The following is a 51,819-nucleotide window of genomic DNA, read 5'->3' on the forward strand; positions in this document are numbered from 1 at the left end:
CCCCACCCTAACCCTCCCCTTCATAAGGGGAGGGAACTCTCAGACTTCCCGTTCCAAGGTATCATTTCATTTTCTCCCCCTTCTCAAAGGGAAGGTCAGGTGGGGGTGTTCAAAGAACCTGTACCTCACCTCTCTCCAAATATCACCACTAGAAAAAGCAAAAACATTCATTCCTCCCCTTTTTAAGGGGGAGGTCAGGTGGGGGTGTTCAAAGGGCCGGATCTCATTTCACTTCAAATAACACAACTGGATATTCCTTAGTCTGACTAGCTTGTGATAGGCTTTATTCACTTTCTTTTCAATGATGAACCGGAATATCAAACCTATGGAGATCACTCTGCGACCGGCACTCGAATCTGATATTGAATTTCTGATGGATCTGCGCCGAACTACATTACACCGTTATATCGACGAGATCGGCATGCCGAACTCCCAGGAAGCGTATCGAGAACGGGTTTTATATAAATTCGACTGCGCTCAGATCGTCGAAGTGAACGGTTCACCGGCCGGTTTATTTAAGGTGGAATATCATGCGGATCAACATCAGTGGTACGTCATTCAGATCCAAATTGCAGCCGATTACCAAAACCTGAAAATCGGCAGCCAGCTTATCCACTCTCTACAGGAAAAAGCGCGTCTTGACGGCGCAAGTGTCGGGCTGGGGGTCATCAAAACCAATCCTGCACAGCGTCTGTATGCCCGGCTTGGATTCAAACAGGTGGGAGAAAGTAAATTTGAGTATGAATTAGAGTTTCACCCTGAATCATAACATCGATGGTCCTTTTACTCCCCAAACACAAAGAACTCAGGCATGATACACAGCTAATTTAAAGATGAGGAACCAACCATTGATCACCTGTTATGTTCGTTATGTCATCGATCCTAAAAAACTCGATGTTTTTGAAACCTATGCCAATATGTGGATCCCTCTAGTTCAGAAATTCGGTGGCCAGCATCATGGCTATTTTTTACCAGCCGAAGGGGCGAATAATATTGCGTTGGCCCTATTTTCATTCGAAAGCTTATCTGCCTATGACAACTACCGCACCTTATCACTGCATGATGAAGAGTGCCTTAAAGCATTTGAGTTTGCTGAACAAGCCGACTGTATTATCAGTTATGAACGCAGCTTCTTCAGACCGCTGTTAGGGCCTGAAGCTCACTAATCCAGCGACAACTGGCATTAAATTTCGGTAAGCTGGTGGATCATCGCGGGCATCTGCTGGCGCATTTCATCAACGAATAACCGTAATTTGGCCGGATAAAAACGCGCATAAGGATACAAAATATACACTGGCAGCGGTTTGAGCTGCCATTCGTGACAAACCTGCTGCAAAAGTCCGGCATGAATATCTGGCTTCAACAGCCACTGAGATCCCACGCAAAAGCCAATGCCTTCAATCGCGGCACTGCGCAGCGCATACAAGCTGTCGGTATAAAAACGTGGGGTCAGATCCAGCGTAAATTCGGCCTGACTCCGGCAATGTTTTAGTTGGAGTTGTCGCCGGTAAAAAGTTTGCAACGCCAGCCATGGCTGATTTTCCAGTTGCCGCGGATGATTTAACGGACCTGCCGCCGCGACCACCGACGGAGCAGCCGCAAGCAAGCGTGGCACTTCGGCTATTTTGATGGCTACCATATTGGCATCCGTCACCTCCCCGACCTGGATCGCACAATCAATATTTTCAGCGATAAAATCATGGATCGAGCGATCATCATGCAACAGCCACTCCACACTCAACCGCGGATACCGCCGCATAAAATCAGCCAATGGCCCTACCAACGCCTCTTGTCCAAATGCATGCGGCGCAATCACCCGTAAAGTGCCCTCCGGATCCCGCAGGGTACCGGTCAACTCACTGTCAAAACGATCCCAGTGTTCCAACAGCTCCCGAGCACCTTGATAATATCGCTCGCCGACTTCGGTCAGCCGAAATTGATGCGTTGAACGGTTTATCAATCGGATCCCTAATTGCTGTTCCAATGTTTTTAACCGTCGGCTCACAGTCGGTTGCGTGGTATTAAGCTGCCGAGCAGCAGCCGATAGCGACCCGGCTTCGACGATACGTACAAAGGTTCGCATCAGCTCAACCCGGTCCGGAACAGTCGTCAATACCATCACATCCCCTCATTATGTGTAAAATATCCAATCCATATAATGCCATATATACGCCTTATGTATATCTGTAGTTCAAATCAGCCATCTATACCGATGGTTATGCATAATGGACAATAGAGACATCGAATACAGAGGACAACCCCATGAAACAAACTCATAACAACGCATCCCCGACGAGTCTGTCGATGCCACTCATTTTAACGTTGGCCATAGCCTGTGGCTTATCCGTCGCGTCACTTTATTATAGCCATCCATTGCTCCCATTATTGGCCGCTTCATTTTCAGTCGACGACAGCCAGATTGGTGCCCTGCCGACACTGACTCAGGCCGGATATGCACTGGGGCTGTTATTGCTGGTGCCACTGGGAGATAAATTTGAACGACGCAAAGTCATTCTGATCAAAGGTATCGCGCTGGCGCTGGCGCTGGCATTAACGGCCAGCTGCCACGGTCTGCCGCTCCTTCTCGGCTCCAGCCTCGTAGTCGGCATCACCGCGTCAATGGCTCAAGATATTATTCCTGCGGCCGCACTGCTGGCTGATCCCAAAGCGCGAGGACGCGTCATTGGGTTGGTGATGACCGGGCTGCTCACCGGGATCCTGCTTTCACGAGTCTTTAGTGGTCTGCTCGGCGATCTGCTCGGCTGGCGCAGCGTGTACTGGATTGCCGCCGCAGCAATGTTATTACTGAGCCTGCTCCTGTGGTTTGCGTTACCATCCATTGCGCCACAGAGCCAACTGTCGGCCAAAGAAGTTTATCGCTCTATGTGGCAATTGCTAAAAAGTCAGCCTCAGATCCAAAAAGCCGCATTGGCACAAGGACTGTTAAATGCTGCATTTAGTGCTTTCTGGACCACGTTGGCGCTGATGCTCAGCCAACAATTCCAACTAGGGAGTAGTGTGGCCGGTCTATTTGGTCTAGCCGGTGCCGCCGGAGCCTTAGCCGCACCAATGGTTGGAAAACTGGCCGATAAATACGGCCCACAAAGATTAGCTCGAATAGGTGCCTTACTCGTCAGCCTCAGCTTTTTAGGCATGATGATCCCGGCTTCATTGCTCTCAGTCTCACTGTATCTGACCCTGCTGGCGATTTTAACTGTAGGCTTTGATTTAGGAGTACAAATGGCGATGGTATCTCATCAAACCATCATCTATAACACGGCTCCTCAAGCGATGGCTCGTGGTAATGCGCTGCTGTTAGTCGGTGTATTTATCGGTATGACACTGGGCAGTTACGCCGCCAGCTTGTTATTTGCTAGCCATGGTTGGCAAGGTGTGATGGGATTTGCACTAATCGTTTCCGCTATCGCCTTGCTCCTGCGGCTATTACCTAGCAAAACCCCCGTGATGGTGCAGGAACCTTAATCTCATCCCTTGTTCCCAGAGATAACAACCGGGCTACGACTCTACTTCCAAGCAGGAAAACGAATGTAGCCCGATTGTCCCGCAGCCCATAATCAGGCATCCCTCTACGAATAACGAAGCGTGAGTCCAACCCCAACCTCCCGCACATCAACATACTCAGAAAGTGCAAACCGAGATTTCAGATCAGTACAATGACAAGGATGAATGCAGGGCACATGCAGCTGTTCAAAATAACTCAACGTCTGCTGTAATTGGCCCGGCTCAGGATCCAACAGATGAAAGCCACCGATCACATCCACGATCCGCGTATCCTCACAGACCTGCTTCGCATACTCAATGATGTTACAGATCCCGGCATGTGAACAGCCAGTAATCACAACCAGCCCCTGAGCTGATTTATAAGCCAGCGCTGAATCATCTCGGACAAAATCCGCCACCATTTCACCGGTTTCTGCGTGCCCGCACATGCCAACCGGAACTTGATTTTCAAACGTATTAAGCTTGGGAATTTCGCCTAAGAAGACCAGTCGCTCGGTAAGCCATTGCGGTTCCCGGCTCAACGCCAGTTTAAAATGTCGACTCAGCCGAGCAGCGCTCAGCACCGAGCCAATTTCATCTTCCGCATCCGCTTTATAAGCAAAAGCTTCCGGATGAGCCATCAGGGTAGGTCTGGTCAACGATCTCCCTTCTGCAGCAGCTTCGGAATAAAACCGAAGCAACGGGATCAAGCCACCGGTATGATCATTATGTCCGTGCGATAACACAACGTGATCAATATCTATGAGCGGTTCACCCATTTTGTGGGCATTTTGCATAAACACATCAGAATACCCAACATCAAATAAAATATGCCGCTCACCGTCATGGATCAGGTAACAAACCCCTGGCTCGCCGACATAATAACGATCGATGATGGTGTTGTTATCCACCAATACTTTTAGTTCCATCTTTACTCTACTGTCATTCTTTTATCCGTTTCATGAATCCATACTATACAGGTATCTGACCCAGTACGATGGCTCCAAAGCGATGGAAAGATAAACAGCCATTGACTAAACACAAAGACACCTGAAATAACCCTTTTTATTTCTCTTTAAAAAAAATATAGATAAAACAAATTATTAGCAACGCAATCAAAAAAAAAGGGTAACAAGGTTGATTGCCATTAACCCATTGTCATCCCATCCATTTGTGCTATTTTTATCTAGTTCACTGCCGCATAGGCAGCTTAGAAAACTGGCATTGCCATTCAATACCATGAAAGCTAGTTCACTGCCGCATAGGCAGCTTAGGTGACGAAAGTTCGAAACACAGTTTCGCAACTTGAGGAAGTGAGGTCATGGATGACCGATGTGAGCCGCTCCAAGGATGGATTTTTGCAACCTTCTTCAGCAAGGCACCGTCGTTTATGGCGGTACCGTTTTATACAGCGATTGGGGGTGAAAAATTCAATGCGATCTGTTTCGGAGTGTTCATCCGCGATAGGTTACGGTTTTCCCAGCCGGAAGAGCAACACCTTGCCCATTGTGATTCACCCAAACCGTACGCGGTGAGTGATTGGTAAAAACGTGTCCATCATGGCTAACTTCAACAGATTCAAGCGCCTTCAGATAGAGCGCAATATCCCCCATGCTGGCATACCAAACATCGGGATGACCGGAAAGTTGCTGACAAATGCGCTCCATGAAGGCCCAATTATATTCTGAATTGGGATCGTCAAATTCCCAACTGTGCCCCCAAATGAGAAACAAAGATAGTTTGGCCCCCTCTTCAGCTAAGAACCGCTGAGTGATCGCATATGATTGATTATGGTGCTCACTTGGACGCCAGCGCAATAGATCACCGGGAAGTCTGAAATCATGAGTTTCAGGGACAACGCGGCCATACATAAGCCCCCACTCTTCCATCCGTTTCAGCATCGGGATGTTGTAGCTGCCAAACGGATAGGACATTCCAAGCATCGGATGATGAAGCAATTTTTCTAATCGTTGCTGCTCATCGTATATTTCTGAACGAATATGGGCTTCAGTCGCGTGATACAAAAATGGATGCGTTGATGAATGCATCGAGATTTCATGCCCTTGGTACACCGGCTCGAGCAAATCCTCCGGAACTTTGCTGGGATCACCGGTCAACCCAGAATTAATGTGAAAGGTCCCTTTGATCCCATATTTAGTGAACAAACGGGTGAGCCGGATATCCTGAATCACACCGTCGTCATAACTCATTACCAGCGCTTTTTTCAGTCCGTTTGGGAAAGTAAAAAAATCATAATGATCTGGTTTTATCGTCCAGAGATCGCCATCCACATACCAAGCTTGTGGTTTATCCAGATAATAATCTTCTGTTTGAGCACCCTGCCCATCGGTCAAAACAAAGCAGACATGGTTGCGGCCTTTCATCGCGTGCGTATACCAACCATCTTTTCCTGGTTTCAGTCTGACACCGGGCCATTGAGTCTGAAATTTTTCAGGATTTTGTTCATCCCATAAATGAATATAAACAGTTTGCCAGCTTTCCGGTTTCTTCAGATGAATTAGCATAGGAAAATACCATCGCTCTATTTAGGAATAGAACCACTCCATCAAGACAAAGAGCGGTTACTCTCCATGAAATATTAAAAATATAGATGACCCCATCCAAACTTTCCATGCCGTTATTGCTTCACAATATTAAATTCCGGAGCATCCTGATCCACAATCCAGCCATGGGATCCAGAGTGACCATGACTGCAAATGCGATCATAAGTGCCCACATCCTGAGTAAAAAGCAGCATTGCCGGAGGACGGTGTGTGTATTTTAAAATGGCATACAAACCGCGTTCCTCACGAGGAACCGGCTCCGTAATCGTATGTGACGGAATCGTATAGTTGAAAGGGTTATTATAATCGGTCCCAATACTCGCCATATGGCGCGTAAAATCATTGACAAACGTCGCACAATCACAGTGATCTTGGTTGCAAGTTCTAAAGCGATGATTCATCCAGCGCCGATGTAATTCTTCCCCGCCTTGCTGGCAATAATCATAATTCAAAACCCAAAAAGCATATAACGTCGGTTTTCGGGAAATATGGTCCAGCCGGTTATAATCTGATGCCTGCCCGCCTTTCAACGCTAATCCGGGCGTCGCATGATAGATATAGGTATGACACTCTTCTGAATCAAATTTAGGAAAACGATGCACCCCAATGTGCGAATGCCCCATTCCATATCCGTAGGAAATCTGAGTCAAAACTAATAGTGGTAAATCTCGACCCACTGCATATAAGGAATCCCGCAGCGAACACCAATCCTGCCGGGCAACACATATATCAGGCATACGTTGGTTCCAGTTTATAAAACAACGAGCCAAACGTTGTTTCGTATTCAGATTTAATCTGGGGAAAAGTTGTGGCGGGAAATAGCCTTTAAGTAACTGTTGTGAGATCTGGACATCCGGTATCCGAGACCAATCAACCATATCTTTCGATATGACTGTCATTTGATTCACTGTTAAATGATCCATCGAGCTTAAATGCAATGATATATAATATTAAACCTTAGGATTTCAATTGATTATTTTCAAGCTGCGCTATAAATAATTTTAATTATAACCTATTTTAAATAAATTTAGGTTTGTCACTAATACTAAATAACTATATTTACCCTCATTATTTAATCCATCATTCTTTATTTTTATAACACGATTGAAGCCACATTAGATGGATTATAAATAAAATGATTCATGGCTAAAAATAAAAGATTTGGACACTATAAAGCGAACAGCGGTCCACCGCCGATCTCGCTTTTGATCAAGAAAGAGAAATTACGCTAATGCTAATGTCGGCCCAAGTAAACTCTCAGCAGTCATTCCCCGCCCGACCCAAAGTGCGTTAGGGGCGTTCCCAATGACCAGACTCATCTTGGGCCAGCAACGCATCAGCAATGGGGCATCAATCTGAAGCCTTGCCTATCTTCCCCAAATGCGTATTGCTAAAACCGCTTCCATACTTGAGACCATAGCCTAATGCCCGATCAAAACCGATATGCGCCATCCATATGAGTCCGGCCATCAAACATACTTTGGAGTTAAATAGTTCCCCCAGCCCCAAACCACATAAAGCGCCAATCAGCGAGTGCGCACCGTTATACAACACAGCGCCTATTTTGGGCCCAGCCAGATACCCCAAAAAAGATAAATCAGGGGCCAGAAAAAAGAGTGTAAACACACTCCAGCTATATCCCCCGGTATGATAGAAATATAAAGCCAGTAACACGATCAACAGGCTTTCAACCCGCAACGTCCATTTCACATGACCCACCACATATCCCATATAGAATCTCCATATTCCTTACAGCAATGGTTCATCGGCTAAAAAGGCTGCTGTTTTATTCAGATTACCGGCTTTTCAAAGAGAATACGAATCAAGATGAATGATTGCTGTTTTGCAGGTTTGCAACCATTTCCCGGTAGGATTTGTTTTCAAGGTGCGAAGCATCCAGCCCAAAGCGAGCCGACAGAGCCTCCAATTCTTGCCGATAAACGGGCAGTTTGGCTTCATCATCAGTCATAATGGCAAACTCGGCAAAAAAACCAATCCCTTGCAGATGATCCAGCGTGATATGGTAATCATCCATAAAGTAAATACTGCGCGTTTTATCGATCCGCAACACCGGCTGATATCCCATAGTCACGAGCATACTCCGGGCTGATTCGGCATTGGTAATTCGGGTCGCTTCACAGCGATCGGGTTCTGGGCCTTTCACAATCCATAATTTAATGCCGGACGGTTCCATCTCCCGGATACACACACTTTTGTGCTGGCGCTGTAGCCGCCGTTCAGATGTATCAAAATAGCAGTCAAACTCAGTATTATTTTCCAACATGACCTGATGAGGAAGTTGGCGCAGCTGTGCTAAAAACGCAGCTTCAGATGGCAATCGATACTTGAGCTCTACTTCATATTTACCTTTAAAATGTTCAATACTCATGACAACTCTAACTTTTCAATAAAACGTGGGATCCGGATGACTCATCCCCATACTTTATTTGCTTTTCTGAGGCAATAGACAAGCTATGTTTGCACTTTATCTGGAAGGCCATGTCGGTTAGTTTGAGCACCGCTGCGGCTTGTGGTTGTGTCTGTTGCAGTCGATAGACATAGTACTCTTTTGCTTTATCTTGATTGATTTGTTGTTTTGTCTGCGCGATAACGGACTCACACAGACAAGGCACAGACTATAAATGAATACACGACTTAATTTCATTTTTTCACAATGAACCATGGGGTCAATAAAAGGATAGGTTCCCTATTTCAAGTGGGTTGATCGACTTTTAAATCAACTGGTTATTCACTCATATCGATACTACCATCCCAAGGAACGCCGAACTTGCCGTTAGGGGGTGTTGTAAACCCTCCATAAAGAGCCCGATCCATCGCTTCTTGATGGTCTTCAGCCTGTTTTTGTATTGAATAAGGGTCTTGCGTTTTAAGTCCTCTAAACAAGTCCACTTCTGAGGCAGGGGTATCCATATCAGCTTTCCATTTTTGGAACAATTTTTTAAACATATTATTTCCCTTTTATGATTCATTTTTCGGCATATCAGATTTTGTGCTACTGCCTTCCGGACTCATGGGCATAGTTTAATGAATATTTGTACTCCCTTTCAGTCTACTCCCATTTTGGGTATCATCAACAATCGGCGTTATCTTCGCTAACTGATGTTTAACATCTCGATGGATCATGGAGTGAACATCCGCATTTGATTAAGCAGCCTACTTAAACCAACCAGACCGATAAAAATGAGTCTCGCAGCCAACGATAAGAGAACTTGCCCCTTAACATCGCGCAGCCCTCAATCGCACAGCGTTAAATCGAAGCTCAGCTTGTGAAGTTAACGCTGTGATTTTGAGGCCGATGGACCTTTAAGGGTATTGATGAGAAAGCGTTCAACCATAGCACTCGAGCATGGCGCATCAAAACCCAAGGCCATACTCAGCGTTGATATCTAGTGACTTCGTTAGTGTGTATCTCGACCTTGCAATTCACTAAAATCAGTCATCACCCATTTTTGATAACCGGGGCGCTGCTGTAATTGGACATACCAATTAGCCACGTTCAATGGAAGCTCAATCGTTAATCCCTGAGAAATCAGGCGATAAATAATAATCCCGCAACACAGATCGGCTAATGTGATCACGGAACCGGCGATATAATCGGAGTCTGTCAGCGCTTCTTCCAAAGCATTTAAACAGTGGCGACATTGGTCGAGTTCCCGCTGGACTCGTGTTACCTCTCGTTGGGACGGTGGAACCCGATAATAATTCTGAAAAATCCCGATAAAAGCTGACTGAAACTCCAAATGTGCCCAATCCATCCACCGTTCATAAATCGACCGCTCATACGCATCTTGCGAGTACCAATGACTCTTCGCCGCATAGGTTGCCGCTAAATAGCGCAAAATAGTGTGTGATTCCCAAACGGCATGCCCGGCATCCACTAAAACCGGTACTTTTCCCATCGGATTTAACTGATGAAACTCTGCCGTATCCAGCCCCTTAAACTTACCCCCTAACTCAATATGCTCATAATCCAAACCCAGCTCTTCGATAAACCATAAAATTTTCTGCACGTTAAGTGATGTTGCTCGGCCGTATAACTTCATAACGCCTCTCCAATCCAATGCCTTTTAAGATCCCTGTATCTTATATGATTTACCTTCATATCAGCAGTAGAGAGCCTAAAAAAACACCAGTTCTTCCGATATCCGGCGATATGTGCAGCCGACCTCACACCCAGAAGCATTCTGAAAATCCAATCGATAGCTGAAAGTGGCCAAATAAAGCAGCCTCTGGGCTGCTATAGGCTAAAAGAAGGGAAATAACTCACAAAAATTGATTAATGCACAAACACCCAACCTTCATCGCGTTTGGCAAACACCGATGTAGTCGTTTCAGTTTTCGTTTGGGTTTTCTGTTGCAGCAGTTCACTCGTGATCGTACTGGTCACATCATAAGTACACTTATAATTATCCCCAGATTTATCACAATCCACATGATCAACCGAATCGATCTTCACAGATAATCCCATCATCCCCACGAGACTCGAGGATGTTTGTTGATTAATCACCCGGTTCAGCGCAGCTTCAATATCATCACCCGAAGGGCCTCCGCCACATGCTGACAATGTTAATGTCAGAGCCATCACAGATGATAATGCGATGATTTTTTTCATTTTAAAGTTCCTTACATCCTTGGGTAAACGATCCTATACGGCTATATACTCCCCCCGGTGCTGAGGGTATCCTCGATCATTGAGGTTAACGCCAAAAACATGAATCCGAGCAGGCCCCATCATAGCCTTTCACCTGCCATGATAGACTAGCTTACAACATCGCTGTTCTATAATGTACACAATCCATTCTCGATATCCTAAATCATACGATCATTAAAAATAAATGTTGATTCGATAACTCATTGAAAATATGAGCTATATAACATCTTCCTACTATTTTAACACCACATTGTCTCACCATCGGCTACACGACATGTTTATATTTTCTGCATTCAAAAAATGCATCTAGCCATTGGCGACAAAGCTCTTTTATGCGTCTCTGCTCCAGCAATTCACTGAATATTCATTACCGACCGACACTGCGAACCTAAAAAAACCAAATGGAGAGCACTGGCAATCTCGCGTTGCATCCTTGCCAGCCCCCCAAATTATCATCTCGTTCCAGTTTCTCATTCAGTTCGATATTGCCACATCTACCATCGCCATCATCGGCCTTAAATCCTCGCACGGGTTCACTAAATACACCGATTAGTTCCGCCACGGTACCGGGTTTTTCCCCCATTTCGGCGTTAGGCTACATCCTCTGTTTTCTCTACACATAGCGAATGAAGGCCATGATGAATTACACACAAAATACCCATCCTGAAACATCCACCATTAAAGAGAATGAATGGGCGCTGTCCAACCGTTTGAATTTTTCTCCTTTTACTTCATGTATCGGGCTGGTGGGATACGATAAAAATCGCAATGGCGGGCTTTGGGGGATCCATTTGGTACAGGCTGTTGATGATTTTTTCAATGATGAAGATGCCAAAAAAGTAAGCCAGCTGGCAGTTGCCCACTGCGAAAAAAAACAACTCAAACTGTTCGGCTGCGCCAGCAGCTGGGAATTAAACACAGCCTACAGTGAACTGAAACGATTATTAGCTAATCAGGGATTTCGGGTTGATGTAATCACCCAACCTAAAGATGATGGCTCCTACACCACCACTTACAATACGGTGACTGGCAGTATTGATATCGTCAAAAGCTAAGCTACGTACTCAGACAAAACTCAGACAGCCGTCGTCCGGTGGCTGTCCGAGTTTTCAGCTACTGATACAGATGTCGGTATTGCGGCATATAGTCCAAATTTTCCCGAATCGTTTCGTCTAAAGCACTCTTTAGTATGCTGCCGGTATTGACAATCGGATTGAGGATCAAGGCCCGATGTGCCAGCTCTTTATTGCCGGTTACAGCCGCTTCAACCGTGAGAGATTCAAACTGTTTCATCAGCTGGATCAACCGCAGTGTATCTTCTTCAAACGGCTCCACATTCAACGGTAATGGTCCGGATTTAGTTATCACACAACTAACCTCAACCGTGCAATGATCTGGTAGCCCGCTGATGGTGCCGTTATTACGGGTATTCACATGCATGATGGTGCGTTTGTCATTATAAATGGAGGTCATCAGTTCGCAGGCAGCTTCCGAGTAATACTGCCCGCCTCGTTGTTCCAGCTCTTTGGGTTTTTCATGTTGCTGCGGCCGCCGATAGATATCAAACAGCCGTTTTTCAATGGCTTTCACCACTTCACCCCGGGTCCCTTCACGATTAGCTTCTGCGACTTCCTGATCCATCATATCCTGCGAAATATAATAGTAGCGAAGGTATGGACACGGGATCATGCCAAGGCTGCGGATCAAATCAGCTGGCCAGCGAAACGGGGGAATATTCGATGGCACCAGCGGATCATTTCCCGCCACCACCTGCTCTAGAACTTCCGGCAATTTATCGACGCCGCCATCTAAAATTTTCCGAACCCAAATCAAATGGTTTAACCCGGCAACCTGCACGATCAACTTCGTTTCATCGGCATTCAGCAATTTAGCAATCCCTTTTTGTAAAATCACCGGCACGTTACACAGCCCAATGGCTTTCACATGGGAGTAACGCAAAATGGCTTCCGTAACCATCCCGGACGGATTGGTAAAGTTCAGCAACCAGGCATCTGGACAGTAACGCTCAATCTCTTTACAAATTTCTAATGCGATCGGAATCGTTCGATTGGCATTGGCAAAGCCGCCGAGCCCGTTGGTTTCCTGACCGATCATGCCGTATTTTAGCGAGATCCGCTCATCGCGAATTCGCCCTTCTAAACATCCGGCCCGGAACTGGGAACAAATAAAATCAGCCCCAGTTAAAGCTTCCATCCGATTTAAAGTGACATGGACCTGAATATGACTCAATTGATTGTTTTCCAGCATCCGTCGGGTCAATCCAGCAATAATGGTGACTTTTTCCCAACCTTCTTCGATATCCACCAACCATAGTTCCCGGATCGGCAGTTCATCTTTGCGTTTAATCAGCCCCTCAATCAGTTCCGGCGTATAGCTGGACCCGGCGCCAATAATCGCTATTTTCAGACCTTGTTTCATACGTTTTCCTTGTTATGGATAATCTCATCTGATTAAATAACAGCGAGTAACGCTCGACAAACCAAATATTTCCGCCTATGAATTAGATGAACTAATGTATGGATCCGACTCTTCACCATCAACAGTTATTGGCTAACATGCATACTTTTTGCTTGGCCGCGAATAGTTTGAGTTTTACCAAGGCGGCCGAAGCGCTGTGTATTACCCAAGGCGCAGTCAGTCAGCGCATTAAATGCTTAGAGGAGCAACTGGGATTTTCGTTGTTTGTGCGCATGACTCGAAAACTAGCGCTCACCGTGGAAGGACAGCGATTACTGGATGTATTAACGCCTTCATTTAATCGTATTTTTTCTGAGATCGACGATATCAAATTCAATGAGTTAAGCGGCGAATTATATATTGGCGTGGCGCCGACCTTCGCCAAGATCTGGTTGCTCCCCAAACTGACGGATTTCCATGAACAATATCCGAATCTGAATATGAAAATTCGTATGAAAGGCAGCCCACTAAACTTCCAGCAAGAACCGGTTGATATTGCCATTTATTACAGTGATGGTCGCCATCCCAATTTTGTGCATCAGCGATTATTTGATGAAGCACTCACGCCGGTATGCAGCCCAGATTATTTCCGAAAGCTGTTTGGCAGCGACACCTTGCCCAAGCACTGGGAATCACAATTTCGTGAGGCTACATTTATCCATAACACCGAATCATTAGAATTTATCCGTCCGGATGAAGAGTGGAATGAATGGCTCGATCGCCAAAGTAATCCAGCCCTTAAATCTGTGGATGTGTTAGCCAAGCACTACATTATTAATCACTGTGATATGACGATTGATGCCGCCGAAGCAGGAATGGGCATGAGCATGGCCCGCACGTTATTGGTGAGAGATCGACTGCGTCAGGGGGCTTTAGTAGCCCCATTTGAGCGAGTTAAAGCCAAATTGGGATACGATCTGATTTTTCCGATGAGTTATGCCAGTCGGCCTAAGATTCAGGCATTTATCCAATGGCTGAATACACAGATTACACTGGAATCTGTGTCACAGGATAAGACTCAACCCCCGACTTAAAGCTCAAAACAGGCGCTCAAACGCCTGTTTCAGAGCGGATGGCTCATACACCTTCTTCTTCCCCAATCGGTTCATTGCTAGTAGATAACCCGCCCCATAAATTCGTATCATTAAATCCAATATACAGCGGCTTTTCCTGCCGAAGCGTGTCTAAGATGGATCCCAACTGACTGCCGCTAAAACGAAGATACAAATATCCGGCACTGGTTTTTGAGCTAGCAGGGATCGAGGCGCCTTCCTGATAAAAATAGAGACTCCCCTTAAATGCATTATCATAGTAGCAATTAATAACCGCTGTTTGTTGATAACCATTGTCTTGGTTGTAATGATAAACACGATAATTATCTATTTCATAACTGGTAATCGCCATTAATTTATTCCTTCTATCCACTGAATGTCTCAGGCCTCATCATGTGGCCCACGGTTCTCGATCAACAACAATCTCAATAGGTCTTTATCCATCACTTCTCGCGCCCCACCTTCGAAGCATTACCCCCCGTCCACGGGGATCAATTAGAAGCGATGCTGCTACGCGTTATCATTTTTATCATTATTTGCATTTAAGTTACTTTTTTAAAAAAGGTATCAAAACGGAACCCTAAATAACCGCTTTAAGATCCACAACTCTTATGAGTTATAGGATAGGATCACACTTTTTACAAAGTTATTTATCAATAAATGAGGGCCGTTTATGGACACTTAAAAATCCCTACACTTGATGTTTATCACTCCAAAAGTCATGCGGTTATTGCATCTTCGGCCACCTCTTTGAGCGCTCGTTATTTTTTCCATTTCGAGTGTCGTTTTCAGATTCAGCTCACAAAATAACAACAAATTTGCATCATACAGTTGCGAAATATCATTCCCAGGGATAGTTTTCATATCGAAGTTACCGGTAACAGTTACGGGTAACAATTATCGGTCATCGAAATCAAACCGATAGGTTGTCATGTATATAACTCTATAAAACAAAACGAAAAATAACACCGGAGTATCCAATGGATCTGATTGAACATCGAAATATAAAAACAACATTACTCGCTGCCGCCCTACTCTTCCCGGCCGCAAGTAGTCTGGCGGCCCCAACAACCACTTCATCAACAGTTCCTTTACATGTCGAACGATTCGTTCCGGGAACCGAACAAATTATTCCGGAACAAGCATCACTAAAAATTCTGGCCCAAGGCTATCACTGGGTCGAGGGCCCGGTTTGGTATCAAAACCAATTGCTGTTCTCCGATATCCCAGACAATACTATCTATAGTTGGACTCCAGATTCTGGTGTGCATGTTTTTGCTAAAAAAACGGGATATCAGGGATCGGCACCTTTTGCGGGCATCGAACCGGGGTCAAACGGCATGGCCGTCGATCCTGAAGGGCGGTTAACGATCGCCGGACACGCCCGTCGCATGGTCTTCCGCCTTAATGGTTCACACTACAGTGATGGGATCACAACGCTCGCTATGCGTTATCAAGGAAAATTGCTCAATAGTCCGAACGATCTCATATATAAAAATGATGGCTCGTTGTACTTTACGGATCCCCCATACGGGCTGGAAACCCAGAGCGATAAAGATCCGAAAAAACAGTTGAAGGTTGACGGTGTTTACCGAATCATCGCAGCTAGCCAGTATGCCGGCGGCTCAGCGAAAAAACCGGTTCTGCAACAGCTGGTGACCGATTTACCTCGGCCCAATGGCATCGCTTTTTCTGCCGATGAAAAATACCTTTATGTCAGCAATTCCGAACCCCAAAAAATCTGGATGCGCTATCCGGTAAAAGCTGATGGTTCATTAGGCAAAGGTCAGGTGTTCTATGATGCCAGCCATGATCCTCAGCGTGGAAATCCCGATGGAATGGCCGTCGATCAAGACAATCATCTGTTCAGTGCTGGACCAGGTGGCGTCTGGGTCTTTTCACCTGAAGGCCAGCATCTGGCAACCCTGTCGATCCCGGAAAAAGTTGGCAATGTCACCTTTGGTGGTCAAGACCGGCAAACGCTATTTATCACGGCAACCGATAAAGTCTATGCCATCCACCTAAATGTGGCTGGATTGCATTAAGCTGCGATCCGATTCTTCATACGATTTTGCCCTAAACCTAAATGAAGCCTGATTCAACATCAGGCTTTATCTCATTTATTCGGCCATCACACGTTCACACAGACGGGCCCTTCGGCGCGCACCAAACTCCGACAGAACGATCCCAAGGCTCACACATCCCAATGCGACCCAATACACTGAGCTGAATCCAGCCCGCTCATCTGCAAACACCGCTAACGCCATCGCAGTACTAAACAACGGCAATAAATTCATCACTAATGCCGCCCGATTTCCCCCTAATGCAATCACGCCTTCCATATAGAACAACTTTGAAATAATTGCGATAAAGATCCCAACATAAACAATAATGGCAAGTGCTCGAGTGATTTGCAGCGAAGATGGATGCTCCGGCTCTAACCAGTGCCATTGCGAGCCACGCAACGAATCAAACAACCAAAATGGGGTGGCGACCAATAATGCCGCCAGACACATCGCCCACATCTGGCTACTCCAGTGTACTGATGATGGAGCCCGACGCAGCGCCAGCGAATATGCAGCATAGATCACAGCTGAGATCAGGATTAAACTATCCGCCGGCGTCGGCCGCCAACTCAGCAACGCTCCCAAAGCCCCATCGGTAAGTAACCACAACACCCCAAACAAAGAACAGCCAATACCGACACCTTGTAAATAATGCACTCGCTGGCGCATCAACAACACACTCAGCACGAGTGTCATCACGGGGATCAGGCTGTGAATAATCGCAACATTAACCGCCCGCGCACCATAGGCAAATGCACTATAGAGCAACAGATTAAAGACACAAAAGGCGCTTCCCCCCCAGATCAAAAACCACCATTTATGAGCCAGTAGTTGTGACCCGTCGGCCCGGATCCGACGCCAGAACATCAGTCCCAACACGACAGTCGCGACCAACCAACGATAAAAAGTCAATTGATAAGAACTCAACAGGCCAACCGACAGCTTGCCGATCACATTACTACTGGACCAAATGACCGGTGCCATCAGCAACATAAAATAAGGGTGAGGAAGTCCAGAACGTCGATTTACAAAGTGGTGCATGTTTTTTCCTTAAGTTACAGGAAGCCACATCCCCACAAAAAATGCGTGATAGGTGAGATGACTTCCCTACGATGGCATGATCCATATCAGGTGATGCGGGTATTTTCTCAGCCTTACGGCACCCCGAGTCGACATTGATTGTACACAGCCCGATGGCCAGTGGCTAGGGGCTGTTAAGCTTTCATGGTTGAATTTTGTTCAAATAAAACGCATTTTGAATAAGATGCGATCGAGGATGATTGATGAATGAAGCAAACCGGGCCTTAGTTCAGGATGGATTTAAACACACTGAATATCCTTTTCGAAAAACCCGAAACGGTCATCCGTACCGCTTCGGGACATCATGAACAAACAGCACCAACCCGCCACTAATGCGCAATCATGGCCAATACAATTCCCACCACAATGGCAACCGGGATCAGGATTATTAACCACTGCAACAGCGCCCGCAAAAGTGGCAAAATTGCAGCTCCAATAGCAGCACCGATCCCCATTCCCAAAAAGAAACCCTCTGGATTTCGGCCTCTATCCGAACCGATAAATCCCAGCCCAACCCCACAAATCAACGCCAGAATCACATAAACTTTCACCGGGATCTTATCGAATACCCGGTCTACCACATCCGGGGTCGCCGGTGTCGAGTCCTGATCGCGTTTCCGATGGCTCGGATCATCCAACTCATAACCTAGTTGCTTGGCTTTATAACGAACATGATAGCTTTCATGCTCCCCTAGCCAAATGCCCAATTTTACTTCGTCATCTTCCCGTTCTTGCTGTGATTTAGGACCCCACATACGTTCCCTCACTCGGCCATTATCCATCCTATATTGACTATATAATGAACGATTAAGTCCCGCAAATGAGATTTGTCAGGCCCCCACCGATTTAAACTATCGCGCCTATTGATCTCCCTTTTATTTTTTGACTCGGATATTTAATCTGATTTTTATAAAGAGTGGTGCGATATTAATTCAACAAAAAATACAGACGCCCAGCCTTCAAATTTATGGCGACAATATTCATTCTATTTTCAATAAGTAATCCGTTCATTTATCCAAATAATCATCAAGGAGTCGTTCGACAACCCCACCCTAACCCTCCCCTTAAAAAGGGGAGGGAATTACAAGAGAAGTACTTTTATCCAAGGGAAAATCTCTAACGCCGCCCTTTTTATTAAGGGAGAGGTCGGGAGGGGGTTAATTGATGCGATCCCCCCATCCTATCAATGCACCGCATTCCAAATCACCTGTAACACCATATCCAACTCATCCATGATTTGTTGATTGGTAAACCGTAAGATTTTTAATCCCAAGGAATCCATAAAATCATCACGCAGCTGATCATAATGCTGTGCATTTTTCACATAGTGACTATCACCATCTAGTTCTATCACCAACGCAAGCTTCGGACAGTAAAAATCAACGATGTAATTTCCAATACCATGCTGACGTCGAAATTTCACACCCAACTGTTGACCGCGAATTCGATGCCATAATCGCTGTTCTGGTTCAGGCATATGGCCCCGTAATTCCTGTCGTCGTTTTTTATTAGCTTTGGAGTTAAAAATATCGTTCATATGAATCATGCGATTACATGGAATAATGAGGTATTACCTCTCTATGGCTCCGCAGTTGTCAATAGATGGAACATCTATAATTGATATTTTTATTATTAAATTGATCGAAGTGACTGAAAAACCAACCCCACCCTAGCCCTCCCCTTCAAAAGGGAGGGGACAATGATTTTCTCCCCTTGATAAAAAGGAATTCGATAATTTCCATCCCCCCTGAGAAGAGGAACTCGGTCATTTCCATCCCCTTGATAAGGGGAATTCAGTAATTTCCATCCTTGAGAAAGGGGAACTCGGTAATTTCCTCCCCCTTGATAAGGGGGAGGTCAGGTGGGGGTTATACGTGATCCACTAAACTTATTCCGATTCTGAAGCATACCCCATCATCTGTAAAAATTGTTGAGCCTGAGCAATAGCTTCCCGGCGATGACTAATCCCCAATTTTTGATACAAATTACGAATATGCGTCTTAATCGTTGTCGCGGCCACATCCAGTTCGGTTGCGATCTGCTCATTGCTAAACCCAGAATAAATCAACCCGAGGACTTGCCATTCGCGGGTCGTCAACGGGCTCACTCGAACCAGCTCCGGTACATCCGGACGCTGTAATAATTGCTCCACAAACTGCTCATCAAAATGGGCGACTTTATGCTTATCGTGCTGATCGATCTGCCTCAATACCGAATGAGCCCGTTGAGTTTCCAGCTCACCTAATACATCCAATTGCAGCAATTGCCGTAACTGCTGCGCCAAAATTTCACCTTCGATGACAAAATGGCTGATAAATCCAGTCCGAGAGGCCAGTCGCAAAGCTTCAATCAATGCTTTTTGTGCGAGAACCGGCTGATCGCTGTGCCAATACAAACTATTCAGGATCAGATAGTTCCGATTTAAATCGCTCACCAACCCCAACTGCTCAGCATTCTTGTTCAACATCGTCAGCGTTTTTTCCGCCTCCTGATACTGGCCGACGATAATTTGTGCTCTGGCGATATTACGCCACTGTCCCTGCAGAAAATGATTTTCAGCCCCATCTGGTTGCATCGTGGTGGCCAGCCATTGTAATGCAGCATTACGATCGCCCGTCATCTGCCAATAAATCACCCGCGGTTTATCGACATTGATGATCCAGTCGATATGATTGTAACCGCCGCTGAGCAAATTCTCACAACGGCTCAGATGTACCCGGGCATTATCCAGATTCCCGCGGACTAAATCACACTTAGCTAACATGGCCAGACACTGCAACTGCTGGCGAGCCGGATAATGTGCGATAACATCCAACCCCTTGCGAGCGGCTTGTTCCGACTCATCCAGCCGACCCCAGGACCAGAGTAACTGCGAGCGCAATCGCAATAAAAATTCATGCATCGGAAGCTGTTGCAGATGCTCCGTTTCAACCAGCTGAAACGCGCGTACCTGCACTTCGTAAGCCGCCTGCAACAGCCCCTGTGCAATTAAAATTTCACTCTGTTGCAGCAATGACCACAACGCATAATGAAACACGCCATGTTCAATCGCCATCAGCTCACACTGCTGCATCACTTTGAGCCCCTGCTCCAACTGTGCCCGGCAGTGCAGCACTTCACCGATCACTGAAGTTGCGACAATGCGCGCATAGAAATTATGGGCAGGCAATTCATCAAGCGAATGCCGGGCATAACTCTCCGCCGCTTCTAACTGCCCGTTATTGATAGCCACTTGAGCCCGTAGCGCCTGAAACTCGGCATTTAATTCTCGATTGATCTCAATATGGTGCTCTTGTAGCAATGTTTCGGCATCGACCAATAACAATTCGGCTTCACTGATCCGGTGCTGACTCTGAGCCAGCCAAGCTCGTAGCAACAAGAGTTTGGGATACGCCACCAATTGTTCGCTGCTAAACGACGCTAAACATTTATTCAATAGCGCCAATTCACTGTGATTAAACAGCGTCCAGCCATAATCGCTTAAAATCGTAATCAATAAATCGCTGTTATCGCTAGACAGTGCATGTTGAATCGCTTCATTGGGATACCCCAGATCCAACCAGCCCTGTGCCGCGGCCTGATGGATTGCCGGCAACTGTTCCGCCATTTCCAAGGCGCAGCGCTGGCGCAAAAAGCTGGCAAATAACGGGTGAAAACAGAACCACTGCCCGGCATCATCTAACCGCTGAACAAACAGACCCTGACGCTCAATCTCTTCGAGCCACTGCTGACTGTTCGGATACCCGGTCACCGCTTCGATCAACTGATGACACATGGAACGCAGTAGCCCGCAGCGCAACAAAAATTCCCGAGTCTGCGGCTGAGTACGATTGATCACCTCTTCTACCAGATATTCATTCAGATGCGAGGCACTAATCCCTGCTAATCCCTGCCCACTTAAAGGGGGATGCGCATCGATCCCGGAGGAAATGACCAACAACTGAAAGGCGGTAACCCAGCCGGCCACTTCATCGCAGAGCTTATCACTCTGCTCTTTAGCGACCGGAGTCGGCAACCGACATTCAAAAAACTGCTGTGCTTCATCGTGGGTAAAAGCCAGTTGCTGACTATCGATTTCAAGTAATCGTTCTCGGATCCGTAACCGGGCAATGCCCAAGGTTGGGATCATTCGAGATAAAATCACCAATGTGACATTATCCGGCTGATTACGAATAAAAAAGCGCATTGCATCATGGATCTCGTTGCTGGTGATCTGATGATAATCATCCAACACCAGATACAGATGTTCCGGCCACTGCGACAGTTCGACCAACAACTGACTCACCAACGCCGTTAAATTAGCGTACTGACGTTTATTCGCCATCACCGAACTACGCTGGCAGAATTGATCCGTTGCCTGCTGTACCGATTCAACCAGATACGCAGCAAAGCGTTCGCTAAAATTATCCTGTTCATCCAAGGATAACCACCCCACATGCGGCAACTGCTCCGCCCATTGGGTCACCATAGTCGTTTTCCCATAACCGGCCGGGCTGGTCAGCAATACCAGATGGTAATTTTTAGCGTCGCCGAGTTTATCGAGTAACCGTTGCCGGATGACTACATTTTTAAGTTGTCTTGGACGACTGAGTTTAGCAGGCAATAACATATTATTTATCTAGTCTATTTAAGCTGATGAATCACTATTAGTTTATTATGGATCTTAAAACTGGTGTTGAATCAGTGCTGTTTGTAACAATTTAATGGCCTTTTTTCACAAAAATATCTTGGTTTAGCGGGCTGTTTCACAGTTCTGTCTACGCCCTTTTTATCCTCCTTTAAAAATTTTAAACCCGGAGGATGTGCCTCAACGACAAAGCCACCACCATAACCCTGAACATCTGTTTAATTCGAACACGAAGGGCAGCGAATCCCTGCTGACGTCTAAGGCCACCACCGCAAAGCGGTGAGCGATCCGGCGCAGCCCATACCAACTATCGCTTCCCGGCGTGAGCAACCAACAACAACCATTTGGTGGAAATAACGGTTATGGGACAACCTTTAAATAGTGAAGCATTTCGTCAGTCATTAAGCGGTCATCTCAAGCGACTGGGCGCTACACTCGCTCCGGAAACATCAACGCTGTGGCAGGCAGTCTGTATGGCGGTGCAGGATCAACTCAGTGACTTTGCTCAAGCAGCTGATTCAGAAAGGCGCCATGTGAATTATCTGTCGATGGAGTTTCTACTCGGTCGGCTCACTTTAAACAACTTACAAAATCTGGGCTGGGATCAGTCGATTGCCGATATCATGGCCGAATACGATGTCCAACTCACCGACCTGCTAGAATCCGAAGCGGATCCAGCACTCGGCAATGGCGGTTTAGGACGACTAGCAGCCTGTTTCTTAGATTCAATGGCCACTTTAGCGCAACCGGCGACCGGTTATGGGCTGAACTACCAGTATGGACTCTTTCGCCAGTCATTTGAAAACGGTCAACAAGTTGAATCACCCGATGACTGGGACCGGGAACACTATCCTTGGTTTCATACTCCGGACAGCCGGCCAGTCACCGTTGGATTCGGCGGCCAACTGCAACAACAGGATGAACGCTGGATCTGGACTCCGGAACTCACATTGATCGGCCGGGCCCGAGATATAGCGATCATTGGTTATCGCAATGATTATCAGCAACCCTTGCGACTCTGGCATGCCGAACACGCCCATCCATTTAACTTAGATGCATTTAATCAGGGCCATTTTCTAGAAGCGGAACAACAAGGGATCACCGCTGCGAGTCTGACCCATGTGCTCTATCCAAATGATAATCACCGTGCCGGGAAAAAACTGCGGCTGATGCAACAGTATTTCCAGTGTACCTGTGCCATCACCGATATTCTTGACCGGCACCAGCGACAGGGACGCTCACTAGCCGACCTCCCCCGTTTTGAAGTGATCCAACTGAACGATACCCATCCGGCCATTGCCATCGTCGAATTACTACGTCAGTTGATCGACATCTATGATCTGAGCTGGGAACAAAGCTGGGGGATCACTCAACAAACCTTTGCCTACACCAACCACACCTTGATGCCTGAAGCTCTGGAATGTTGGGACAACCGACTCTTCAAACAGTTATTACCTCGCCACTACCAGTTGATCCAGCGTATTGATCAGGCGTTTGAAAGCAAACTCAGACAACAGCCCCAACCGCTCCCACTCCCACGGATCCGCAAGCTACTCATTTGCGGTCAGGGCAAAGTACGGATGGCCAATCTCTCGGTAATAGGCAGTTATGCGGTGAACGGCGTCGCCAAACTTCACTCACGACTGCTAACCGAAGTACTGTTTGCCGATTACGCCCGGATCTGGCCCAACAAGTTCACCAATGTGACCAACGGTATCACGCCCCGTCGCTGGATCCAGCAGTGTAATCCTCGGTTGTCGACGCTGATCAACGATACCATCGGCGATGGTTGGCAACGAGATCTCCCTCAGTTGCAACAACTGGAAGATCATCTGGATGATCCCCAGTTTGTCAGTGCTTATCAGGCCGCAAAACAGGCCAATAAAGCGGATCTGGCACAACTAATCACGCAGCAAACCGGGATCGAAATCAACCCACAAGCCATTTTTGATGTGCAGATCAAACGGCTCCATGAATACAAACGTCAGCACCTGAAACTGCTGCATATTCTGGCACTGTATCAACAACTCAAAGCCCATCCGGATCCAAACTTTCAGCCTCATCTGTTCCTGTTTGCCGCCAAAGCTGCACCGGGATATGCGCTGGCAAAAAATATTATCTACGCCATCAATCAGGTCGCTGATACGATCAACCGGGACCCGGCCGTCAATCAGCAACTGCAAGTGATTTTTTTACCAGATTACCGGGTTTCACTGGCCGAACGGATCATCCCGGCAGCGGACCTTTCCGAGCAGATCTCCACCGCAGGTAAAGAAGCATCCGGTACTGGTAATATGAAACTGGCGCTCAACGGTGCACTAACCATCGGGACGCTAGATGGGGCCAATATCGAAATTTTAGATCAAGTTGGAGATGAGCATATTTTCATCTTCGGTCATTCCGTTGAATCGGTCCAACAGCTCCAGCAGCACTACAATCCACAACAACAGTTGCAGCAACAACCGCAGTTGCAACAGCTCCTCACCTTGCTTAGCGATGGAACGTTTAGTCATGGCGATACTCAAGCGTTCGCTCCCTTAGTCGAAAGTCTGACACTAGGCGGCGACCCATATCTGGTCTTAGCCGATTTTGCGAGCTATCTGGAAGCCCAAGAACGTGCGCTGCGCCACTATCAGCAGCCGCAGTTATGGACGCGATCCGCTATGATTAATACAGCCCGCTGCGGTATTTTCAGTGCAGATCGCTCTATCTCGGATTACCAGCAACGGATCTGGCTGTCCGATGATCATCAACCCGAGGTATAACCATGAACGCGAATCTGGAAATGCCTGCTGCGAACCACTCTGACGCCGTGTACTCCCGCTATATCGATGCCCGGGGAGACGAAGTCGTGGTCGCACCAGCGATTGTCCAAAATTTAAGTGCCTTGCTCGCACCTGCGGTAGATGATGCCGGGCTGCCCAGCGTACAGGTGCTGCATCAGGGGGAAGCATTCCCCCTACACTGGCCTAACGAGGTCACGGTCTTCTGGCAGTTACATCAGGAAGACGGGGATTCAATCCAGGGGCAATGGGCCCCAACATCTCCTTCTTGGACGCTGCCCGAAACCACCCCCCCCGGCTATCATCAGCTGCAACTGAGTGACGGGACGAAGACGCAGACGATCACCCTCATTGTCACGCCACGCCGCTGCTATCAGAATCCACTGCTGGCTTGGCACCGCCTGTGGGGCAGCTGTATTCAGCTCTATACCTTACGCTCTGCACACAACTGGGGGATCGGTGACTTTGCCGATCTGGAAGATTGGATCGAACGTACTGCCGCTCAAGGAGCAGCCTTCGTCGGGCTTAACCCCATTCATGCGCTCTATCCAGCCATGCCAGAACAGGCCAGCCCTTACAGCCCATCCTCACGACGCTGGCTAAATATCATTTATATATCAGTCCCGGTTTTAGATGACTTTCAACAGAGCCATTGGGCGCAGCGCTGGTTTCATGCTCCAATCACACAGCAACGGCTGCAACAATTGCGCGCTGCCGACTGGGTCGATTATTCACAGGTGATGCAACTCAAGCTGATTGGATTACATCTGGCTTTTCGCCAATTTTGCCGTCGTCCGCACACTTGCACCGATCAACAGCAATTTGATCGCTTCATCGCGCAGGGAGGCCGATCATTATGGCTACAAGCCACATTTGATGCTTTGCACCGAACTCTGAATAAAACCGGCGCGCCGACTCCAGGCTGGTCCCAATGGCCAGAATCGTATCAGCACCCGGATCACCCGGCGGTGAAGGATTTTCAACATCGTCATCACCGGTTGATACGCTTTTATTGCTGGCTACAATGGCTGGCTCAGACCCAGTTCGACCGTTGTTCTCGGCTGACACAAAGCTGTCAAATGCCCCTTGGACTCTACCGTGATGTTGCTGTTGGCGTGACCGATCATGGGTCGCAAACCTGGTCCGAACGCCAGCATTTTGCGCTGAATGCCTATGTTGGTGCTCCGCCGGACATCCTTGGGCCTCTAGGCCAGAATTGGATGTTACCGCCGATCGATCCAGAAAAACTAAAGCAAGCCCATTATCAGCCTTTTATCGAAATGTTACGGGCCAATATGCAAGGTTGTGGCGCATTGCGTCTAGATCATGTGATGGGATTACTGCGGCTATGGTGGATCCCGAAACAAGCGGGAGCCCGCAATGGCGCCTATGTCCGCTATCCCATTGATGCCCTGCTATCGATTCTGGCGTTGGAAAGCCACCGCCATCACTGCATGGTGATCGGTGAAGATCTGGGAACTGTCCCTCAGGAAATCGTCGATAAACTAAAACGCTATGGGGTATTATCGTATAAAGTGCTCTATTTTGAAAAAGATAAGCAACATCGATTTCATGCGCCGGAAGATTATCCACATCAATCGATTGCCACGATCACCACACACGACTTACCGACACTCAGTGGCTTCTTTCAACATCTGGATCTGCAACGGGGTGAACAGCTGGGGCTCTACCCAAACCCGGTGGTACTCGCTGGGCTCCATGAGGAACGCCGTCAAGATTGTCGAGAGTTAGTGCAGGCCATTGCCCAAACCCAAACATTTGATGCCGATGATGCATCCCAGTTTAACCGGGCTGCACATCTGTTTTTAAGTGAGTCACAAAGCGCACTGCTGGGGCTACAACCTGAAGACTGGCTGGAAATGACCCAACCCGTCAATATTCCCGGCACCGAAACGGAGTATCCCAACTGGCGCCGAAAACTCACTCTGGAGACAACCCAAATCTTTAATCTGCCTCGAGTTCAAGAGCTACTGGCCGCCCTACGCCAAGATCGCTCACTTAAGCCCTAGCCTAAGGATACTAAACATAAAAGCCCCCAATCACCAATGGGGGCTCTGATATTGAATGAAAACGAGTGAAACGGGAAAAGCATTCCTTCATCTAGCCATAAGCATAAGCCAACAACAGCGGTATTCTTAAATCACCATGATTCAATTCAGTTTATTATCCCAGAAGGATTTATAAGAATAATACGCCGACAATCTTACATATGAACTTAAATTGAATACAGACAGAGCCATAGTGAAATAGGAAATAGACTTTTATATTTCTATTCTTCCTATTGGGGCTGATTCAATATAACGAGATTCAAGGTAGTTTAAAAATAATAAGGCTCACATGCATTTATTCGTTGTGAGCCTCTTTAGGCGAAATCGTTAAGCTTTATTTAAATGCCGCATCAAATTTAGATTTATCGATATATTTGGTGTAGTTAGAAAATGATTTTCGAACATCAGGATTCGTCATCAACTCTTGCATGGCCAGCCGCCCCAGAGTTCCAAATGCCACTCTAAAAGAAGCGGCACCATCGGATTTAATCGCAGCTTTCGCTTCCTCTTTACAATTTTCAGTGACTAATTTGGTCGCTAATACCGCCAGTTTTTTATCAATCTGATCACGCTCTGTATCTGTTACTTTAGAGTATGGTTTAATTTCCGGATGGGAAGACATCGCGACAAAAACCCACAACGCCAGATCTTTACGGTCTTTACCCGTCGTATTATCGGCGACACAACGTGTCAACGCCGAAGTCGCAGGACTAGCCGTTGCAGCAGACGAAACAGCCATCATCGAGCCGAGGATGACCGCGGCTAAACCCGAAGCAAGTTTCTTCATGTAGTACTCTCCTAATTATTTATAAATTGATGCATCATGCAAAAATGCTTAATAAAAGCATTAAATAAGGGTTATTTAACCTGTTATTCTTCCAGAAGTAAACCAAACCCAGCAAGCCATTAAATTACTTTAGAACTTTTGTGATTTTCTTCTAAATCATGATCAAAACCTACGCTATCTATTTAGCGATTATGTTACACATGTATTGATTTTTTGCGCTAAAAACCATGGATAACTAACACATTCCAATATTTATTTTGTAAATGCTAGTTTTAATCCCAATAAAACAAATAGTCCCCCCGCGATTTTTTCAACCACTCCCCGATACAATTCATAATAAGATTTGATACTCTGACCAGAAAATAACGTCGCAACCAATACATACCAACTAAGCGAAATCGCACACATCAGCACGACACTCACCAATCCAACTGACCATGAATGGTGTATCGGAATCGCAGCGGCAAATAAACTAGTGATAAAGATAGCAGTTTTAGGATTCAGTAAATTCGTGAGCAACCCTTTTAAAAAACAGCCAGGCAATGATATTTGCGCAACTTGTGGCACTGATATCGCCTGTTTTTTCTGCGAGAAGAACAGCTTTATTCCGAGGTAACACAAATACAAGCCCCCCAAAATTTTTAAAGCCTCATAAAGCACCGACACCCATTGAAAGACGAACGTCACCCCCGCATACCCCAACGATGCCCAAATACAGGTTCCAGTTACAATTCCCAAGACCGTACAGATCGATGCTTTATACGAACCGGCCATCGCCATTTGAATCGTCATCAAAAAATTTAATCCCGGTGTCATCGCTGCCAGCAACCAAATGCAGGCCACCGAAATATAAAAAATTCAGCTTTCATGAACTCACAAAAATTTCACTCATATCATTCCCTGATAACTGTAGTTTCCGTGAATTAACCATAGAGGCATTAACAATCCAGCAGAAAAAATATTATTTTTCACACACAAGCACTTCTTATGAAAAAATAATTCATGCTATCTCACAAGGTATGGGAATAGATATTTTACAATCATCATCAATAACTAATTCTGAATTAATACTGAATGACTTTCCGAGTCTTTCTGAGATGGATTTGCTTCTTGTCGAAATATCGCTGCAACCCTTAATTAAAAAAATCACTCAATTAATCATTGACCCTATCGATGAGCTCATTCCTCAGTTTGCATAGGCCCATGAAGCAATAGGCCACAATAAACCCCCTCCTAACCTCCCCCTTAAAAAGAGGGAGGAAATATGGGTATCCCTCCGCCTAACTTATAAAGCGGAGGAAATATGGGTATCCCTCCGCCTAATTTATAAAGCGGAGGAAATATGGGTATCCCTCCGCCTAATTTATAAGGGGGGGGAATATGGGTACCCCTCTGCCTAATTTATAAAGGGGAGGAAATATGGGTACTCCTCCGCCTAATTTATAAAGGGGAGGAAATATGGGTACCCCTCCGCCTAATTTATAAAAGGGAATATTGTTATTCTCTCCTTTATTTTACAAAAGAGAACATTATTATTTCCTCCCTTGGTTTACAGAAGAAAATATCGTTATACAACTTACCTAGTTGACAACAGAGAACATATTATCCCCTCCCCTTTTTAAGGGGAGGGTTAGGGTGGGGTCAGCTCAAAAACTCCCTGTAGATGAACGACTACAGATGACAAAACCAATGATAAATAAGGCATGAAGATGAGCATGCCTTATGAATTTTGCCGCTTAACGGCTTTCAAACGCACCTAGATCCGGTGCACTTCCTAGATAATTCAAACCGGCATCAGTCCCAGCATTAATAAGCTGGCTTCCAGAGGCCAACCGAAAGAGCGGGGTATAAGGCAAGGTACCGTCATTATTACGTTGCACGGTGGCATTACTCAGATCCAGGCTGATAAAATCGCTACTGTGGGCACTGAGATTCTGCCAACTATTATGGCTACTGTATGCATTAGCCACACTCACTGAACCACTGAACGAGATATTGTTACGTAGATCGTGCTGTTGACCATTAGCCACCGGATTCCCGAATCCAAAGTTAATCCCATTCTGATAGGCGGTATTATTGTAGGCGGTAATGCCACCGGCATTATTATTCTGATCAAACCCTTTAGAAGGGTTGCCGAAAGCAACGGAACGCACAATTCGCGGATGACCTAACGAACCATGTCCGCCAAGTTTGAAACCATTGCCATTGCCGCTAAAGTTACCGTAATGCCAGTAGTCAATGCCATTGCGGAAGGCCCAACTATCTTTGATGACAACATCTTCATCACTTTCATATTCATCAAAACCATCGTCGGAATTCTCCCATGCCCGGCAACCATAGAAGGCATTTCCAGGCCCCTGAGTCTGTTTAGGGCCAAAGCCATCGGCCATACTCCCGAGTTTTTTCGGATCGTAATTTCGATACGCATCGGAGTTGATCACCGTGGTGTAAGCCCCGCCTTTATTGATTTCAAACCCGGTATTACGATTTTTATAGAAAGCACAATTCTCAAAGGTATTGTGTTTGCCAGTCACATAAACGCCTTGATAACCCGCTCGAGTGATCTCAATCCCTTTAAAGTACCAATAATCCCCGGTGACATAGAATCCATAGCTATTCTGAACCCATGCCTGTTCCGGGAATGAAAAATCAAACACGGCTTTACCACAATTTGCGGCCACAACTTTAATCGGAGTGCTCGATGCTCCGGAACGAGAGAAACGCAAGGTATTCTTTTCACCTTCCTGATAAGCAATGGTATAGGTGCCGGGTTGCAGTAAAATCATCTCGCCTGACTGCGCTTTATTCAGTGCAGTTTTAAAATCCAACGCCGCTTGAAAACTATTACCACTAGCGGATGAATGTCCGGTGGGAGTAACGTAATAAATATGCGAAGCACTCAGACCACTGGTTGTACCTTCACATCCAGTGACTAACTGACTCACCCAATCGGGTGTTAACGCTTGGGCGGCAAAGATCCCGGGGCTGATGAGAGTCAAAGTCATCATAAGCCCGGGAAATGAGATGAGTCGATTCATGGTTCAATTCCTTGATGGGTAATCTAGTCGGGGGTATAAACAGAATTAAAACATCGTTCCTATTTATGTTTTAAACAATTAAAATGTACTATAGTCAGTCGCACAGTGATCTTTTTTATTGATAAAAAGGTGCTTTACGTCAAAAAATTTTTCCAGCATGACAACTGCCCCCGCCTGACCTCCCCATTATCAAGGGAAAGAAATAAATGAATCCCCTAATCGAAGGAGAGTGCAACATCCGTATTCACTCCTCCATCTAGGGAGAGCCATCCCGATGCTCCCTCCCCTTGCCAAGGGGGAGGAAAATGTAAGTTTCCTCTCTGGTTAACCTTTAACTCCCCCGGAGGTCAGCCCATTGACCAGCCAGCGCTGAGCCAGCAAAAAGACGACCGTAATCGGCACCGCTGATAACACAGCCGAAGCGGCAAAATCGCCCCAGAGATAGTTCTGTGGGTAGAGATATTGCTGCATCCCAACCGCCAGCGTATAACTGTGGACATCCTGCAACAGCAGTGAAGCCACGGGCACTTCGGTAATTGCCGCAATAAATGACAGAATAAAGACCACGGCGATAATCGGCACAGATAATGGCAGCAAGACCAAATAAAACGCCTGCCACGGCGTTGCACCATCAATCGCAGCCGCTTCTTCCAATGAACGATCAATGGTTTCAAAGTAGCCTTTAATCGTCCAGACATGCAGTGCAATCCCCCCCAGATAAGCAAAAATAACCCCGCCGTGAGTATTTAGCCCCATCCACGGAATATAGTTTCCCAACCGATTAAACAAGGCATAGAGCGCCACCAGCGACAATACGGATGGAAACATTTGGAAGATCAACATCCCTTTAAGCAGGGCCCCGCGCCCGGGAAAGCGCATCCGGGCAAACGCATAAGCGCTGGTGGTAGACAACGCCACGATCCCAACGGAAGTTAACGTTGCCACTTTGACCGAGTTCCACAACCATAGCAACACCGGAAACGGCGGATGGGTAACGCTACCGTCGGCATGATGCACACTCATGCCTAACGCCAGCTGCCAGTGCTCCCATGAGATCTGTTTCGGGATCAAACTACCGGTAGCAAAGTTGCCCGAACGCAGCGAAATAGCAATCACGATCAGCAATGGAAACATGATCAACGCAATAAATACAATCAGCACGATATGGGTCGCTAGCAGGCGTGCTTTCTGCGATTTGGCCTGAACCAGAGCCATAACTCCTCCTTAATTATCAAACTGGATCCGGGATGCTTTTAAGTTGATGACGGCCAAAGCTCCCACTAACAGGAAAATCACGGTCGAAATTGCCGCCGCCAGACCAAAATCTTGTCCGCCGCTGCCTTCAAAGGCGATTCGGTAGGTATAGCTGACGAGCAAATCGGTATATCCGGCCGGCGTCGTTGTTCCCAGTCGATCCGGTCCACCATTAGTTAACAGTTGGATCAACACAAAGTTGTTAAAGTTGAACGCAAAGCTGGCAATCATCAATGGAGTCAGCGGTTTGAGCAGCAATGGCAACGTGATCCGGAAAAAGTTCTGGACAACCGTTGCACCATCCATGGCCGACGCTTCATAGAGATCTTCAGGAATGGCCTTCAGCAGTCCCATACATAAAATCATCATGTAGGGGTAACCCAGCCACGTGTTAACAATCAGCACCATCACTTTTGCCAAAAACGGATTGTTAAACCATTCCGGGCGGATCCCGAAGATATGGCTGAGCAGCAGGTTGATTTCCCCAAAGCTCTGATTAAATAACCCTTTAAAAATCAAAATAGAAATAAAGGCCGGTACCGCATAGGGTAAAATTAACAGCACCCGATAAATGGCTTTACCGCGCAGCGCTTCCCATTGCACCAAACACGCTAAGACCATTCCGATCGCGACCGTAAACACAACTGTCAATGATGCAAAAATCACGGTCCAGAAGAAGATGCCGATAAACGGCCCGCGGATCCCCGGGTCAGTGATAATTCGGGCAAAATTATACCAGCCGGTATTGACCGTAAACCCTGGAGTTAATCGCTCTTTTCCCCAATGGCCCTCGCTGCTGAACGCCTGATAATTACCCGTTTCCATATTCGGCCGATAATGGATACCGGTCTGCTGATTGATGAGTTCAGCGCCATCACGGCCCAATCGGTATAATGGCATCATGGCCGAAAAGGCTCGCAGTGAACTCATAGTCAGAGTCTGATGATCCAGTTTCAGCTGTACTTTTCCCAGCCAATCTCGATGCTGGATCACGACCCGTAACGAAGCAGCTTTTTGCGATGGCAGTGCATCGACTGGCTGCATGGTTAATGTGGTAGGCGGATGTTCCAAAGCAAACGGCTCAGACAACCAGAGCTTCGAGTCCACCGGGCCTAATGCGAGTCGCCATTGTTGCTGCTGGGGATACAACTGGAACGGATACCGAGTTGCAGAGACTACTTGTCGGCTCAGCAGTACATTTTGTGCCCGATTCTGAGTGAGTTGGTGCTCACTGCTATAGTTGGTAAAGCCAATGGCAATGGTATAAATCAACGGGAACAGAATAAATAACCCCATACCGGCTAACCCCGGATAGACATAACGCCAGGCATAGGTTTTGGAGCTGGCAAATACAAAGATCCCCACTCCGATAATCAATACGGCTAACAGGGCAAACAGATACTCACCATGCAAGTACATTAAGATGGCAAGATAGCCGGTTAAACAAGCCAGTAAGAGCAATAGTCCCCATTTTACAACCAATGAGCGAAGCAGCCTGTGCTTGGCCATACTATTCATTTCACACCTCAGACTCTGGCCCGGCCGACGCCGGGCAGTTAAATCAGGATCAGGGGCTTGCGAGAGGTTTTAGCGATTGGAGAAGCAAAGCGATGTGCAGCTTAATTCACGCCCCCTACTAGCAGTGAAGGCTGCACATCGCCCGGCCCAATCATCTTTTACCGACCATTCGGTCGGCCCTCATCGCAACACCTTTAAAAATCACTTACGACGATCCTAGTGAACGATACGTTTTGCGGCAGCATCCAATGCTTCTTTAACGCTTTGACGTCCACTCACAACGTTATTGATAGCGCTACGTTCGGCATACCAGAAGGCACTCATCTGCGGAATGTTTGGCATAATTTCACCATTTTCAGCATTTTTCATCGTGGCTTCGATTCGAGGATCTTTAGAGAGCTGCTGCTGATAACTCTTCAGTGCAACGGCACCCAATGGTTTATCCGCATTCACTTTCGCTAATCCGGCATCAGTAATCAGATAGTGTTCCAGAAATTCCTGAGCCAATTCTTGATTCGGACTTGCGGCATTGATCCCGGCACTTAAAATACCAACAAATGGTTTTGAGGGATGGTTTTTAAAGGTCGGGAGCACAGTCACCCCGTAGTTAATTTTACTTTTATCCAGGTTGGCCCAAGCCCACGGCCCGTTGATGGTCATCGCGGTCTGCCCCTTGATGAAGGCACTTTCAGAAACCGCGTAATCATTATCCGCATTAATATATTTCTCTTTGACCAATTTCAGCACATAAGACAACCCCGCCTGTGATCCGGCATTATTCACACCGACATTTTTGATATCATAAGCATTGTTTTGATATTTAAATGCATATCCCCCGGCGGCAGCGATCAACGGCCAGGTAAAATAGGGTTCTTTTAAATTCCACATAATGGCCGATTTACCTTGAGCCCGGAGTTTTTTATCCAGTGCCGGAATTTGTTCCCAAGAAGAGGGGGGATTCGGCAACAGATCTTTGTTGTAAATCAGCGATAACGATTCAACAGCCACCGGATAGCCAATGATGTGGTTGTCATAAGTAACAGCTTTCCAAGTAAACGGATACAGCTTGCTTTTAAATTCCGCAGATGGATGAATGTTAGCCAGTAGCCCGGATTTAGCCCACTCGCCAAACCGATCATGTGCCCAGAATACAATATCCGGACCATCGCCAGTGGCCGCCTGCTGGGAATATTTTTCCTCCAATTTATCCGGATGTTCTACCCGAACCGAAATCCCCGTGTCTTTTTCAAAAGCTTTACCGACTTCGGCCAGACCGTTATATCCTTTATCCCCATTGATCCAGATCACCAGCTGACCTTCCTGAATACTGGCATAGGCCGATGCCGAGAACAGTGCGGCAGTCAATGCCGATAATGTCAGAGCTCTAAGGCCCATTTTGCTCGATACCATGATTCTATCCTTCTTAATTATCTACCGAACCGCTATCGTCTGGTTACAGCTTACTCGTCAAAGAGAAACCTCCCGATATCCAGCATGTATTGTGGAACGACCCAGTGTCGCTATCATCATCCTCGCTGCTACTCCCTACCTCGGCTATCTGTGATCCAACCCGCGAAATACGCCAATTTCGTGTACCAGTTGACTCAAAAGAGCCTCATTATTTTTACAATGCACCGTAGCGCCTCAGAATGATGAATTAAGTATAGTGTGCCTATGAAATTTACGGGTTTCCCCTCATTCGGTGGCTAAAAACGGCTGAGCACGCCGTATGGCCGCGATGAAGAGCCCATCCCATTTTTCCGCAATCTTGCACTGCGTGGGGAAGATCACAAAAATGGAAGATAGTCGATAACCGGGAGTTCCGAGCTTCAGACTCAAAGCCCTCCCGGAAACTCATCCCCGGCTATCCCCCCTGTGAAATCAATCTGATGGAGGATCTCTCTTTAGTAAAACCAGACCATACTTAAGGCTATACAACACAAATAATGACCGTTACTGCCCGAGAAAGGAGCGAGACACAATGGCAGATCTCAGACTGAAAAATGTTACCAAAGCCTTTGGGGATACGGTGATCTCCCGGGATATCAATTTAACGATCCATGATGGCGAATTTATTGTTTTTGTCGGCCCTTCCGGATGTGGTAAATCAACCTTGCTGCGAATGATCGCCGGACTGGAAACCATCACCGCCGGTGACCTATATATTGGTGATACACGAATGAACGAAGTACCTCCGGCCCAACGTGGCGTCGGGATGGTTTTTCAGTCCTATGCACTCTATCCACATTTGAACGTCGCCGATAATATGTCATTTGGGCTGAAGCTAGCTAAAACGACCCAAACCGTCATCGAACAACGCGTGAATCACGTTGCCGAAACACTACAACTGGCCCATCTGCTGGAGCGTCGCCCCAAAGCACTGTCCGGAGGTCAACGCCAACGGGTAGCCATCGGCCGAACGCTGGTGGCTGAACCGGATGTTTTCTTGCTGGATGAACCCTTATCGAACCTAGATGCAGCGCTGAGGGTCCAGATGCGGATCGAGATTGCGAAACTGCACAACCGATTACAGCGCACGATGATTTATGTCACCCATGATCAGATTGAAGCGATGACCCTTGCCGATCGAATCGTCGTACTCGATCGAGGCAATATTGCGCAGGTGGGAAGACCGTTGGAACTTTATCATTACCCGATAAATCGCTTCGTAGCTGGTTTTATCGGTTCCCCCAAAATGAATTTTATTCCGGTTAAAATCACCAATACCGCCATTGACCAGATCCAAGTGATGCTGCCGAATCAACAGCAAATTTGGCTACCACTAAATAGCGATGGCGTTACAATTGGCGAAGAAATGTCTTTAGGGATCCGCCCTGAACATCTGCTCCCCAGTGAAGAAGCGGATGTAACTCTCGAAGGGGAAGTCCAAGTTGTTGAACAGCTCGGTCCGGAAACGCTGATCCATTTAAAAATTCCTCAGATTAACGCTTATTTGATATATCGAGAAAATGATGTGGTGGATGTAAAAACCGGCAGCCAGTTTGCGGTTGGGATCCCACTGCATCGTTGCCATCTCTTTAATAAAGATGGCAGAGCCTGCCAACGTCTTTATCAAGAAGCCGGAGTATCCCCCAAAACTAAAGCTTAGCCCTTCTTCTCGACCCCCTCCTAACCTCCCCCTCGAATAGGGGGAGGAATATAGAAGTCCCCCAAAATCAAGGGGAGAAATATGTGAGTATCCACAATCTAAGGGAGCGCATCCTCATGTTCCCTCCCCAGCCAAGAGGAGAAATATGTGAGTGTCCCCAATCTAAAGGAGCGCATTCTCATGTTCCCTCCCCTGCCAAGGGGAGGGTTAGGGTGGGGTGTACAGACCGGCTGCATTCTGAAAAAAGTCGGGTTAGTGAAGCCCCGAAAACATCGTCAATGGATCCCGCCTTATCCAAACGCGCTCACCCGTTCCTCTCAACCGAATGATGTCTGGAATATTGATTTCAAAGGGCAAGGGGCATGTAAACCATGTCCCCGGTTTAAAATGTAAAGGATGTCCCGTTTGTACACCCCCTCCTAACCTCCCCCTCGAATAGGGGGAGGAATATAGAAGTCCCCCAAATTCAAGGGGAGAAATATGTGAGTGTCCCCAATCTAAGGGAGTGCATTCTCATGTTCCCTCCCCTGCCAAGGGGAGGGTTAGGGTGGGGTCAAAAAGGTGAGAGCAGAATAACTAATGATTTTTCAAATTGGCTTTCACCGCTTGCACAAAAATCTGCTGGGCTGAGTCAATGCCTACTCGCTGCGCTTCATTTTTCAATTGCATAGCCTGATTGATATCACCCTGAGCCACTGCCGTTTCAATAGCCTGTTTGAAATAAGCCTGGGTTCCAGCAGATGGTGGAACAGCGGCCGCGATGGATGGTGCGGGCTGACCGACGACGGTAGACCCAATTTGCTCATTGAGCTGACTGGTAATCCGTAGTTTGAGCGGGCCATCACTTACATGGCGTGCGATCGGATCCGGAATATCTGGCACCGCATGACGAGTCCCAGCAGCAAATGCTTTCGCCGGAGCCACCAATGTGGTGGTTTGATTTAAATCTTTACGTTCACTATAAAAGAGCACATATAAAAACTGCTGACCGGGACTTGGAACTAAACGGATCTCACCTTCTAAACGATCCGGCGATAAAAAAGAAGCCGGTTTATATTGCCATAACGAAGCGGGATAAAAGCGCTCAGCGACCATCTGACCGTTTAAAACCAGAATATTTGGGGCATAAAGCTGATTTTTACGCACATCACTTTCAAAATGAATGGTCAAATCACCCCGATTGGCCGGAATGGCAAAGGCTGCAAATTGGCCGGTTTCATTGCCACTGAGTTGGTCGGCACTTAATGAAGGATCAACCTGCCCATGATAAGGTAATTGCAGCTGAGTCCAAGAGAGTTTGGCGAATGCGGTATTCACTATACTCCCGGCCTGCATCGCGGCAACGCCAACGACCGGTTCTGCATTTGCGGTGAATGCGATGCCCCCTGCCAGCAAAGCGCCCAGCCATAAACGATTCAGTGTTCTGCTCTTCATATACATCTCCTCAGACGATAACGAGCTCCCGAGAGAGCTCGTATTCTGGATTACCACCAGGCTTCCATTTGCGCACCAAAGGTCACTTCACTATCGTTCCCCCGGCTATAATTGGTCACGCCCCCATCGGCGACCTGAACGCCACTACTGTTGGTTCCCCAGTGTTCACTCCAGTCGGCATAAGTCACAAATAACCGCAATGCCGGACGAGACCAAATACTGTTCCCAGCCTGCCATTGCTGCGCTAACGTGATTTTGTACTGACTGTTAGATTCATCAACTGCTTGCGATTTCACCCGGTCATAACCGACTTCCAACAAGGTACTCATGATATTGGTCCATTTGTACATGGGCCGAACTCCGGCGGTATACCAAGTACTCCCTTCGTTGTTATCCAAATCGGTTTTCTGGTACATGGCCACATACATCATGTCCCATTGTGGGCTGAGCGTAATCGCACCATGATCCAAAATTCGGATCAGCTTCCCATCATTATTCACCGAGCCGCCGCTACTGCGGCCATTTCCCGAAGTCATCGAATCTGTGGCATATTGCACAACGAATTTATTAAAGCCGCTGAATACACTCTGAGTATGTTCAGCCGTCAGCATAAAGCCATCTTTCGAGGCGCCATCGGCCAGTTTGTAATCACCTTTGGTGTGCGCTTTACCGTAATCCAGCCCTAATTCCAGTTTACCGCCTTGATTTACTTTCAAATCAGCTAACCGCAGGTCAAACGTATCGTTATAAACATTATCGGTCCCATGGGAAAAACTAACGGCACCTCCCGCTTCGGTATTTCGAGTTGCCGCAACCGACAATTTGCCCATACCGAGATCGATATTTTCAAGACCCACCCCCGGACCGGAAATATCCCAGTAGTAGAAGTCGATCATATGTACATCATGACGCTGATAAAACCGTTTCCCAGCCCATAAAGTCGCCCCGGGCAGTGCATCGATTAAATTACGCCCCTGAACATTCATCTCACGAAATGCCGGACTGGTCGATTCCCAGTCATTTTCCTGGCTGATCGAATAGGCCACTAAGCTAGACAGATAAAAACTTTTATCCTGATCCCGCCAAGCTTCCTGTCCCAGGATGATTTCAGCATATGTTTCACATTCATTCCCTAAACGATATTTACTGCTGGCTCCGGTGGCCTGAAAACAGCTCTGCTCACCGCCGCTTCCGGTCCAACCGATCCCGGAACGGGCATATCCGTGAAAATCAACTCCCCAGCTCTGAGCTGAGGCTAATCCGGCAATCACCGCGACCGTCAGTGGTAAAGTTCGAAACCTCATTGATGTTCTCCTTCAGTTGTAGCCAGCGAAGCTATAGTCCGAAACTTCGCTGGATGCCCCTTGCATCCTTCGCAAGGTGATCTTGTACGACGGCTCAAGTATGAAAGCTTTCAGCGCCTTCGAAATCATCCGAAAATAAGGAAATTATGGGTGGATCGTCATGGAGGATAGCGTCAGAAGAAATGACGTTTCTGAAGTAAAAAAGCGGTCCTATAGGCCAAATATCCGGCTTAAAAGCGTGATGAACGTGTAAAAAAACGCTCAAATTTCGAGCACGATCACACCCTCATCCCTTTAGGCGTAGCTCCCCGAAGGACCCCCCGCAGCAATTAAGCCTCCCGGTTTCGATCCGAGCACGCTCACACATCAGCGGCTTGATCCGTCAGCGCAAAGAACGGCCCCAATCGTGATCGCGTTTAAATCCGCCCGATCTTTTATCAAAGCTCTGTATATACTTATCCAAAGACACTCGTTGCGAATTTGCCTATGTTATGGAATCGATAAACCTGCTTTACAATGACAAACAAGATCTGCTGGAGATGCAGCAGCAGTTAGCCCATCATCCGCGTCAGCAGATTTTAATTCAGGTTTTTAGTGGCATCATGGAAAAAGCGGCGTTAATCGCCTTAAGGCAGGAACTGATCGATTGCTTCCCCGGCGTGGCTCTGCTGGGCGTTACTACCCATGGTGAAATCATTCGCTCCCGGATCACCGAACAACGAATCATCCTCTGCTTTTCTATTTTTAACGAGACCCAAGTCGCCACCCATGCCATTCAAATTGATCCAGATGAGTCACTGGCACAGGCAGGCTCTCGGCTACGACAGCAAATAGAAGAGACTGATCCCAAAGTGGCCATTGTCTTCAGCTCCGGGATGCATAATGAGCAAGTCCGCGATGATAGCACGTTTATCGCCGCCCTTTGCCAAAACCAAAATCCGATTCTATTTGCCGGAGGTCAGGCCGGAGCCGAAGAATATGCCCCTCATGTTTATCGAACCTTTGTCTTTACCGAACATATGTTCATCGAACAAGGCAGTGTTGCCGCTACGCTGACCAACCCCAATCTCAAATGCTGGAGCTATAAAAATGATGGCTGGGTTCCGATTGGTCGCAAGATGCGGATTACCCGTCTGAACAACAATCAGGTCTATACCATCGATCATCGAAGTATTCAGGAGATCTATAAAACCTATCTCAATATCGATTACGATTTGGATGATCAACACCATCCAACCTGGGAATTTCCACTGGTCACTCAGCGTCAGGGAATGCTCATGAAAAACATCCCGATTCGACAGAACCCAGATGGATCATTTGTCTTTATGCATAAATTTGAAAAGAATGAGCTGGTCCGTTTTAGCTTTTGTGATATTTCACTGCTCGAAGATGAAGCCCTCACCATTCGCAATAAATTACAGAGCCTTCATCCAGAGGCTATTTTTATTTATTCCTGCAGTGGGCGAAAACAGATTTTCGGCAAACAGATCACCATTGATAGTCGGGATCTGGATCTGGTGGCCAGTGCTGCTGGCTTTTTTACGTCCACCGAATATTTCACAACCCCGGATTATCAGGTGCATTGTCTCATTCAGACCATGACCATATTGGCGCTGTCAGAATCCGATGAGCTTTTTATTCCCCCGGAACCTCTGACAATGGCCTCAAGACCTCAGGATGGTCATCAGCGCACGACTCGACTGTTGAAAATTTTGACCCATTTGATCTTCGAAACCAGCAAAGAGCTGGAGCAGTCTAATCAAAAATTACAAGCCATGGCCAATATCGATAACATGACCGGCCTTTATAACCGCCGTTACTTCGATAAAAAACTGACGCTCGAATTAAAACGACATGGTCGCAATGCCTCTCCCTTGTCGCTGATCTTATTGGATATCGATTTCTTTAAACAATTCAACGATCATTATGGTCACGTTGCCGGCGATGAATGTCTGGCCGCCATAGGAAAAACGCTGACGCAGAGTTTACATCGTCCCGCCGATATTGCATTTCGCTATGGGGGTGAAGAGATGGGATGCCTATTACCGGACACCGATCAAGAAGGCGCGCAAGCGCTTGCCGAACAATTACGCGATCACATTGAACAACTGCATATTCCTCATGTCCGCTCCAAAGTATCGGACTCGGTCACAGCCAGTGTCGGTTTCGTCACCCTGTCCCCGACTCGCCTGATGCAAGTGGATGAAAAGCAATTGATCCGCCATTGTGACCAAATGCTTTATCAAGCCAAACATCAAGGGCGCAATCAAGTTAGAGGCAAGCGGATCCACGACGAGATCCGTGATGACTCAAAGTAAGCAATCGCCCTTTTGAGCCTACGGATCTTGAAATCAGCTCACACTATGGCCACAACGAAGGGCTCTGAAACGCCTGATCTAATTCATCGCTAAACCAGCGCCCATTGAGCACCTGATGCAACAACTGCATCTTGGTCTCCTCCGGAAGACGATGATCATTTTTAATCTGCTCGATCAGCATGGCCATATCATAGTTTTTCATCGACATATAACTGATCGCTTGGCGTTGGTTAGCATCCAAAATCAGGATCGATGCCCCTTGCGCCTGATGTTCGGGGGTCCAACTCAGCCAGCGAGTTTGGCCGGAAACATTCGGATCGCCACTGTGTAAAAACGCCGCCAGATAGCGCTGAAAGTGATTCGACATATCTACAACTCCCGGTTTTTGAAACACGCCGGGCAGCATCGGTTCCAAGAGCGCTCGATCCAAAAGCGGGAGAAAAATCCCATGAAAGGAACCCAGCAGAGCCATCTTCGGCCCTGTCACATCAGGGTCGGTACCCAATCGGATCTGCGTGGCATAGATGGGAGCCGAATAGTGCGGATACATGCGCTGCGCCGAACGCTGAACATTAAACAAACTATACAGTTTTCCCCCGTAATGAAAGACGAACTGATACTCATTGAGTAACATCGAATTCGATAACAACAAACCATGATGGTAAGCATCGGCAAACTGCGGATCACTTAACGCAAAGAATGAAAACTCATTTTCACCGCTGAGCATGATCACCGGGACGGCATTATAGTGGTCGGTGTTAAAGCCAGACTCGGGGAGCACCACCCCATCCCGGTACAAATGTGGAAACACGCTCATCCGGATCCCGGCATTACGCATCAATGCGGCAATTCGGTCGGCTGTTAGCCGTCGCAGATAATCCACAACTTTGGGTCCACCGTGTTGCAACCAATCCATCGCGCTTTGCAGATCTGGTTTTCGCCCATCGGCTACCACCAATGGCGCAAAGGCGGCTAAAAAGACCCGTTGACTCGGCTGGACTGCCGCCGTGGTCATGCCCCCGCTAAATACGATAGCCTGTTGGAATTTGCCTTTGAAGAGCGGAGAGATCAACATGGCCATCACATCCCGCCCTCCCGCAGAAAACCCGGAAACAGTGATGCGATCCGGCTGACCACCAAACGCCTGAATATTCGCTTTAACCCAATCCAACGCAGCGCCCTGATCGAGCAAGCCAAAATTTCCCGACGCCTGGATCGGATCTTGACTTTTCAGTACGGCGAGTGGATTAAATCCCAAGGCCCCCAATCGATAGTTCACCATGACAATCACGCTATTGAGCGCTTTAGCCAATGCTCTGGGGTTAAACTCTTCGGCTTTTCCGCTCTGATTATTGCCGCCGTGAATATAAACCAAAACGGGGAGCGATTGCTGAGTTGCAGGCCGGTAAATACTAAGATTCAGACAATCTTCCTGACCAAGATAGCGGTCATTTTTATATTGTGGGCAAATCGGACCGGCATGTGTCGCCTGAAACGATTGTGAAGAAGCAGCGACCGGCACAGGCTTTTGCCAGCGCCATGCACCGATGGGTGCTTTAGCATAAGGGATCCCCAACCAGACCCAAGTCTGGCTGTTGGGATCATCGATGCCGATCATTTCACCTTGCGCCAGTTGCACTCGGGGGGAAATAACGGCGGCATGGCTCCCTACCGTAAACATGAGAAAGAGCCATGAAAGGGATAACAGTAAAGCAGAACGTTGCATTTGAAATTCCAGCATCATGAGTAACCGATTCACACATGATGCCAGATTGCTGCGTCCTAAACGAAGCGGCTTATCACAACCTGATCACGAACTATCCGTCATCGATGAGAACAGGTCTTGAGAGCCTTCGTCGAGTGGAAATGATCGGCCGGGAACACCAGCCGATTATTCCGATTAAATTTTAAACCGATTCACTTCAGTGCTGACCTGTTCAGCCAGCTGATGCAGCCGGTTTGCTTGATCCACCCCGGTCTGACTTTCATCTGCCAATTCACCGGCAACCTGACGCAGCGATTCACTATTATGGCTAATTTCCTCAGTGACCGTCGTCTGCTCTTCAGCCGCCGTTGCAATTTGGGTGGCCATATTCGAAATTTGTTCGATAGAACCGGCGATCTCCTGCAAACTCTGTGCGGCAGCATTCGCATCATCAACACTGGTTTGCGCAATCGAGCCGCTACGTTCCATCACACTCACCGCATGTCGGGTTGACGCCTGCAACATTTCGATCATTTTCTGAATTTCTTCAGTCGATGAATGGGTACGTTGTGACAAGGTGCGAACCTCATCAGCGACCACAGCAAAACCCCGACCATGATCGCCAGCCCGAGCCGCTTCAATCGCCGCATTAAGTGCCAACAAATTGGTCTGTTCGGCAATTTCAGTAATGGTTTGCAAAATCCCGTTGATCTGTTGGGCATGCTGTTCCAATTCGCTGATATAGGTTGTGGCATTTTTAACTTCTTCCGCCAATTGCGACGTAGAATCACGGCTTTTTTCGACTAAGTCATTGCCTTTGCGTCCCATTTCCACAGACTCATTGGCGGCGTGTGCTGTCGATTCAGCATTACCAGCGATCTCCTGTGTCGCGCTGTTCATTTCAGTCACTGCAGTGGCAATAAGCTCAATCTCCTGCTGCTGAGAATGCACTCGGGACGAACTGTTATCAGCCGAATGAGCTACGGCACTGGCTTCGGTTTTCAGCTGGTTGGACATTTCATTCAAGCGGCTGACCACCCCATGCATATGTTCCACAAATTGGTTAAAACCATTGGCCAGACGCCCGATTTCATCTTGATTTTTCACGTGGATCCGGCTGGTCAGATCACCTTTCCCTTGCGCAATTTCGCTCAGGGCATTGGAAACCCGTTGCAGATCGCGAAAGACCACTTTAAAACCAAAATAGAGCAATAGGCCAAAAAGGATCAACAAAATACCAGCCGTAATAATCTGACGCGTCATCACATGATAAACCGGCGCCATCAGCTCACTTTTATCCATGATAAACACCAATAACCAGTTCGTATTAGGAATGTTCTGGCTATAGATGAATTTGACCTTGCCATTGATGCTCTCTTCAGCCAACGCGTTCTGCTGAGCGATTTGACTCAAGTTAGCCTGTGTAAACTGGGCGCTGATGGTTGTCGCTGCTTTATTGATCGCTGCTTTATCAGAGTATGCAATCACCAGATCTTTCGGACCAACAATCATCGCCGAGCCAGAGCCGGGAACATTCAAACTAGCCGTCTGCGCTGAGAGCTGACTTAACGTTAAGTTAGCGCCAATCACCCCATAAGGCTCACCGTTGCGCAGAACCGGATGTGTCAAAATAACGCCCAGTTCATGCGTAGTCGAACTGACGATCGGACCAATGATGGTTGGTTTAGCTGCCGCCATTGCTGTTTTGTACCAGCCCTTCTGACGCGGATCATAATTCGGCCGAGATTTATCGATGGCCGGATCTTGGCGGAACATCTGTCCGTCATTGTTCCCAAAGTAGGTCAGCGAAAATTGCCCACTATGATAAGCCTGTAAAATAAATGGATAAGGGGAAGGTTCCGGATTATCTTCCAGTTGTGAAGCCAATGAACCCAGCACTTCTTGACGGCTTTTGACCCAATATCCAACACTATTGCCATAAGCTCCAGCAAAATGCTGCACATCACTTAAAAGTGACGTTCGTAACTGGCGGGTGGCTGAACTGGTCGACTCAAACACCAGATAAACGGCTGTGATGACCACAGCAGCCATACTAACAGCCAGAATTTTAGTACGAAGAGACATGGTCATTGATAGGCTCCTTTCATCATTTTAGAACGATGACCCATATAAATATTTCCCAAATAACACCATTGAGTGGTTTCGGCAGCGGCCAGATAAGTCGCTCGACCCCACTTTTGAGCTGATTGCAATAAACGATAGATTTGTTATCGGCAACAGTATCTAAGTTATTAATTATTTAGTAATTAATTGTGCTTACTCAATTCAATTGCACTGTTATGTCGACCGAATGCGGCAGGAACCCTGCCAGCGCCAGTAGCTGCGGTTCAAAGCCGGACTCCCTACGGGATAGGTTTCAAAGCATCGGACGGGGGTCATCCAGACCTGAGAGAATGCAGTCATCCACTTGAATCTTTGGAAGAAAAATTAACTCCACCGACCATATTCGTGTATGGTGACATCATTGTAAGATAAATATGTTTTCAATCAAGACCCGTTTTAAAATGGGCTGCAGGAGTGGATATGTCTGGACAGCGAGCAGTCGTCGGCATCGATAGCCATGCTCATATTTTTAACCGCCATCTTCCCATGGTCACCGGACGGCGTTATACCCCGGCGTATGATGCCTCTTTGGCACAGTGGTTTGAGCACATGGCGCGTTTCGGGATCTCACATGGGGTCCTCATTCAACCCAGCTTTTTAGGAACCGATAACCACCATCTGTTACAAGCATTAGCCACCTATCCGGATCGATTACGCGGGGTGGTCGTCATTGAACCGTCCATTCAGGATCAAGAATTAGAAGCGATGAGCCGTGCCGGCGTGGTCGGAGCCCGATTGAACCTGATGGGCAAATCATTAACCGATTATTTAACCCCACAATGGCAAAGCCTATATCAACGTCTGGCCAAACGACATTGGCATGTCGAACTCCACCGTCATAGTGACGACATCGCGCAGATGATCGAAGCCCTATTACCTTACGGCCTCACCATCGTCGTTGATCATTTTGGTCGCCCGCAGGGGCCGATCGATCCACAGCATCCGGGAGAACAAGCCTTTTTACAGGCGCTCTCACACCCTTCAGTATGGCTGAAGATTTCAGCGAGTTATCGCAATGGCGTCACCCTCGAACAAGCCCGGCAAATGTGGGCACAGTTGGTCGAAGCCAGCGGCGGCCACCAGCGTATGGTGTGGGGAAGTGATTGGCCTCATACCCAACATGAAGATATGGTCAACTACGAATCACAATATCAAACCTTGTCAAAAATAATTTCTGACTCATTGATTATTAAAAAGATTTTAGTAGATAATCCCTCTAGCCTATTTGGCTTTTAGGTCAACGCGTTAACCATTTATTGGAACTTTTATTCAGGGATTTTTACGATGATGAGTCTTATCATTGTGGCTGCGATTGCATTGGCGATCATCCTCGGCTACAAAACCCGCATTAACATTGGGTTATTTGCAATCGTTTTTGCCTATTTGATCGGTTGTTTTGGTTTGGGGTTATCCCCCAATGCCGTGATCAAAATGTGGCCACTTAAAATATTCTTTATTATTTTTTCAGTATGTCTCTTTTACGGATTTGCCATTACCAATGGAACGCTGGAACGGATGAGTGAACATCTGTTATACCGCTTCCGGCGCTGGCCTTATTTGTTGCCTTATGTTGTGTTTATTACCACCACGTTTATTGCCGGGTTAGGTGCAGGCTATTACACCGTTTTAGCCTTTATGGCTCCACTGACCCTGTTATTGTGCCAACGTACCGGCATGAGCATGATTATCGGTGCCATGGCGGTGAACTATGGGGCATTGAGTGGCGCAAACTTCATGTCCAGCCAAAGTGGTATTATCTTCCGTTCTCTGATGGGCGCGGCCGGGATCGATGAATCAACCGCATTTATCAACAGTATCGGGATTTTCATCGCCACATTGGTGATCCCAGTTTTAGTATTAACCTTTCTGGTCTTTTTTACCGGGCATCGGCGTTCAATGGCCACCCAAGCCTTAGAAGTCGCCAAACCGCAGCCATTTAACACCCACCAACGCCAAACGCTATGGCTAACTTTAGTGATGATGGTGCTGGTATTGCTGATCCCCATTGCACATCTGTTGTGGCCGGGCAGCGAACTGGTGACGCTGGTCAACAGTAAATTAAACATCGGCTTCATTGCTAGTATTTTTGCCGTGATTGCTCTGCTGCTTAAACTAGGCGACGAGCGTCAAGTGATCGCCTCGCTCCCTTGGGGAACACTGATTATGATCTGTGGTGTCGGGATGTTGATTGCCGTAGCGATTAAAGCCGGCACTATCAATCTGCTGGGGTCGTGGATTGGTCAGACGATTCCAGCCTTCTGGGTTCCATTGGCATTTGGTGTTGTTGCGGCTTGTATGTCGTTATTCGCCAGTACCTTGGGCGTGGTCACCCCGGCATTGTTTCCGCTGGTTCCGGCCATTGCGAGCCATCTATCGCTCGATCCTATGATACTGTTTATCTGTATCGTAACCGGGGCTCAGGCGACTTCGATTTCACCGTTTTCTTCCGGAGGAAGTCTGTTGTTGGGCGCCTGTCCGGATGAACAGAAACGGCATAGTTTATTTTCGCAGTTGTTGCTGCGAGCCGCACCGCTCGGTTTTATCGCCGCCTTAGTCTTTAATCTGGTCTTTGCATTTATTTACTAATCTCAACCCCAACAGGTCGCTGCGCGGGAGCCCTCTCCTATCCAACCGCAACGACCTGTTCATCCTGCAAGTAACCGTTCTTTCTAAAACATCATGACGGATTTAAGCGATAAATCGTCTCGCCAGCCGAGCACCCACAGGCACAGGAATGGCATTTAGACGGTAATCGATTCACTGAAAAAACCCCTTTTCGTAGCCACACCGACATCATATTTTCAATATGTCCCGGTGACTGATGAAAATGAACAGCCAACTCGTTCAGAGAAATTTCGCCCCGAGCCGCCGCATAATCACGCAATTCAACTAAACTCATTGCCCTTCTCCCAAATGCCCGGCTATCGAGCCTTTGGCTCTCAAACGGCTCGCCGGTTTTTGATCTGATTGAGTGATCCACACCAACAAAGCTCCCATTAAAATCAGGACGATCCCAATATCCAGCGCTGACGAAAACGGATGCGCGGTGAACGTGCCGATTTGATAAATACAAACCGCCGCACTATAGCCTAACCCCGTCGTCCAAAGGCTAGCAAAAACCGTCCATTTCGTGCCCACTTCCCGCCAAATGGCTCCCACCGCAGCCACACACGGAATGTATAAAAGCACCATAATCAAATAACTAAAGGCGCCTAACGTCCCGTTGAATAAACGCTGGATCATACTAATCGATGTCACGGCAACTTCCAGATCTTGAGCCGTCGCATTCGTATCGGAAACATCACCAACGTCAATCCCCAACGGATCGGAAAACGCAGAAACCAAATCCGACAAATTCGCAGGAATACTCGCAAAGGCTTGTTTGATCCCTCCGGGAATATCCACCTCATCCGCATCATCTTCCACCGCCCCATGGGTGGCATTGTGTTGATCGGCTAACGACGAATACAGCGAATTCAAAGTTCCAACCACCGCTTCTTTGGCAAAGATCCCGGTAAACATGCCGACGGCCGCAGGCCAGTTCTCCTTTTCCATGCCCATAGGGGCGAAAACCGGAGTGATCGTCTGACCAATTTTAGATAATACAGAATCCGGGCTGTCTTCATGCCCAAAAGAACCATCGGTTCCAATCGAATTCAGAAAGCTCAACACCATCACGATGATGACGATCAATTTACCGGCACGAAGGACGAAGTTTTTTAGCCTTTCCCAAGTTCGTAATAAAATCGCCGCCAGTGTCGGAATATGATAAGGCGGCAACTCCATCACAAACGATGAGGTTTCACCTTTTAACGCCGTACGCTTCAGTAATAATCCGGTGATCAAAGCGGCCCCAATCCCGATCAGGTATAAACCGAAGACCAGATTTTGCCCGCTATGCGGAAAAAATGCCGTAGCAAATAACACATACACTGGCAAGCGTGCCCCACATGACATAAACGGAGCCATCATCACGGTGAGGATCCGATCCCGGCGATTTTCTAAGGTTCGGGAGGCCATGATGGCGGGCACGTTACATCCAAACCCGACGATCAAAGGGACAAACGCTTTGCCCGGCAGGCCGATGCTGCGCATGAGCCGATCCATCACAAACGCAGCCCGAGCCATATAGCCGGAATCTTCAAGAAACGATAAAAACAGGTACAAACAGCCAATCACCGGAATAAAGGTCGAAACCGTCTGGATCCCGCCTCCTATACCATCGGCGACAATCACCGTGAGCCACTCCGGTAAATGAATCGCTCGCATTAGAGCTCCGAGTCCATCGACGAGCACGGTACCGAACAAGATGTCAAAGAAATCAATAAAAGCACTGCCGATATTAATCGTGAACAGAAACATCAAATACATGGCCACCAGAAAAATCGGGATCCCCAGCAGTCGATTTAACACAATTTTATCGATCCGATCCGTCATCGTTTGTGAGACGAGACCTTTGCGGGTCACAGCCGCAGCCGACAGTTCCTCAATGAATTGGTAGCGCGCATCAGCCATTGTGATATCCAGATCTGCCTGTTCCGACTCACTAAACGTGCCTAAAAGCCGGGTGCGAGCCGCAGCAATTTCCGGTTCAGACTCAGGAACAAGCCCAAACTCCAGCGCTTCAATCGCCCGCCAGCGGGCATGAGTCAGATGATGCTGAGCGATCAACTGCGACAATGGCTGAATGACGCGATCCAGCGTTTCACCATAGCAAAAGTTCAACGTCGGTAACGCCGCTTCGGTTAGCTGCGTGCAACAACAGGCTTTCAGCGCAGGGATCCCCGTTCCCTTGGCCGCCACAATGCCAACCACCGGACAGCCTAATCGATGGGACAACTGCTCCAAATCAAGTTCCAGATGCCGTTTTTTAGCTATATCCAGCATATTCACAGCAACGACTAGCGGCACCTGCATTTCAATCAGCTGTAGGGTCAGATATAAATTGCGCTCAAGATTGGAAGCATCGACGATATTCAGCACCAACTGCGATGCACCGGACAAAATATAATCGCGTGCAATTTTTTCATCTTCTGACTGCGCCCCATCCCCCGACAGTGAATACACCCCGGGTAAATCCACAATTTCAACATCACCGGCCGGTTCGCCCAAATGAACCCGCCCCGTTTTCTTATCCACCGTCACCCCGGGCCAATTGCCAACCGTCTGCCGGCTCCCAGTTAATGCGTTAAATAAGGTGGTTTTTCCACAGTTAGGATTCCCAACAATACAGAAAGATCCCTTCCCTTGGTTATTCATGGCCTCTCCCTTCTAAATTTCATCCACCAACACGACCACGGCCTCGTGCTTTCTTAAACTAATCGCAGTTCCCCGAACCCGAATTTCAATCGGGTCGCCTAGTGGCGCGATCCGAGTCACCTGAAACTCAGTCCCCGGCGTCAGCCCTAACGACAACAAATGGCGACGATAAGGCTGAGAACCGGCTTCGAATCCAAAAACCCGACCGCGTTTTCCGAGCTTAATCTCTGGCAAATTATTCATATTCATCCTTCCCAATGGGCTTACTGATGACTCACAAAAATAGTTTTTGACAGTTCAGAATCGATGGCCACCCGAGCATCCCCCACAGCCAGCATGAGAGGAGCATTGGGATAACGTTGATAAATCCTAATTTGGCTCCCCCTTCTGATATTTAAATCCTGTAACCGATGCACCACCTCCTGTTGCGAAGCCTCCACCCGAACCACTCGCAACAGTTGATTGATACGGGCCTGACCTAACGGAACGATTTCAGACATGACAAATTTCCAAACACATAAATGATAATGATTATCATTTATACTCTTTGTTACATCATTTTTTTTGATTTAAATCATTTAAAAAGGTGAATTCAGTGATAGATAGGAATGCGTCGTGATTTTTACTCGAAGAATCAATGAGATAATTTGAGAAGGAATTCGCTGAGAAATTCGAGCGAACCACAACTACGAAAGCCTTGCTTATAGAAAATGCCGATAAAGGCTAAAAGGAAGTGTCCGCTGTGGTATTCTGCCCCTGCTCAGGGGGCAGACCAAAATGAGGGCGGGTTTTGAGCAACCAATCCGCCGCCTCTAAGGATAAGGTTAATTCAGGAAAAGATGGTTCATCGGGTTCTAGACAAAACCAGGTCATATGGGTCGCGTTGCGGTACACCTTTAAAGTCGTAGGTATCGGCTTGCCTCTCGGCGTATAAACAATATATTCCGCATCAAAAATTTCATGCTGATCGGTTGGAATATCGCCATGACAATCAAAGTTAATCACTTGCTCCGGCGTTATCCGATATTTTTTAACCATTATATTTAGCCATGAAAGCCCTGAGTCTATCCCGCTGCT

At 47.3% G+C, this 51,819-nt stretch carries 46 protein-coding genes and 1 riboswitch; of the genes, 15 read left to right on the forward strand and 31 right to left on the reverse strand.

Going from position 1 to position 51,819, the window contains the following annotated elements:
* From ABUE20_RS18210 to ABUE20_RS18220, 3 genes are all read left to right on the forward strand, one after another.
* Positions 1-186 (forward strand): hypothetical protein (locus ABUE20_RS18210; RefSeq protein WP_408621384.1); only part of this gene is annotated, 186 nt, incomplete at its 5' end.
* Positions 187-325: 139 nt separating this feature from the next.
* Positions 326-769, forward strand: coding sequence for a GNAT family N-acetyltransferase (locus ABUE20_RS18215; protein WP_408621385.1), 444 nt, complete (start codon positions 326-328; stop codon positions 767-769).
* Between the two features lie 79 nt (positions 770-848).
* Positions 849-1,166, forward strand: a complete 318-nt coding sequence (locus ABUE20_RS18220) for an NIPSNAP family protein (protein ID WP_408621386.1) — start codon at positions 849-851, stop codon at positions 1,164-1,166.
* Between the two features lie 17 nt (positions 1,167-1,183).
* On the opposite strand, the gene ABUE20_RS18225 is transcribed toward ABUE20_RS18220, so the two are convergent.
* Positions 1,184-2,119: a LysR family transcriptional regulator gene (locus ABUE20_RS18225; RefSeq protein WP_408621430.1), complete on the reverse strand. Its 936-nt coding sequence runs from the start codon at positions 2,117-2,119 to the stop codon at positions 1,184-1,186.
* Between the two features lie 143 nt (positions 2,120-2,262).
* Between ABUE20_RS18225 and ABUE20_RS18230 the strand changes: the two genes are divergently transcribed.
* Positions 2,263-3,483 (forward strand): MFS transporter, encoded by a 1,221-nt coding sequence (locus tag ABUE20_RS18230; RefSeq protein ID WP_408621387.1) that lies wholly within the window; start codon positions 2,263-2,265, stop codon positions 3,481-3,483.
* A gap of 104 nt (positions 3,484-3,587) precedes the next feature.
* Here the strand turns inward: ABUE20_RS18230 and ABUE20_RS18235 are convergent, their stop codons facing one another.
* From ABUE20_RS18235 to ABUE20_RS18275, 9 genes are all read right to left on the reverse strand, one after another.
* Entirely contained in the window at positions 3,588-4,430 is an 843-nt protein-coding gene (locus ABUE20_RS18235; RefSeq protein WP_408621388.1) for an MBL fold metallo-hydrolase, read from the reverse strand.
* 525 nt (positions 4,431-4,955) lie between these two features.
* Positions 4,956-6,026, reverse strand: a complete 1,071-nt coding sequence (locus ABUE20_RS18240) for a polysaccharide deacetylase family protein (RefSeq protein WP_408621390.1) — start codon at positions 6,024-6,026, stop codon at positions 4,956-4,958.
* Between the two features lie 113 nt (positions 6,027-6,139).
* On the reverse strand, positions 6,140-6,964 hold the full coding sequence (locus tag ABUE20_RS18245) for a hypothetical protein (RefSeq protein WP_408621391.1): 825 nt from the start codon (positions 6,962-6,964) through the stop codon (positions 6,140-6,142).
* 451 nt (positions 6,965-7,415) lie between these two features.
* On the reverse strand, positions 7,416-7,796 hold the full coding sequence (locus ABUE20_RS18250; RefSeq protein WP_408621392.1) for a DUF4260 domain-containing protein: 381 nt from the start codon (positions 7,794-7,796) through the stop codon (positions 7,416-7,418).
* 91 nt (positions 7,797-7,887) lie between these two features.
* Positions 7,888-8,454 (reverse strand): class IV adenylate cyclase, encoded by a 567-nt coding sequence (gene cyaB, locus ABUE20_RS18255; protein WP_408621393.1) that lies wholly within the window; start codon positions 8,452-8,454, stop codon positions 7,888-7,890.
* Positions 8,455-8,810: 356 nt separating this feature from the next.
* On the reverse strand, positions 8,811-9,032 hold the full coding sequence (locus ABUE20_RS18260) for a hypothetical protein (RefSeq protein ID WP_408621394.1): 222 nt from the start codon (positions 9,030-9,032) through the stop codon (positions 8,811-8,813).
* 452 nt (positions 9,033-9,484) lie between these two features.
* Complete coding sequence (locus ABUE20_RS18265) at positions 9,485-10,129, reverse strand: glutathione S-transferase family protein (RefSeq protein WP_408621395.1); 645 nt, start codon at positions 10,127-10,129, stop codon at positions 9,485-9,487.
* 233 nt (positions 10,130-10,362) lie between these two features.
* Complete coding sequence (locus ABUE20_RS18270) at positions 10,363-10,698, reverse strand: lipoprotein (protein ID WP_408621396.1); 336 nt, start codon at positions 10,696-10,698, stop codon at positions 10,363-10,365.
* Positions 10,699-11,125: 427 nt separating this feature from the next.
* The gene (locus ABUE20_RS18275; protein WP_408621397.1) at positions 11,126-11,299 is read right to left on the reverse strand and encodes a hypothetical protein; all 174 of its coding nucleotides are present in this window, start codon (positions 11,297-11,299) and stop codon (positions 11,126-11,128) included.
* Positions 11,300-11,372: 73 nt separating this feature from the next.
* Between ABUE20_RS18275 and ABUE20_RS18280 the strand changes: the two genes are divergently transcribed.
* The gene (locus ABUE20_RS18280; RefSeq protein ID WP_408621398.1) at positions 11,373-11,792 is read left to right on the forward strand and encodes a hypothetical protein; all 420 of its coding nucleotides are present in this window, start codon (positions 11,373-11,375) and stop codon (positions 11,790-11,792) included.
* A 58-nt stretch (positions 11,793-11,850) separates the two neighbouring features.
* On the opposite strand, the gene ABUE20_RS18285 is transcribed toward ABUE20_RS18280, so the two are convergent.
* Positions 11,851-13,176, reverse strand: coding sequence for a 6-phospho-beta-glucosidase (locus ABUE20_RS18285; RefSeq protein ID WP_408621399.1), 1,326 nt, complete (start codon positions 13,174-13,176; stop codon positions 11,851-11,853).
* Between the two features lie 98 nt (positions 13,177-13,274).
* On the opposite strand from ABUE20_RS18285, the gene ABUE20_RS18290 reads away from it, so the two are divergent.
* The gene (locus ABUE20_RS18290; RefSeq protein ID WP_408621400.1) at positions 13,275-14,249 is read left to right on the forward strand and encodes a LysR substrate-binding domain-containing protein; all 975 of its coding nucleotides are present in this window, start codon (positions 13,275-13,277) and stop codon (positions 14,247-14,249) included.
* Between the two features lie 43 nt (positions 14,250-14,292).
* Here the strand turns inward: ABUE20_RS18290 and ABUE20_RS18295 are convergent, their stop codons facing one another.
* On the reverse strand, positions 14,293-14,619 hold the full coding sequence (locus tag ABUE20_RS18295; RefSeq protein ID WP_408621401.1) for a hypothetical protein: 327 nt from the start codon (positions 14,617-14,619) through the stop codon (positions 14,293-14,295).
* 628 nt (positions 14,620-15,247) lie between these two features.
* Here ABUE20_RS18295 and ABUE20_RS18300 point away from each other — a divergent pair.
* Entirely contained in the window at positions 15,248-16,312 is a 1,065-nt protein-coding gene (locus ABUE20_RS18300; RefSeq protein WP_408621402.1) for an SMP-30/gluconolactonase/LRE family protein, read from the forward strand.
* Positions 16,313-16,387: 75 nt separating this feature from the next.
* Here ABUE20_RS18300 and ABUE20_RS18305 read toward each other — a convergent pair whose 3' ends face one another.
* From ABUE20_RS18305 to malT, 4 genes are all read right to left on the reverse strand, one after another.
* Complete coding sequence (locus tag ABUE20_RS18305) at positions 16,388-17,374, reverse strand: DMT family transporter (protein WP_408621403.1); 987 nt, start codon at positions 17,372-17,374, stop codon at positions 16,388-16,390.
* 46 nt (positions 17,375-17,420) lie between these two features.
* Positions 17,421-17,510, reverse strand: a riboswitch (TPP riboswitch).
* 232 nt (positions 17,511-17,742) lie between these two features.
* Positions 17,743-18,168 (reverse strand): hypothetical protein, encoded by a 426-nt coding sequence (locus tag ABUE20_RS18310; RefSeq protein ID WP_408621404.1) that lies wholly within the window; start codon positions 18,166-18,168, stop codon positions 17,743-17,745.
* Between the two features lie 428 nt (positions 18,169-18,596).
* Complete coding sequence (locus ABUE20_RS18315) at positions 18,597-18,950, reverse strand: endonuclease domain-containing protein (RefSeq protein WP_408621405.1); 354 nt, start codon at positions 18,948-18,950, stop codon at positions 18,597-18,599.
* Positions 18,951-19,301: 351 nt separating this feature from the next.
* Positions 19,302-22,022: an HTH-type transcriptional regulator MalT gene (gene malT, locus ABUE20_RS18320; RefSeq protein WP_408621406.1), complete on the reverse strand. Its 2,721-nt coding sequence runs from the start codon at positions 22,020-22,022 to the stop codon at positions 19,302-19,304.
* 380 nt (positions 22,023-22,402) lie between these two features.
* Between malT and glgP the strand changes: the two genes are divergently transcribed.
* Positions 22,403-24,805, forward strand: coding sequence for a glycogen/starch/alpha-glucan family phosphorylase (gene glgP / locus ABUE20_RS18325; RefSeq protein ID WP_408621407.1), 2,403 nt, complete (start codon positions 22,403-22,405; stop codon positions 24,803-24,805).
* 2 nt (positions 24,806-24,807) lie between these two features.
* Entirely contained in the window at positions 24,808-26,853 is a 2,046-nt protein-coding gene (malQ, locus tag ABUE20_RS18330) for a 4-alpha-glucanotransferase (protein WP_408621408.1), read from the forward strand.
* Positions 26,854-27,226: 373 nt separating this feature from the next.
* Here the strand turns inward: malQ and ABUE20_RS18335 are convergent, their stop codons facing one another.
* Positions 27,227-27,679: a hypothetical protein gene (locus tag ABUE20_RS18335; protein ID WP_408621409.1), complete on the reverse strand. Its 453-nt coding sequence runs from the start codon at positions 27,677-27,679 to the stop codon at positions 27,227-27,229.
* A gap of 252 nt (positions 27,680-27,931) precedes the next feature.
* A complete protein-coding gene (locus tag ABUE20_RS18340; RefSeq protein ID WP_408621431.1) occupies positions 27,932-28,471 on the reverse strand; it encodes a LysE family translocator in 540 nt (179 codons plus the stop codon).
* Positions 28,472-28,488: 17 nt separating this feature from the next.
* On the opposite strand from ABUE20_RS18340, the gene ABUE20_RS18345 reads away from it, so the two are divergent.
* Entirely contained in the window at positions 28,489-28,878 is a 390-nt protein-coding gene (locus ABUE20_RS18345; RefSeq protein ID WP_408621410.1) for a hypothetical protein, read from the forward strand.
* A gap of 537 nt (positions 28,879-29,415) precedes the next feature.
* Here the strand turns inward: ABUE20_RS18345 and ABUE20_RS18350 are convergent.
* From ABUE20_RS18350 to malE, 4 genes are all read right to left on the reverse strand, one after another.
* Positions 29,416-30,717 (reverse strand): right-handed parallel beta-helix repeat-containing protein, encoded by a 1,302-nt coding sequence (locus tag ABUE20_RS18350; RefSeq protein WP_408621411.1) that lies wholly within the window; start codon positions 30,715-30,717, stop codon positions 29,416-29,418.
* Between the two features lie 324 nt (positions 30,718-31,041).
* Positions 31,042-31,932, reverse strand: a complete 891-nt coding sequence (gene malG, locus ABUE20_RS18355) for a maltose ABC transporter permease MalG (RefSeq protein ID WP_408621412.1) — start codon at positions 31,930-31,932, stop codon at positions 31,042-31,044.
* Positions 31,933-31,941: 9 nt separating this feature from the next.
* Positions 31,942-33,489: a maltose ABC transporter permease MalF gene (gene malF / locus ABUE20_RS18360; protein ID WP_408621413.1), complete on the reverse strand. Its 1,548-nt coding sequence runs from the start codon at positions 33,487-33,489 to the stop codon at positions 31,942-31,944.
* A 216-nt stretch (positions 33,490-33,705) separates the two neighbouring features.
* A complete protein-coding gene (malE, locus tag ABUE20_RS18365; protein WP_408621414.1) occupies positions 33,706-34,899 on the reverse strand; it encodes a maltose/maltodextrin ABC transporter substrate-binding protein MalE in 1,194 nt (397 codons plus the stop codon).
* 571 nt (positions 34,900-35,470) lie between these two features.
* On the opposite strand from malE, the gene malK reads away from it, so the two are divergent.
* Both malK and ABUE20_RS18375 read left to right on the forward strand, forming a co-directional pair.
* Entirely contained in the window at positions 35,471-36,598 is a 1,128-nt protein-coding gene (malK, locus tag ABUE20_RS18370; RefSeq protein ID WP_408621415.1) for a maltose/maltodextrin ABC transporter ATP-binding protein MalK, read from the forward strand.
* 180 nt (positions 36,599-36,778) lie between these two features.
* On the forward strand, positions 36,779-36,991 hold the full coding sequence (locus ABUE20_RS18375) for a hypothetical protein (protein WP_408621416.1): 213 nt from the start codon (positions 36,779-36,781) through the stop codon (positions 36,989-36,991).
* Between the two features lie 183 nt (positions 36,992-37,174).
* On the opposite strand, the gene ABUE20_RS18380 is transcribed toward ABUE20_RS18375, so the two are convergent.
* Entirely contained in the window at positions 37,175-38,032 is an 858-nt protein-coding gene (locus ABUE20_RS18380; protein WP_408621417.1) for a MalM family protein, read from the reverse strand.
* 50 nt (positions 38,033-38,082) lie between these two features.
* Positions 38,083-39,336: a maltoporin gene (locus ABUE20_RS18385; RefSeq protein ID WP_408621418.1), complete on the reverse strand. Its 1,254-nt coding sequence runs from the start codon at positions 39,334-39,336 to the stop codon at positions 38,083-38,085.
* A 491-nt stretch (positions 39,337-39,827) separates the two neighbouring features.
* Between ABUE20_RS18385 and ABUE20_RS18390 the strand changes: the two genes are divergently transcribed.
* Positions 39,828-41,654: a sensor domain-containing diguanylate cyclase gene (locus tag ABUE20_RS18390; protein WP_408621419.1), complete on the forward strand. Its 1,827-nt coding sequence runs from the start codon at positions 39,828-39,830 to the stop codon at positions 41,652-41,654.
* Between the two features lie 43 nt (positions 41,655-41,697).
* Here ABUE20_RS18390 and ABUE20_RS18395 read toward each other — a convergent pair whose 3' ends face one another.
* Together ABUE20_RS18395 and ABUE20_RS18400 are read right to left on the reverse strand one after the other, a co-directional pair.
* Positions 41,698-43,380 carry a carboxylesterase family protein gene (locus ABUE20_RS18395; RefSeq protein WP_408621420.1) on the reverse strand — a complete coding sequence of 561 codons (1,683 nt, stop codon included), beginning with the start codon at positions 43,378-43,380 and terminating at the stop codon, positions 41,698-41,700.
* Positions 43,381-43,554: 174 nt separating this feature from the next.
* Positions 43,555-45,450, reverse strand: coding sequence for a methyl-accepting chemotaxis protein (locus ABUE20_RS18400; protein WP_408621421.1), 1,896 nt, complete (start codon positions 45,448-45,450; stop codon positions 43,555-43,557).
* A gap of 453 nt (positions 45,451-45,903) precedes the next feature.
* Between ABUE20_RS18400 and ABUE20_RS18405 the strand changes: the two genes are divergently transcribed.
* Together ABUE20_RS18405 and ABUE20_RS18410 are read left to right on the forward strand one after the other, a co-directional pair.
* Positions 45,904-46,719, forward strand: coding sequence for an amidohydrolase family protein (locus ABUE20_RS18405; RefSeq protein ID WP_408621422.1), 816 nt, complete (start codon positions 45,904-45,906; stop codon positions 46,717-46,719).
* Positions 46,720-46,767: 48 nt separating this feature from the next.
* Positions 46,768-48,069 carry an SLC13 family permease gene (locus ABUE20_RS18410; RefSeq protein WP_408621423.1) on the forward strand — a complete coding sequence of 434 codons (1,302 nt, stop codon included), beginning with the start codon at positions 46,768-46,770 and terminating at the stop codon, positions 48,067-48,069.
* 91 nt (positions 48,070-48,160) lie between these two features.
* On the opposite strand, the gene ABUE20_RS18415 is transcribed toward ABUE20_RS18410, so the two are convergent.
* The 5 genes from ABUE20_RS18415 to ABUE20_RS18435 all read right to left on the reverse strand — a co-directional run.
* Complete coding sequence (locus tag ABUE20_RS18415) at positions 48,161-48,382, reverse strand: FeoC-like transcriptional regulator (protein WP_408621424.1); 222 nt, start codon at positions 48,380-48,382, stop codon at positions 48,161-48,163.
* Positions 48,379-50,742 (reverse strand): Fe(2+) transporter permease subunit FeoB, encoded by a 2,364-nt coding sequence (feoB, locus tag ABUE20_RS18420; protein ID WP_408621426.1) that lies wholly within the window; start codon positions 50,740-50,742, stop codon positions 48,379-48,381. Before feoB ends, ABUE20_RS18415 begins: the two co-directional genes overlap by 4 nt.
* Positions 50,743-50,754: 12 nt before the next feature.
* A complete protein-coding gene (locus ABUE20_RS18425; protein ID WP_408621427.1) occupies positions 50,755-50,985 on the reverse strand; it encodes a FeoA family protein in 231 nt (76 codons plus the stop codon).
* 20 nt (positions 50,986-51,005) lie between these two features.
* Entirely contained in the window at positions 51,006-51,242 is a 237-nt protein-coding gene (locus tag ABUE20_RS18430; RefSeq protein WP_408621428.1) for a FeoA family protein, read from the reverse strand.
* A gap of 223 nt (positions 51,243-51,465) precedes the next feature.
* Positions 51,466-51,819 (reverse strand): hypothetical protein (locus ABUE20_RS18435; protein ID WP_408621429.1); only part of this gene is annotated, 354 nt, incomplete at its 5' end.

It is taken from the genome of Celerinatantimonas marina (assembly GCF_046054165.1).
In the GTDB taxonomy this organism is placed as follows: domain Bacteria; phylum Pseudomonadota; class Gammaproteobacteria; order Enterobacterales; family Celerinatantimonadaceae; genus Celerinatantimonas.

Coding starts and splice junctions, on each gene's coding strand:
- ABUE20_RS18300 (WP_408621402.1), top strand. CDS start 15,248: ATGGATCTGATTGAACATCGAAATATAAAAACAACATTACTCGCTGCC.
- ABUE20_RS18380 (WP_408621417.1), bottom strand. CDS start 38,032: ATGAAGAGCAGAACACTGAATCGTTTATGGCTGGGCGCTTTGCTGGCA.
- ABUE20_RS18430 (WP_408621428.1), bottom strand. CDS start 51,242: ATGTCTGAAATCGTTCCGTTAGGTCAGGCCCGTATCAATCAACTGTTG.
- ABUE20_RS18235 (WP_408621388.1), bottom strand. CDS start 4,430: ATGGAACTAAAAGTATTGGTGGATAACAACACCATCATCGATCGTTAT.
- ABUE20_RS18395 (WP_408621420.1), bottom strand. CDS start 43,380: ATGCAACGTTCTGCTTTACTGTTATCCCTTTCATGGCTCTTTCTCATG.
- ABUE20_RS18245 (WP_408621391.1), bottom strand. CDS start 6,964: ATGACAGTCATATCGAAAGATATGGTTGATTGGTCTCGGATACCGGAT.
- ABUE20_RS18260 (WP_408621394.1), bottom strand. CDS start 9,032: ATGTTTAAAAAATTGTTCCAAAAATGGAAAGCTGATATGGATACCCCT.
- ABUE20_RS18305 (WP_408621403.1), bottom strand. CDS start 17,374: ATGCACCACTTTGTAAATCGACGTTCTGGACTTCCTCACCCTTATTTT.
- ABUE20_RS18290 (WP_408621400.1), top strand. CDS start 13,275: ATGGATCCGACTCTTCACCATCAACAGTTATTGGCTAACATGCATACT.
- ABUE20_RS18425 (WP_408621427.1), bottom strand. CDS start 50,985: ATGAATAATTTGCCAGAGATTAAGCTCGGAAAACGCGGTCGGGTTTTT.
- ABUE20_RS18335 (WP_408621409.1), bottom strand. CDS start 27,679: ATGAAGAAACTTGCTTCGGGTTTAGCCGCGGTCATCCTCGGCTCGATG.
- malG (WP_408621412.1), bottom strand. CDS start 31,932: ATGGCTCTGGTTCAGGCCAAATCGCAGAAAGCACGCCTGCTAGCGACC.
- malQ (WP_408621408.1), top strand. CDS start 24,808: ATGAACGCGAATCTGGAAATGCCTGCTGCGAACCACTCTGACGCCGTG.
- ABUE20_RS18230 (WP_408621387.1), top strand. CDS start 2,263: ATGAAACAAACTCATAACAACGCATCCCCGACGAGTCTGTCGATGCCA.
- malF (WP_408621413.1), bottom strand. CDS start 33,489: ATGAATAGTATGGCCAAGCACAGGCTGCTTCGCTCATTGGTTGTAAAA.
- ABUE20_RS18250 (WP_408621392.1), bottom strand. CDS start 7,796: ATGGGATATGTGGTGGGTCATGTGAAATGGACGTTGCGGGTTGAAAGC.
- ABUE20_RS18225 (WP_408621430.1), bottom strand. CDS start 2,119: ATGGTATTGACGACTGTTCCGGACCGGGTTGAGCTGATGCGAACCTTT.
- ABUE20_RS18350 (WP_408621411.1), bottom strand. CDS start 30,717: ATGAATCGACTCATCTCATTTCCCGGGCTTATGATGACTTTGACTCTC.
- cyaB (WP_408621393.1), bottom strand. CDS start 8,454: ATGAGTATTGAACATTTTAAAGGTAAATATGAAGTAGAGCTCAAGTAT.
- ABUE20_RS18270 (WP_408621396.1), bottom strand. CDS start 10,698: ATGAAAAAAATCATCGCATTATCATCTGTGATGGCTCTGACATTAACA.
- malT (WP_408621406.1), bottom strand. CDS start 22,022: ATGTTATTGCCTGCTAAACTCAGTCGTCCAAGACAACTTAAAAATGTA.
- malK (WP_408621415.1), top strand. CDS start 35,471: ATGGCAGATCTCAGACTGAAAAATGTTACCAAAGCCTTTGGGGATACG.
- ABUE20_RS18280 (WP_408621398.1), top strand. CDS start 11,373: ATGATGAATTACACACAAAATACCCATCCTGAAACATCCACCATTAAA.
- malE (WP_408621414.1), bottom strand. CDS start 34,899: ATGGTATCGAGCAAAATGGGCCTTAGAGCTCTGACATTATCGGCATTG.
- ABUE20_RS18415 (WP_408621424.1), bottom strand. CDS start 48,382: ATGAGTTTAGTTGAATTGCGTGATTATGCGGCGGCTCGGGGCGAAATT.
- ABUE20_RS18215 (WP_408621385.1), top strand. CDS start 326: ATGGAGATCACTCTGCGACCGGCACTCGAATCTGATATTGAATTTCTG.
- ABUE20_RS18315 (WP_408621405.1), bottom strand. CDS start 18,950: ATGAACGATATTTTTAACTCCAAAGCTAATAAAAAACGACGACAGGAA.
- ABUE20_RS18410 (WP_408621423.1), top strand. CDS start 46,768: ATGATGAGTCTTATCATTGTGGCTGCGATTGCATTGGCGATCATCCTC.
- ABUE20_RS18405 (WP_408621422.1), top strand. CDS start 45,904: ATGTCTGGACAGCGAGCAGTCGTCGGCATCGATAGCCATGCTCATATT.
- ABUE20_RS18265 (WP_408621395.1), bottom strand. CDS start 10,129: ATGAAGTTATACGGCCGAGCAACATCACTTAACGTGCAGAAAATTTTA.
- ABUE20_RS18400 (WP_408621421.1), bottom strand. CDS start 45,450: ATGACCATGTCTCTTCGTACTAAAATTCTGGCTGTTAGTATGGCTGCT.
- ABUE20_RS18340 (WP_408621431.1), bottom strand. CDS start 28,471: ATGACGATTCAAATGGCGATGGCCGGTTCGTATAAAGCATCGATCTGT.
- ABUE20_RS18390 (WP_408621419.1), top strand. CDS start 39,828: ATGGAATCGATAAACCTGCTTTACAATGACAAACAAGATCTGCTGGAG.
- ABUE20_RS18285 (WP_408621399.1), bottom strand. CDS start 13,176: ATGAAACAAGGTCTGAAAATAGCGATTATTGGCGCCGGGTCCAGCTAT.
- ABUE20_RS18375 (WP_408621416.1), top strand. CDS start 36,779: ATGTTCCCTCCCCTGCCAAGGGGAGGGTTAGGGTGGGGTGTACAGACC.
- ABUE20_RS18385 (WP_408621418.1), bottom strand. CDS start 39,336: ATGAGGTTTCGAACTTTACCACTGACGGTCGCGGTGATTGCCGGATTA.
- feoB (WP_408621426.1), bottom strand. CDS start 50,742: ATGAATAACCAAGGGAAGGGATCTTTCTGTATTGTTGGGAATCCTAAC.
- ABUE20_RS18295 (WP_408621401.1), bottom strand. CDS start 14,619: ATGGCGATTACCAGTTATGAAATAGATAATTATCGTGTTTATCATTAC.
- ABUE20_RS18240 (WP_408621390.1), bottom strand. CDS start 6,026: ATGCTAATTCATCTGAAGAAACCGGAAAGCTGGCAAACTGTTTATATT.
- glgP (WP_408621407.1), top strand. CDS start 22,403: ATGGGACAACCTTTAAATAGTGAAGCATTTCGTCAGTCATTAAGCGGT.
- ABUE20_RS18310 (WP_408621404.1), bottom strand. CDS start 18,168: ATGTGGGGTCCTAAATCACAGCAAGAACGGGAAGATGACGAAGTAAAA.